This window comes from Aeromonas sp. S8(2024) (assembly GCF_041403085.1).
Classification (GTDB): domain Bacteria; phylum Pseudomonadota; class Gammaproteobacteria; order Enterobacterales; family Aeromonadaceae; genus Aeromonas; species Aeromonas dhakensis.
Genome location: NZ_JBGLRF010000001.1, coordinates 230,687 through 287,277 on the forward strand (window position 1 = coordinate 230,687; position 56,591 = coordinate 287,277).

Below are 56,591 nucleotides of genomic sequence, written 5' to 3' on the forward strand. Positions count from 1 at the left end.
AAAATCAAATAGTTACGCGCAGCAGAACAAAACGCTGTCGAGGCGGATGGGGGAGAAAAAGGGAGAGGTCACCGCAGGGTGCGGCTTGTGCATTAAAATTGGTAGAGGAAAGCACTAAAGTGGATAACTTGCACCGAGATGGTGAGGAGTTGGCTCCCCCGACTGGACTTGAACCAGTGACATACGGATTAACAGTCCGCCGTTCTACCGACTGAACTACGGGGGAACATCAGGCAAGGAGGAGCATCATACAGAGGTCGCATTTCGAGGTCAATAGCTGCTTCTGCTGCCAGAGTGGATACCCAGGCCACCCCATCTCGGAGTACACTTCTGCTCTTGCGTATTTTTGCCGGGAGTCGTCATGAGCAAGTTATTCAAGCTGGCCAGCCAGTTTCAACCCGCCGGGGATCAGCCGAGGGCCATCGCCCAGCTGCTCGACGGCATCGAGTCTGGCCTCGCCCATCAAACCCTGCTCGGGGTGACCGGCTCGGGCAAGACCTTCACCATGGCCAACGTCATCGCGACCCTCAATCGTCCCACCATGATCCTGGCTCCCAACAAGACCCTGGCGGCCCAGCTCTATGGGGAGATGAAGGAGTTCTTCCCCGACAACGCGGTGGAGTATTTCGTCTCTTATTACGACTACTACCAGCCCGAGGCCTATGTGCCGACCACCGATACCTTCATCGAGAAGGATGCCTCCATCAACGATCACATCGAGCAGATGCGGCTGTCGGCCACCAAGGCGCTGCTGGAGCGGCGCGACGTGGTGATCGTCGCCTCGGTGTCGGCCATCTACGGCCTGGGGGATCCGCAGGCCTACCTCAGCATGATGCTGCACCTCAAAGTGGGGGATGTGATCAACCAGCGGGACATATTGCGCCGCCTCGCCGAGCTGCAGTACACCCGCAACGACATGGCCTTCCAGCGCGGCACCTTCCGGGTGCGGGGGGAGGTGATGGACATCTACCCCGCCGAGTCGGACAAGCTGGCCCTGCGGGTGGAGCTGTTTGACGAGGAGGTGGAGCGCCTCTCCCTGTTCGATCCGCTGACCGGCGCCATCGAGCAGACGGTGGTGCGCTACACCATCTACCCCAAGACCCACTACGCCACCCCGCGCGAGACCATCCTGGGGGCCATCGAGCACATCAAGGAGGAGCTCAAGGGGCGACGCGAGCAGCTGTTGTCCCTCAACAAGCTGGTGGAGGAGCAGCGCATCAGCCAGCGCACCCAGTTCGACATGGAGATGATGCAGGAGCTGGGCTACTGCTCCGGCATCGAGAACTACAGCCGCTACCTCTCCGGCCGCGCGCCGGGGGAACCGCCGCCCACTCTGTTCGACTATCTGCCGGGGGACGGTCTGCTCATCATCGACGAATCCCACGTTACCGTGCCGCAGATCGGCGCCATGTTCAAAGGGGACAGATCCCGCAAGGAGACCCTGGTGGAGTACGGCTTCCGCCTGCCGTCGGCGCTGGACAACCGGCCGCTCAAGTTCGACGAGTTCGAGGCGCTGATGCCGCAGACGGTGTTCGTCTCGGCGACCCCGGGCCCTTACGAGCTGGACAAATCCGGCGGCGACGTGGTGCAGCAGGTGGTGCGCCCCACCGGTCTGCTTGACCCCGAGGTGGAAGTGCGGCCGGTCAGCACCCAGGTGGACGATCTGCTCTCCGAAATCCGCAAGCGGGTAGCGGTGGAGGAGCGGGTGCTGGTCACGACGCTCACCAAGCGGATGGCGGAGGACTTGACCGAATACCTGGCGGATCACGAGGTACGGGTGCGCTATCTGCACTCGGACATCGACACCGTGGAGCGGGTGGAGATCATCCGCGACCTGCGTCTGGGCAAGTTTGACGTGCTGGTGGGCATCAACCTGCTGCGCGAAGGGCTCGACATGCCGGAGGTCTCCCTAGTGGCCATCCTGGATGCAGATAAAGAGGGCTTCCTGCGCTCCACCCGTTCGCTGATCCAGACCATAGGCCGGGCGGCGCGCAACCTCAACGGCAAGGTGATCCTCTACGGGGATACCATCACCAACTCCATGAAGGTCGCCATTGAAGAGACCGAGCGGCGCCGCGCCCTGCAGCACGCCCACAACCTGGAGCACGGCATCACGCCGAAGGGGCTCAACAAGGCCATCGGCGATGTGATGGACATGGGGGGCAGCCGCACCGCGGGCAAGGCCGGCAAGGGGAGTCGCAAGGCCGCTGAGCCGCAAGGGGAGTACCACGCCCGCTCCGCCAGCGAGATCGCCAAGGAGATCAAACGAATGGAGGAGCAGATGTTCCAGCATGCGCGAGATCTGGAGTTCGAGCAGGCGGCGGCGCTGCGGGATCAGATCCAGCGGCTGCGCGGCGAGCTGATCGAGTCATGAGCGCCAGACGCTGGCTCATCTGGCGGCGCCTGCGTCGCCTCTATCAGGGCTTTCGCCATCCAGCCACCCCCTGGTGGGCCAGGGGGTTGGTGATCCTGGTGCTGCTTTACGGCATCAGCCCGGTGGATCTGGTGCCAGACCTGGTGCCGCTGGTCGGCTGGCTCGATGATGCCACCCTGCTGTTGCTCCTCCTGTGGGGCTGGGAGCGCTGTCTGCCGGCGCCGGTGCGCAAGGATCTGGAGAGCGTCTCCTGAGCGGTCAGGGCACGACAGGTTTGCGATATCGGGGGAAGGCTGAGGCGGGATAAACGGTTTCATTCGAGCGACGCCAAGCGGCGAGTACAGGAGGCACTCCACAGCGATTGTGGCCTGCTTGGCATTGGCGTAGACTCCACGCCGTTCACATCATGAGTATGGAAAAATGGATCTGATCCTCTTTGCAATCGACTTTATCCTGCACGTTGACGTGCACCTGAAAGAGCTGTTTGAAAACTACGGTATCTGGGTTTACGCCATCCTGTTTCTCATTATCTTCTGCGAGACCGGACTGGTGGTCACCCCCTTCCTGCCGGGTGACTCCCTGCTGTTTGCCGCCGGTGCCCTCACCGTGGGCAGCGTGCTGGACGTGCACACCCTGGCGGCCGTGCTGATCATCGCCGCCGTGCTCGGCAACGTGGTGAACTACACCATAGGCCACTTCTTCGGCGAGCAGCTGTTTCGCAACCCGGACTCCAAGATCTTCCGGCGGGACTATCTGGACAAGACCCACGCCTTCTACGCCAGACACGGCGGCAAGACCATCATCATCACCCGCTTCCTGCCCATAGTGCGCACCTTCGCCCCCTTCGTGGCGGGCATGGGGGCCATGACCTATCCGCGCTTCCTGGCGTTCAATCTGGTGGGGGGGCTCTTGTGGGTGATCTCCTTTGTCTACGCCGGCCACTTTTTCGGCAACCTGCCGGTGGTGCGGCAGAACTTTACCCTGCTCATCTTCGGCATCATCGGCATCTCGCTGCTGCCCATGGTGATCGGCATGGTGAAAGCCAAGCTCAACGCCGGCAAGGTGGCTTCCTGAGTCAGCCTTGTTGGCCGTGTCATGAGAGGGAGCCGCAGGCTCCCTTTTTTGTTTGAGCATGGTTCTGATTGCTGATTTCTCACTGATGAGCCTGGAGGAAAGGCTAATAGGCGAGCAAGCAAGCGGTCACCAGGATGGCTGGCAGGGGAGCGAGACATTGAAGAACGATATCAGGGGGCAAGGTGCCACCCACTATCTTCATGAAAAAGGGAGCCACTGGCTCCCTTTTCGCGACGGATGATGTTGATCCGACCTAGTTGCAGCAGCGCCCCTTGACCAGGTTGCCGATGGCCACCACCACGAACACCAGCAGGTAGGCGGCGAAGATGGCCACCAGCCACTGGGGCATGGAGAAGCTCAGGAACTGCCAGCTGACCTCGCTGCAGTCGCCATCCGGGAAGAACATCCAGGGGATCCACTGATCCAGCGGTGCCCAGCTCGGGAAGTCGACAAACCCTTCGCAGACATTGAAGGGAGAGGGGTTTACCTGATAATCCACATGCTTGAGCGCCAGTTTCAGGCCCCAGAAGGCACTGGCGCCCCACATCAGCAGGGCGCTCCAGCGCACATACCATTTCTGCGGAGCCACCATGCCGAGCAGCGCCGCCATGAGGACCCCGAGGGTGGCAAGCCGCTCATAGATACACATGACGCAGGGATGCAGACCCAGCACGTGCTGGAAGAAGAGGGCGCTCAACTCGAGGAACAGGGCGGAGGCTGCAAGCAGGCCCCATGCCAGGCGATGGGCGGCTATACGTCGCAGAAACTCTATCATCTGGTTGATCTCACAGAAAAAACAGTGGCTGAATTAGAGCAGAGCAGGGGCCAAAAAGAAAGGGCCCTGGCGGGCCCTCATGGCACTCAGTAGAGTGCGGACAGTACCGCAGGTGCGGCGTTGTCGAGCGTCAGCCAGCCGGCCTGATAGTACCAGTCGGTGAGCGGGCCGAGCAGAAACTCCACCGAGAAGAAACCCACCAGACCCAGCACCAGGGTATAGGGCAGCGCCATCCACACCATCCGGCCGTAGGAGAGGCGCAGCAGCGGCGCCAGTGCCGAGGTCAGCATGAACAGGAAGGCGGCCTGGCCGTTGGGGGTGGCCACCGACGGCAGGTTGGTACCGGTGTTGATGGCCACCGCCAGCAGCTCAAACTGCTCGCGGCTGATGGCATTGTTGAGCAGGGCGGTCTTCACCTCGTTGATGTAGACGGTGCCGACGAAGACGTTGTCACTGACCATGGAGAGCAGGCCATTGGCCAGGTAGAAGAGCGCGAGCTGGGCGTCGGGTTCGGCCGCCAGCACCCACTGGATCACCGGCTTGAACAGCTGCTGATCGATGATGACGGCGACCACGCTGAAGAAGACGGCCAGCAGGGCGGTAAAGGGCAGTGCCTCCTGGAATGCCTTGCCGAGGGAGTGCTCTTCGGTGATGCCGGTGAGGGAGGTGGCCAGCACGATGACGGACAGACCGATGAGGCCCACTGCCGCCAGGTGCAGAGCAAGCCCCAGAATGAGCCAGAGGGCGATCACCGCCTGCACGATCAGCTTGGCCTTGTCCTGAGCGGTGCGCTCGGCCTCTTCATAACGGTTGTAATCCTCCATGATGCGGCGTACCGCGTCCGGTAATTTGGCGCCATAGCCAAACCAGCGACACTTTTCGACCAGGACGCAGGTCAGCAGACCGCAGATAAACACCGGAACCGTGACTGGAGACATGCGAATGGCGAATTCGACGAAGTTCCAGCCGGCCTGTTCACCGATGATCAGGTTCTGCGGCTCTCCCACCAGGGTGCAGACGCCACCGAGGGCAGTACCGATGGCGGCATGCATCATCAGGCTGCGCAGGAAGGCGCGAAAGTCATCCAGGTGTTGACGATTGAGCTCGTTGACGGTGCCATCATCGGTGTAATCGTGGGAGTGGCCAAACTCCTTGCCGGAGGAGACCTTGTGATAGATGGCGTAGAAGCCGGTGGCGACGCTGATCACCACGGCAATCACGGTGAGGGCATCGAGGAAGGCAGACAGGAAGGCGGAGACCAGACAAAACGCCAGGGATAGCATCGTTTTGGAGCGGATCCGGATCAGCAGCTTGGTGAACACGTAGAGCAACAGCTGCTTCATGAAGTAGATGCCGGCCACCATGAAGACCAGCAACAGCAGCACTTCGATATTGGCGACCAGTTCGTGTTTGACCTGCTGTGCCGAGGTCATGCCGATCAGCACTGCCTCAATGGCCAGCAGGCCGCCGGGTTGCAGCGGATAGCACTTGAGGGCCATGGCCAGGGTGAAAATGAACTCGACGACCAGCAGCCAGCCGGCCATGAAGGGATCGAGATAAAAGGCGATCGGGTTGATCAGCAGGAATAGAAGAATAGCGGCCTTGTACCACTGGGGGGCGTTGCCCAGAAAGTTCCTGGCAAAGGCTTGCCCTAAGCTGATTGGCATAATAATGGGTCTCTGTTTTGTGGTTGGTATCTGCGTCTATGCAGTCAAGACAGGCTCGACCAGAACATCCGGATGTTGTCCCTTATCAGATTGATTCCTCATGATTTTAATCAAAAAGAGCATTAACTATAAATAACATAGTCGCGCTTGCCCATGAGTATGGTGGTTTTATGGGCAATCCAGGGGTTGGCTGGCACCCATTGCTGGCTGAAATACATTTTTTTAACAAAATCACCCACCGATGTGAGCAGAGGACTGACCTTCTGCTTGCCAGCCCTCCCTGCTTTGCTATTATTCGTGAGCCTTTTTTACGTACTACAACAGAGTCACTACATGGTCATAAAAGCGCAGAGCCCCGCAGGGTTTGCCGAGGAATACATCATCGAGTCCATCTGGAACAATCGCTTTCCTCCAGGATCCATCTTGCCGGCCGAGCGCGAGCTGTCCGAGCTGATTGGCGTGACCCGAACCACCTTGCGTGAAGTGCTGCAGCGTCTGGCCCGCGATGGCTGGCTCACCATCCAGCATGGCAAACCGACCAAGGTGAACAACTTCTGGGAGACCTCGGGACTCAACATTCTGGAGACCCTGGCTCGTCTCGATCAGGACAAGGTGCCGGATCTGGTGGCTCAGCTGCTGTCGGCGCGTACCAACATCTGCACCATCTTCATTCGTGGCGCGATCCGCAACAACCCGGAGCAGGCCGCCGAGATCCTGCGCGGCGCCGCCGAGGTGGAGAACACAGCCGAAGCCTATGCGGACTTCGACTACCGGTTGCACCATCAGCTGTCGTTCGCCTCCGGCAATCCCATCTACGCCTTGATCCTGAACGGTTTCAAAGGGCTGTACAGCCGGGTTGGCCGCTACTACTTCTCCGACAAGCAGGCGCGAGAAACCGCGGATGCCTACTACAAGACCCTGCTTAACCTGGCCGAGACACAGAATCACGAGGCCGTGTTCATGACGGTGCGTCAATACGGCATCGAGTCCGGCAAGCTGTGGACTCGTCTGCGCCAGGATATGCCGAGCAACCTGTGCGACAACTGAGCCTGTTCTGATGCAAGAAAAACGCGCCGATTGGCGCGTTTTTTATGGCTGCAAGGTGAGGGGATCAGACCGGTTTCTTCTCCGGGCAGCGCCCTATGATGTCGGGAGGCAGTTCGCCATTGTCCTGCTCAAGTATCACGTCGAAACCCCACAGCTGGTGCAGATGCTTGAGCACCTCGTGACGGGAGTCCCCCAGCGGGATCCGGTTGTGTGGCACATAGCGCAGGGTGAGGGAGCGATCCCCCTTCACCGCCACGTTGTAGACCTGGATGTTGGGCTCCAGATTGCTCAGGTTGTACTGGGCTGACAGGGTGTTGCGCACCTGACGATAACCTTCGTCGTTGTGGATGGCCGAGACCTTCAGGTAGTTCTTCAGGTCGTCGTCATCGATGGCAAACAGCTTCATGTCGCGCATCACCTTGGGACTCAGGAACTGGCTGATGAAGCTCTCGTCCTTGAAGTTCTGCATGGCGAAATGCAGCGTCTCCACCCAGTTGCTGCCGGCGTAGTCGGGGAACCAGTATCTGTCCTCCTCGGTCGGGTGCTCGCAGATGCGGCGCAGATCGGTGAACATGGCAAAGCCGAGGGCGTAGGGGTTGATCCCCGAGTAGTAGCGACTGTTGTAGGGGGGCTGATAGACCACGTTGGTGTGGCTGTGCAGCACCTCGATCATGAAGCGATCGCTTATCTTGCCCTCGTCATAGAGGTGATTGAGGATGGTGTAGTGCCAGAAGGTGGCCCACCCTTCGTTCATCACCTGGGTCTGTTTCTGCGGGTAGAAGTACTGGCTGATCTTGCGCACGATACGTACGATCTCGCGCTGCCAGGGCTCCAGCAGGGGGGCATTCTTCTCGATGAAATAGAGAATGTTCTCCTGTGGCTCGGCCGGATAGCGCCGGTCTTCCACCCCGGAGGCCTTGTGCTGTTTGGGCAGGGTGCGCCACAGCTCGTTGACCTGGGTTTGCAGATAGTCTTCCCGTGCCTTCTGTCGTCGTTTCTCTTCGGCCATGGAGATCTTCTGAGGCCGCTTGTAACGATCCACCCCGAAGTTCATCAGTGCATGGCAGGAGTCGAGCAGTTTCTCCACCGCGTCGATGCCGTGCTTCTCTTCACATTCGGTGATGTAGTTCTTGGCAAACAGCAGATAGTCGATGATGGAAGAGGCATCGGTCCAGGCCTTGAACAGGTAGTTGTTCTTGAAGAAGGAGTTGTGGCCGTAGCAGGCGTGGGCCATCACCAGGGCCTGCATCGGCATGGTGTTCTCCTCCATCAGATAGGCGATGCAGGGATCCGAGTTGATGACGATCTCGTAGGCCAGCCCCATCTGGCCACGCTTGTAGTTGCGCTCGGTGTGGATGAAGCGCTTGCCGAATGACCAGTGCTGATAACCGATGGGCATGCCGACGCTGGAGTAGGCATCCATCATCTGCTCCGCCGTGATCACCTCTATCTGGTTGGGGTAGGTGTCCAGTCGATAGAATTTGGCGACCCGGGCTATTTCTTGATGGTAAATATCCAGCAGGTCGAAGTTCCAGTCCGGGCCATCGTCCAGCGGCGCTACTTTTCTTGCGGTTTCTACCATATGACCTCCCTCAAGCCGCTTGCTTCTTGAACAGCTCCCGGAATACCGGATAGATATCCTCGACCTTGCGAATATGTTCCATCGCAAAGTGGGGGAACTGGCTGGCTACCGACTCATACTCGTGCCACAGGGTCTGGTGAGCGCGGGTGGTGATCTCGATGTAGGAGTAGTACCGCACCCGCGGCATGATGTCCCGCACCAGGATCTCCCGGCACTGCGGCGAGTCGTCGGCCCAGTTGTCACCATCTGACGCTTGTGCCGCGTAGATGTTCCACTGGTTGGCGGGGTAACGTTCGTTGATGATGTCGTTCATCATCTTGAGCGCACTGGAGACGATGGTGCCGCCCGTCTCCTGGGAGTAGAAAAATTCGTGCTCGTCCACTTCCTTGGCCTGGGTGTGGTGACGGATGTAGACCACTTCGACGTTCTTGTAGGTCCGGCTCAGGAACAGATAGAGCAGGATATAGAAACGCTTGGCCATCTCCTTGGTGGCCTGATCCATGGAGCCTGACACGTCCATCAGGCAGAACATCACCGCCTGGCTGGAAGGCACGGGCCGCTTGACGAAGTTGTTGAACTTGAGATCGAAGGTGTCGATAAAGGGCACCGCATCGATCCGTCTCTTCAGCTCACGGATCTCTTTTTCGAGCTGGGCCATCTCCGCAAAGTGTTCGGTGGGATCGGCGGCCAACAGGGCGAGACGATCCTCCAGTTCGTGCAGCTGGCGTTTCTTGCCTGCCTGCAGCGCCATGCGGCGGGCCAGCGAGTTTTGCAGTGAACGCACCACGTTGATGTTGGCGGGCACCCCGTTGGAGGTGTAACCCGCCCGGTAGGTTTTGACTTCCATCAGCTGATTGAGCTGGGTTTTTTGCAGCCTCGGCAGTTCCAGATCTTCAAACAGCAGGTCCAGATACTCATCCTTGGAGATCTGGAAGACGAAGTCGTCCGCCCCCTCTCCCTGGTTGGAAGCCTGCCCTTCGCCAGATCCTTGACCGCCACCTCCTCCCTTGGGGCGGTCAATCTTGTCGCCGGAGACGAATTGGTCGTTGCCGGGGTGCACCATCTCCCGTTTACCGCCTTGCCCCTGATGGAAATGGGGCTCGCCGATGTCCTTGGTCGGGATGCTGATGCTCTCGCCGGTATCCACGTCCTGAATGCTGCGCTTGGAGACAGCATCAGAGACCGCTTGTTTGATCTGCTTCTTGTAGCGGCGAATGAAGCGCTGCCGATTGACAGCGCTTTTGTTTTTGCCGTTGAGCCTGCGGTCGATAAAATGCGCCATAACTCCCCCTTGAACAGTCAGGGTCAGGATGACTTGCGTACCCTGAGATACCACTCGGAGAGCAGACGCACCTGTTTGCGGGTGTAGCCTTTCTCCATCATCCGTTCGACAAAGTTATCGTGCTTCTTCTGCTCCTCGGCCGAGGTTTTGCTGTTGAAGGAGATAACCGGCAGCAGCTCTTCCGTGTTGGAGAACATCTTCTTCTCGATCACGGTGCGCAGCTTCTCGTAACTGGTCCAGTTGGGGTTACGGCCTGCATTGTTGGCGCGGGCACGCAGCACGAAGTTGACGATTTCGTTGCGGAAATCCTTCGGGTTGCTGATCCCGGCGGGTTTTTCAATTTTCTCCAGCTCGCTGTTGAGGGATGCGCGGTCAAACAGCTGGCCGGTCTCGGGGTCACGGTACTCCTGATCCTGGATCCAGAAATCGGCGTAGGTGACATAGCGATCGAAGATGTTCTGACCGTACTCGGAGTAGGACTCGAGGTAGGCGGTCTGGATCTCCTTGCCGATGAACTCCACGTAGCGCGAGGTCAGATAGCCCTTGATGAACTCAAGGTAGCGGTCGTGCAGCTCCTGCGGGAACTGTTCGCGCTCGATCTGCTGCTCCAGCACATAGAAGAGGTGTACCGGGTTGGCCGCCACTTCCGCGTGGTCGAAGTTGAAGACGCGGGAGAGGATCTTGAACGCAAAGCGGGTGGAGAGGCCATTCATCCCCTCGTCGACACCGGCGTAATCGCGGTACTCCTGATAACTCTTCGCCTTGGGATCGGTGTCTTTGAGACTTTCGCCATCATAGACCCGCATCTTGGAGTAGATGCTGGAGTTTTCCGGCTCCTTGAGGCGCGACAGCACGGAGAACTGACCCAGCAGCTCCAGGGTTCCCGGGGCGCACTTGGCATCGGTCAGCTCACTGTTGACCAACAGCTTCTCGTAGATCTTCACCTCTTCCGACACCCGCAGGCAGTAAGGCACCTTGACGATGTAGACCCGGTCGAGGAACGCCTCGTTGTTCTTGTTGTTGCGGAACTGCTGCCACTCGGATTCGTTGGAGTGAGCCAGCAGGATGCCGTCGAAGGGGAGGGCGGAGAGCCCCTCGGTACCGTTGTAGTTGCCCTCCTGGGTGGCGGTCAGCAGCGGGTGTAGCACCTTGATGGGCGCCTTGAACATCTCGACGAACTCCATGATCCCCTGGTTCGCCTTGCACAGCGCGCCCGAGTAGGAGTAAGCGTCGGCGTCATCCTGGGCGAAGTGCTCCAGCATGCGGATGTCCACCTTGCCGACCAGAGAGGAGATGTCCTGGTTGTTGTCATCGCCCGGTTCTGTCTTGGCAATGGCAATCTGGTCGAGGATGGAGGGGTTGACCTTCTCCACCTTGAACTTGGTGATGTCGCCACCAAACTCGTGCAGCCGCTTGGCGACCCAGGGGGACATGATAGGGCGCAGGTAGCGGCGCGGGATGCCGTACTCTTTTTCCAGCAGCTCGCCATCTTCTTCAATGTCGAACAGGCAGAAGGGGTGATCGTTGACCGGTGACCCCTTGATGCGATAGATAGGCACCTTCTGCATCAGGGATTTGAGTTTTTCTGCCAGCGAGGATTTACCACCGCCGACCGGGCCCAGCAGATAGAGGATCTGTTTCTTCTCTTCCAGCCCCTGGGCGGAGTGTTTGAGATAGGAGACGATCTGTTCGATGGCCTCTTCCATGCCGTAGAAGTCTTTGAAGGCGGGATAGCGTGCCACGACGCGGTTGGAAAAAAGACGACTGAGTCTGGGATTGGCAGAGGTGTCGACCATCTCAGGCTCACCGATGGCGGTCAGCAGACGTTCGGCGGCGGAGGCGTAGCAGGACTTGTCCTGCTTACACATATCCAGGAACTCCTGGATGCTGTATTCCTCTTCCCTGGCTTTCTCATATCGCTGTTGATAATGCTCGAAGATGCCCATAACTTTGCCCTCGTTATAGTCGCTTACCCTGAAAAGAGTGGATCACTACTTTTGTTCTGTTTACCTCATTAAGCCTAGTCAACAGCCCCCAGTAATCCATCACCAACTATTGGTTTAAATTTGCAAGGGTACTTCCCGACCCGATGCGGGAAGGCGCAATCAGTGACACACCTATGTTACTGACTGTTAAATTATTTTTGCCATGATAGTGAGGCAAATGTCAAAGACATAAAAAATAAATGTTTGTCAAAAAATGGAAACTGCACCGCATTGTTCCTGGCCGGCTGCCGCAAGCGCAGTCAGGGCAAGGGGGAGCGCGCCATGCAGCAGAAATGGCATTACGTTTACGTGCACGTAAAGTTAATTGTTTGGTGTTTTAGCTCTAATTTTTACATTGACGCTACATTGCGACTGCTCTAGATTGGCCCTGTGTCGGGCAGTCAGCGCTTTAGCAAGAGAGTGGCTGGTTGCCGATACAAAGCTCTGTTTAAGCACGTTTCCGTTGGCTTGACCCTCGCAAATGCGAGGGTCTTATTTTTTCAGCGCAATCGACGCTGTCTGGTGAGCTAGTGATCGTGGTGGAGCGGATAAATGCGGGAAACCGCCGCCAGGACGTCGGCGAAGGGGTGGGATGCCAGCTGGCCAAATCCGGCCAGGCTTTTCGCCTTGACCCGGGTGGTGAGCGGCGTGGCGATGCCGCACAGAAAGCGGGTCAGGATGCGCGGATGCCGGGTGTGACACAGGGCCACCAGGGGATCGCACCAGGCTCTTAGTCCCTGTTCATTGGGGAGTGTCCGGCCGGGCAAGGGGGGGAGCTCTGCCACCTCGCCCCGACAGACAGAGCAGTGCCCGCAATGAGTGGGCGCAGCCCGATCGGCAAAGTAGCGTGCCAGTTCATGGCTCAGGCAACTGCTTGAGGTAAAGAAACCCAGCAATGCCTGCAGACGGGCCAGCTCGCTGTGTTCTTTCTTTTCAAACAAGTTGTGCAGCTCATCGGCCTGGGTTGCCACGTCAATCTCCTGGCGCAGCACCCGGTAAACCTCGGTCATCTGCTTGCTTTCCAGTTCGATCCAGCCCTGCTGCTGCAGGTAGTCCAAGGCCGCCGCCGCGCGGTGCCGCTCCCCCTGATAGCCTTGCCAGAGTGCTTCGAAGTCCATGGTGCACCAGCTGCGGGCCTGCGGGGCGCAGGCGAACAGCTGCTCCAGGAACAGGCGTCGTTCGGGGTTGAAGCGGGCCAGGATCTCCACTTTCTCCAGCACGAACTTGAAACGGTACTCGGCAAAGTAGCTGTAGGCCGGGGCTATGATGCCCGCCATCTCCAGATAGACCAGCAGGGTCTTGAGAGGTAGTTGGCGGATGTTGGTCTCATTGGACAGACGCAGCAGGCTGAATTCCCACTCGCTGCCGCTTTGCAGCAGGATCTCGAGCAGCGCGACGATGGCCAAGCGATCCGGAGTGTCGCCATAGACGAAATTCTCCAGCACCGGCAACTGGCTGCGATTGGCCAGCACGATGCAGCGGGAAGGCTGGCCGTCGCGGCCGGCACGGCCTATCTCCTGGCTGTAGTTTTCGATGGACTTGGGCAGATCGTAATGGATCACCCGGCGAATATCGGCCTTGTCGATGCCCATGCCAAAGGCGATGGTGGCCACGATGCAATCCAGCTTGCCGGTCATGAAGTCGTGCTGGATCTGGCTGCGCAAGGTGGCGTCGAGCCCGGCATGATAGGCTCGGGCCCTGATCCCGCGCTGCTGCAGCTGGGCGGCACAGGCTTCGGCAGTGTGTTGCAGGGTGACGTAGATGATGGTGGGGGCGGCGGGATCGCGCGCCAGTTCCCCATGCAGCCAGCCATCGCGCGCCTCGGCGGGCAGGGGGACGACGGCCAGGTCCAGGTTGGCGCGATAAAAGCCGGTGACGATGAGCCCGTCATCCTCGATGTCGAATTTGGCCTGCATGTCGGCCATCACGGCCGGGGTGGCGGTGGCGGTCAGCAGCAATACCTGGGGAATGGCCAGTTCGCGGCGATAGTCAGGCAGCTTGAGGTAGTCGGGGCGAAAGTTGTGGCCCCATTCCGAAATGCAGTGAGCCTCGTCCACCACCAGCATTGACAGCGGCACCTGCTGGATGAAGCGGCGAAAGCGCTCGTTCTTGAGGCGCTCCACCGAGATCATCAGGATTTTGAGCTGGCCGTCGTTGGCCTGCTGCATCACCCGGCGGCTCTCCTCCGCTGTCAAGCTGGAGTCGAGGGTGGCGGCGGCAATCCCCTTGCTGCGCAAAAAGGCGAGCTGATCGTGCATCAGTGCGATCAGGGGGGAGATCACCAGGGTCAGGTGGGGCAGGGCCAGTGCCGGCAACTGATAGCAGAGGGATTTGCCTGAACCGGTGGGGAAGATGGCGGCGGCGTTCTTGCCCGCCAGCAGCCGGCTGATCACCTCTTCCTGTCCTGGCCTCAACCGATCGAAGCCAAAGTGACGGGTCAACAGGGATGAGATCATGGCAAAGGCTCCGCGGCAAAACCGTCATGATACCACCGCCGGGTGGAGGCTGGCGGCCAATCGGGAGGGAAAATGGCATCCATTTGAGCGTTGTTGATATTGTGTTATCTCGGTGTTGTAGATTTTTTGTGAGGCGAAGCGGATATTTTTCAGTGATTCTGTGGAAAAAAGCGGCTGCAGATGGGATATTCCTTGTCCGCAACCCCGTGTGTTTCCGGACAGGCTCGACAGAAGGCTTGCCGGGGCAGACGACGCCAGCCCGTGACATGGGTGTCGCCTGGTGTAGCGGTTGCCAACAGGACTAATGATTCACGCACTTAGGTGCTCAGGGACTATTTGATGACACAACAACACCCCCTCATAAGACTGGTCAACAGCACCAGCCTGGTTAGCCAGATCCTGGTCGGTCTGGTCTTCGGTATCCTCCTTGCCATGTTCATGCCGGAATGGGCCAAAGCGGCGGGTCTGCTCGGCAGCCTGTTCGTCGGCGCCTTGAAGGCGGTGGCGCCGCTGCTGGTCTTCGTACTGGTGATGGCGGCGATCATCGGCCACAAGCAGGGTCAAAAAACCAACATGAAGCCGATCCTGCTGCTCTATCTGCTGGGAACTTTCCTGGCGGCTGCGGTGGCCGTGGTTGCAAGCTTCCTGTTCCCCACCAACCTGCACCTGGTGGCCAACAGTGCCGAGATCACCCCGCCCGGCGGCATCACCGAGGTGCTGCAGACCCTGCTGTTCAACGTGGTGACCAACCCGGTCAAGGCGTTGCTGGACGCCAACTATATCGGCATTCTGGCCTGGGCCATCGGCCTTGGCATCGCCATGCGCCACGCCAGCGAGGGGACCAAGGCGGTGATCACCGACCTGTCCCACGGTGTCTCCACCATTGTGAAAGCGGTGATCCGCTGCGCGCCGCTCGGCATTCTGGGTCTGGTAGCCTCCACCCTGGCGGAAACCGGTTTTGAGGCCCTGTTTGGCTATGCCCAACTGCTGGTGGTGCTGATCGGCTGCATGCTGTTCATCGCCTTCGTGGTCAACCCGCTCATCGTGTTCTGGAAGATCCGCCGCAATCCCTATCCGCTGGTGCTGACCTGCCTGAAAGAGAGCGGCGTCACCGCCTTCTTCACCCGCAGCTCCGCCGCCAACATCCCGGTCAACATGACGCTGTGCGAAAAACTGCGTCTGCCGGAGGATACCTACGCGGTCTCCATCCCGCTGGGCGCCACCATCAACATGGCCGGTGCGGCCATCACCATTACCGTGCTCTCCATGGCGGCGGTCCACACCCTGGGGATGGACGTGGATCCGGCGACGGCCATTCTGCTGTCCGTGGTTGCGACCGTCAGTGCCTGCGGCGCCTCCGGTGTGGCCGGCGGCTCCCTGCTGCTGATCCCGCTGGCATGCAGCCTGTTTGGCATCAGCAACGACATCGCCATGCAGGTGGTGGCGGTCGGCTTTATCATCGGCGTGCTGCAGGACTCCGCAGAGACGGCCCTCAACAGCTCCACCGACGTGCTGTTCACCGCCGCGGCCTGCATGGCCGAAGATGAGACCCTGCTGGACATCTCGCCGGTGCCCAACAGCGAAGCCTGATAGCCGTATCTTCGCATCACAACGACAACGCCCTCATTCGAGGGCGTTTTTTATTGCCGCCCGGATGGGGCGGGTAGCTGTCGTGACTCCTGGCACCCCTCCCGGCAAACAGAGAAGAAGGCTTCACGACCAGAAACCCGGTAGCCGTCACTGAGTCGGGATGGAGGGGGGCGAGCGTGGAAGAGAGAGGGCTTTGCCGTCTCGGATGATGCGGCAGGAGTGATCGACTTGACGGCGGCTCGATACACCATCTCGAGCAGGGTGGGTCGTCAGAGCGAAAACGTGAGCAGGCATGGCCGGATTGTTGTGGCTGGCTTGCCAGCTAACTCGCTCTCAAGGGTGCCTCTCTTTTTGCCTCGCGAAGATCTGCAATCAGCCCTGCACCATAAAAAAAATGCCAGCCGGTTACCCGGCTGGCATTGTTGCTGGTCTCTGACCGCGTCAGCCGATCAGCTGGTAAAGGATGGCGGAGATGGCAGTCATCCCCATCAGGGCCACGAAGACGTTGCTGATGTGGCCCTGATACTTCGCCATGGCCGGCACGCGCTTGATGGCGTACATCGGCATGATGAACAGGATGGTGGCGATGATGGGGCCGCCCATCGACTCGATCATGCCGAGGATGGAGGGGTTGATCACAGCTGTGCCCCACAGGGTCAGGATGAAGAAGGCGATGATGAAGATCTCGACCTTCTTGTGGTTCGGCTCCTTGCCGGACTTGCGCAGGTTCTGGACGATCATCCCCTTCAGGCCTTCACGGGCACCCAGGTAGTGGCCGAAGAAGGAGGAGACGATGGCCACGAATGCCACCAGCGGACCGAAGTAGGAGATGATGGGGCTTGAGTGCTGGTTGGCCAGGTAGGAGAGCACGGCAATGTTCTGGGACTTGGCTTCGGCCAGCTGTGCCGGGGTCAGGCTCATCACGCAGGAGAAGACGAAGAACATCACGAAACCGAGCAGGATGGTCGCGGTGCGCTTGAGGATGGCGTCAGACTTCTCGACCGCCTGCTCGCCGTGATCGCGGCGCTGGGCCAGGGAGAAGCTGGAGATCGCCGGGCTGTGGTTGAAGGAGAACACCAGCACCGGGATGGTCAGCCACAGGGTGATGGCAAAGTCCTTGCCGGACGGTACCTGGGAGAGGGCGGCACCGGTCCAGTCCGGGATCAGGTAGAAGGAGATCCCCACCAGGATGGCGATGAGCGGGTAGACCAGGAACTCGGTCACTTTGAGCATCAGCTTCTCGCCAGCCAGCATCACCGACATCATGCCCATGATCAGCACGATGGAGAGGATCCAGCGCGGCGGCGCCGTCATCTGCAGCTGGTTGACCATGAAGCTTTCCACGGTATTGGTGATGCCCACCCCGTAGATCAGCACGATGGGGTAGATGGCGAAGAAGTAGAGCAGGGTGATTAATTTGCCGGCACCCACGCCGAAGTGCTCTTCCACCACTTCCGTGATGTCTGCATTGGGTTTGCTTGACGAGAGCACGAAGCGGGCGAGGCCGCGGTGTGCCAGATAGGTCATGGGGCCGACCAGCAGCGCCATGACCACCAGCGGCCAGAAGCCGCCCATGCCGGCGTTGATGGGCAGGAACAGGATGCCGGCGCCGACGGCGGTACCGAACAGGCTGATTACCCAGCGAGTGTCTTGTTTGGTCCAACCACGCGATTGGACTGAGCGGGTTCCTTGCTCCTGTGAGGTCGCAACATCCTGTGCGCCGGTGACAGTATTAGACATGTGTCTCACCCCTGAATTGTGGTTTTTATAGGATCGGCGCAAGGATACGGGTTTTTTAATCAAAAATGTTGATCAAATTCACCTTTATGGGACTGAAAACCGCACTCTTTTATGGAAATGTGATCGAAAGAAGAATTAATCAATTATTTTTTATAAAATACCACGTTATTTTAGTGTTAGCGCATGAATATTGCACAGGCATTTGTTGGCAATATGTTATCTGGAGAGTTGCCGTGACAGCTGGCGGATCATGCTGGCGGTCGCGCCCCAGATAAAATGGTCCTGCCAGGGGATCCAATAGATGGTATGCAGGTGATCGGCTCTGGGAATGGTCAGGGCGATATGGTGGCGCGGATCCAGCAGGTGGTTGAGCGGCACTTCGAAGGCCTGGTCGACCTCGTCCCGGCTCAGGGTGAGCTGATAGTCGGCCGCCACCAGTCCCAGCACCGGCAGCACGTCATATTGCGAGACGGTGTTGAGGGGCGCGAGGGTGCCAAGCACCTCTATCTGGGCCGGGACTATGCCGAGCTCTTCCTGGGTTTCCCGCAGCGCCGTGTGGATCAGATCCCGGTCGTCCGGATCCTGCCTGCCACCGGGGAAGCTTATCTGTCCCGCATGGTGGCGCAGGTGCGGACTGCGCCGGGTCAGCAGCAATTGCAGGCCGTCGGCCCGTTCAACCAGCGGCAGCAGCACGGCGGCGGGCTTGAGCCCGGCCACCGTCAGCCGGTGAGCGGGGGCGGGGCGTTGCAACAAAAAGCGGGTCAGCAGTTCTGCTCGTTCCATCTCGATTCTTCTTCACTCCTTCAAGTCGCTGAGATCATTTTGTCAGGTTTTCAACGCAGTGCGTCCAGCAGCGGCAGGATGCGAGCCACCTTGTCATAGGTTTCCTGATATTCGTCGTCCACGTCGGAGTCGGCGATGACGCCGCCGCCAGCCCAGCAGTGGAGCTGGCCCTGTGCGGCGATCAGGGTGCGGATGCAGATGCTGGTGTCCATTCGGCCGTGCTGGCTGAGGTAGCCGATGCTGCCGCAGTAGGCGTTGCGCCGCTGGGGCTCCAGCTCCTCGATGATCTCCATGGCCCGGATCTTGGGGGCGCCTGTGATGGAGCCACCGGGGAAGCAGGCGCGCAGCAGATCCACGCCCTGCCAGCGGGCATCCAGTTCGCCGTGAATGGTGGAAACCAGGTGGTGCACCGCCGGAAAGGATTCCACCGCAAACAGGCTGGGCACGCTGACCGAACCGGGCCGGCTCACCCGGCCGATGTCGTTGCGCAGCAGATCCACGATCATCAGATTTTCCGATCTGTCCTTGTCGGCCTCCGCCAGCTCGCGGGCACTGGCTTGATCCAGCGCAGGGTCGGCCAGCCGCGGGCGAGTGCCCTTGATGGGCTTGGTCTCGATGTGGCGCTGGTCGAGCAGCAGGAAACGCTCGGGGGAGAGGCTCAGGATGGCCCCTTGCGGCAAGCGCAGGAAGGCCGAGAAGGGGGCGCGGTTGGCCCGTGACAACGCTTGGTAAGCCTGCCACTCGTCACCTCGATAGGGGGCGCTGAAACGCTGGGTCAGGTTGATTTGATAGCAATCCCCTGCCGCCAGATAGGCCTGCACCCGGGCAAATTTGTCGCCATATTCGGTGCGGCTCATGTTGCTGCGCCAAGCGCCTGCAAGAGCGAAGGGGTCTGCGGCAAGCTCGTGCTGCGCCTCCAGCCACTGCAGCCGGCGGGCAAGGCCGGCCTCGTCGCCCCAGTGCACCAGCTGCCATTTGCCCGTTGCCACCTCCCGCAGCAGGGCCCAGTCATAGATGCCGACCGCCATGTCAGGAATGGTGACGTCGCGGGTGGCCAGGTTCGGCAGACGCTCGAAGCGGCGGCCCAGATCATAGCCAAACAGGCCGAGCGCCCCGCCGATGAAGGGCAGGGGGGGCGCTTGAGTGGTGATCTCTCCCAGCAGGTCGCGCTGGCACCGGGCCAGCAGGGTCAGCGGATCATCTTCACTGGACTCGTGTTGCTCTCCCTGCTCGATGCGGGTCAGCGCCCCGTCGGTCTGCAGGGTGGCCAGCGGATCGGCGGTGATGATGTCAAAGCGGTTGTCCGCACCCAGCGGGCCGGCGGATCCCAGCAACATAGCCCAGGGCAGGTGGTGAAGGCGGGCGAACAGCGCATGGAGCGCCATCTGGTGTTCAAAATGGTGGATATGCAGCGTTGGTTTCATTTTTTGTTACACAGGCAACAGTTTGCAGCCTGCTCCCTAGCCGGTACGGGGTGGCAAGCGTATCATAGGCGCCGGAATTTTTAGAAAAAACGCGCCGTTGTCTTATCGGGCAGACAGGCAGACCGCCTGGCACCACCCCACCGAAGCACGGCTCATATGGAAGCCCTTGCTCCAACCCACACGGGAGACAAGGACCAGTGAGGATGATATGAGCATCATTAAAAAACAGGATTTTATCGATTCCATCGCCGACGCCCTGCAGTACATCTCCTACTACCACCCCCTCGATTTCGTGCATGCCGCCAAGGCTGCCTATGACCGGGAGATCAACCCGGCCGCCAAGGATGCCCTGGCCCAGATCCTGATCAACTCCCGCATGTCCGCCGAAGGCCATCGTCCGCTCTGCCAGGATACCGGCATCGTCACCTGCTTCGTCAAGATCGGCATGCAGGTGCAGTGGGACAGCGACATGACTGTGCAGGAGATGGTGGATGAAGGGACGCGCCGCGCCTACACCAATCCGGACAACCCGCTGCGTGCCTCCGTGCTGGCTGACCCTGCCGGCAGCCGCAAGAACACCAAAGACAACGCCCCGGCCGTGGTGCACATCGACATGATCCCGGGCAACAAGGTGGAAGTGAGCATCGCGGCCAAGGGCGGCGGCTCCGAGAACAAATCCAAGATGGTGATGCTCAACCCCTCCGACGACGTCGTCGAGTGGGTGCTCAAGACAGTGCCGACCATGGGGGCCGGCTGGTGTCCGCCCGGCATGCTGGGCATCGGCATCGGCGGTACTGCCGAAAAAGCGGCGGTGCTGGCCAAAGAGGCCCTGATGGAGCACATCGACATTCAGGAGCTGATCGCTCGTGGTCCAAAGACCACAGAGGAAAAGCTGCGGGTCGAGCTCTACGACAAGGTCAACAAGCTCGGCATCGGTGCCCAGGGCCTCGGCGGCCTCACGACCGTGCTGGACGTGAAGGTGAAGTCCGCCCCGACCCATGCCGCCTCCAAGCCGGTGGTGATGATCCCCAACTGCGCGGCCACCCGCCATGTCCACTTCGAGCTGGATGGTTCCGGCCCGGCCGAACTGACCCCGCCGAAACTGGAAGATTGGCCGGAGATCACCCGCTCGGCTGGCGGCAACGTGCGCCGGGTCAATGTCGACGGCATCACCAAGGCAGAGCTCGCCAGCTGGAAGAGCGGGGATACCGTGCTGCTCTCCGGCAAGATCCTCACCGGTCGCGATGCCGCTCACAAGCGCATAGCCGACATGCTGAAAAAAGGTGAGGGGCTGCCGGAAGGGGTCGATTTCACCAACCGCTTCATCTATTACGTGGGCCCGGTCGATGCCGTGCGTGACGAGGTGGTCGGCCCGGCCGGCCCGACCACCTCCACCCGGATGGACAAGTTTACCGACATGATGCTGGGGGAAACCGGTCTCATCGGCATGATTGGCAAGTCCGAGCGGGGCCCCAAGACGGTCGAGAGCATCAAGCAGCACCAGGCCGTCTATCTGATGGCCGTCGGTGGTGCCGCCTATCTGGTGGCCAAGGCCATCAAGAAGGCGCGGGTGGTGGCCTTCGCCGATCTGGGGATGGAAGCCATCTATGAGTTCGAAGTCGAGGACATGCCGGTGACCGTGGCGGTCGACTCCCAGGGCAACAATATCCACGAGACCGGGCCGGCCTACTGGTCTGCCAAGATTGCCGAGCTCGATGGCAAGCTGGCGTGAGTTGAAGATGTCTGAGGGCTGTTCACCTGCGGTATGGAGACGGGTCTTTATGCCCTGAGTGCATGCACCGGTGCGATGCGCGACTGCCATGGATGTGGCCGTCATCCAGCCTCAGCCATAACAAACAAAACGAAGGCGACCCCAGGGTCGCCTTTTCTTTTCGTCTGCGTGTCAGTCGTGCGAATTTGAACTGCCAACTGCCAACTGCCAACTGCCAACTGCCAACTGCCAACTGCCAACTGCCAACTGCCAACTGCCAACTGCCAACTGCCAACTGCCAACTGCCAACTGCCAACTGCCAACTGACGCTCTCTGTGCGTGGCGCACAAGGCTGTCAACGCTGGATCCCACGTCCGCTAGTTGGCTGGCGCCTCTTCACCCTTGCCACTGTTGTCTGGTGGCAAGGGCTCTTTTTACTCTGTGATTGGCAAACGATTCATCACCCAATTAAAAAGTCATCATCAATCTAGCTGAACAACCCATCTCCTCACACGGTTGGGGGTCAGTGATTGAGATAGACATCCTGTCCGCCATAGACCAGCGAGCCACCATGAGCGGGAGAGGAGGCGACTGGCTCGAAGAAACGGGTCAATACGCCACAGCGTTGCCCCAGGGTGCTCAGCTTGGCCCGATCCAGCGTGACCTGTTCCGGCAGCCAGGTCAGCACGGCGGCGCAGCGGCCGTTGCCCAGACTCTGCTCCAGCGTGGATTGCCAGTTCTTGATCTTGGGGCTGTGTACCACCAGTACCCGAGCCGGATTGATCCCCTGTGCCTGCAACTGCTTGGCCACGGGCAGACCGGGTGGCGCGATGAGCAGGATCCAGCCCGTGTCACCCTGGCTCAAGCGCACCAGCTCATCGAGTAGCGGCGGCTCCCGGGTGAGGCTCGCAGAGTGGCGATATTCGTCCTGCTTGCCCTGATGGCGAGTGGGCCAGGGGCTGCTCATGCTGGCGACGGAGACAAGGGTGTGGCTCATGGGCTGGCTCATATGCTTTCCTGTATGAATAACCATGCTGTATGTGCATACAGTAGTTGTTGTTCGCAGCAGTGACAAGCCGTTTGTGGCCAAAAATGTGATCTGAACGGTAATGAATGAAATTAAACTTCTGATTTTAAAGGATATAAATTTCAACCTTGAGGTGGGTGTTTTTCAGGCTATGGACAAAGCGGGCAGGGACGCCCATGGTTATACAGTATGTCCTGTACATAGGAGAGATGAGGATGGACGTCAGCACCTTGCAACGACTGGATGCCAATATCCTGCTCGGGATCATCAATGAGAAGCTGCGGCTGGAGTGCGATGGGCTGGAGGAATTGTTGGCCTATTACGACATGACGGAAGACCAGCTTGCCACCCGCCTGTTGCAGATTGGCTACCACTACGATCCCATGAGCAACCAGTTCAAGGCTCACGGTTGAGCGGCGAACACTCCCCGAATGGCACTGTTTTATTTTTTCATGAATGGCGCACATTGAAATCGTTTTCAATGTGCGCTGAATTTTCAGCTATTTTCATGGATTTTCAGCGCTTGGCAATCATTGAAAACCTATTCATGAGTTTATATTTGCGCCATAAGATTAACGTTTTGATTTTAAAGGAAATGATGGGTTTGTATTTGCAGGTTTCAGGAAAGGGTTTTCAAACTTGAACTGTCATTTTTATACGTTAAAGTGTGACTTGCGTTAACTTTTCAAGCTGCGGCTTTAGCTAGTATGCCCACGCCGGAACATATTCTCAGATAACAACAGCACCGGTCCCTGATGGGATAACAATTTATTATTCTGTAACGAAGGAAATGGTTTATGGCTACCAAGAAGAAGACAGACCAGGATCTCCAACTGGATAAAGATCAGCTCAAGGCGAGTATCGTGCGTCACCTGCGTTCTACCTTGGGTACAAGCGAACAGAAAGCCTCGCCAGAAGCGTGGTGGAAAGCAACCGCAGCCGCCGTCAACGAACAGGTGTACGAGCGCCTGACCCGCACTCAGCAGACCCACTTCAAGAAAGATACTCGTGCAATTCACTATCTCTCTGCTGAATTCCTGATGGGGCGCCTGACTTCCAACAACCTGCACAACCTCTCCCTGTACAAGATTTGCGAAGAGGCGCTGGGCGAACTCGGTCTGGAACTGACCGATCTGTGTGAACAAGAGCCCGACATGGCACTCGGTAACGGTGGCCTGGGCCGTCTGGCCGCCTGCTTCATCGATTCGCTGGCGACCCTGAACTACCCGGCGGTCGGCTATGGCATCCACTATGAGCACGGCCTGTTCCGTCAGGAAATTCAGGATGGCCGTCAGATTGAGCGTCCGGACTCCTGGCGTGAATATGGCAACCCCTGGGAGATCTGCCGCCCGGAATCGGTGCAGGAGATCCCGCTCTACGGTTACGTGGAGACCGTGTTTGGTGACAACGGCGGCCTCAAGAAGGTGTGGCACGCCGGTCGCAAGATCAAAGGGGTGCCCTGGGATATCCCGGTAGTCGGTTTTGGCGGTCATACCGTCAACATCCTGCGCCTGTGGGAGTCTCGCGCCTCCGAGTTTTTTGACTGGGACGTGTTCAACGCTGGTGGTTATATCGACTCCCAAGCGGAAAAAGCCCAGGCCGAGACCATCTCCAAGGTGCTCTATCCGAACGACGAGACCGACGCGGGCAAAGAGCTGCGCCTGATCCAGCAGTACTTCTTCTGTGCCTGCTCCATCAAGGACATCATGCGTCGCTACAAGCGGGTGCATGGCGCCGATTTCAGCAACTTTGCCGCCCAGATCGCCATTCAGCTCAACGATACCCACCCCACCGTCGCCATCCCCGAACTGATGCGGGTGCTGGTGGATGAAGAGGGGCTGACCTGGGAAGCGGCCTGGGCCATCAGCTACCAGGTGTTCTCCTACACCAACCACACCCTGCTGCCGGAAGCGCTGGAGAAGTGGTCGGTCAGCCTGTTTGAGAAGGTGCTGCCACGCCATCTCGAGATCATTTACGAAATCAACGCCCGTTTCCTAGGCGAACTGGTGGAGCCCAAGTGGCCGGGCAACGACGCTATCAAGGCCAAGCTCTCCATTATCGAAGAGGGAGCGGTGCGCAAGGTGCGCATGGGCAACCTGTGTGTCATCGGCTCCTCCAAGGTGAACGGCGTGGCCGAGATCCACTCCAAGCTGGTGAAGGAAGATCTCTTCCCCGAGTATGCTGAGCTGTGGCCAGAGAAAATGTGCAACGTCACCAACGGTGTGACCCCGCGTCGCTGGCTGCTGGCCTGCAACCCGGAACTGGCCGAGCTCTACAACGAAGTGGTGGGCAAGGAGTGGCCGCTGCAACTGGACAAGCTGCGCAGCGTCACCAAGTTTGCCGACGACAAGGCCTTCCAGAAACAGTTCATGACCATCAAGCGCCACAACAAGGAGAAGCTGGTCAAGGTCATCAAGGCGGAAACCGGTATCGAGGTCAGTGCCGAGGCGATCTTCGACGTCCAGATTAAGCGTCTGCACGAGTACAAGCGCCAGCAACTGAACCTCATCCACATCATGGCGCTCTATCGTCGTCTGCTGGCCAACCCCGACTACGACATGCATCCGCGGGTATTCATCTTCGGCTCCAAGGCGGCGCCCGGTTACAAGCTGGCCAAGGATATCATCTACGCCATCAACAAGCTGGCGGAGCGGGTCAACAATGACACCCGCATTCAGGGCAAGCTGAAAGTGGTGTTCATGCCGAACTACCGGGTGAGCCTGGCCGAGAAGCTGATCCCGGCGGCCGACGTCTCCGAGCAGATCTCCACTGCCGGTTATGAAGCCTCCGGTACCGGCAACATGAAGATGGCCCTGAACGGTGCCATCACCATCGGTACCCTGGACGGCGCCAACATCGAGATCGCCGAAGAGGCGGGGGCCGAGAACTGCGCCATCTTCGGTCTGAACGTGGACGAGGTGAAGGCACTGAAGGGGCGCGGTTACAACCCGTATGACTTCTACTACGCCAACTCCGAGCTCAAAGCCGTGCTGGACTGGTTTGATACCGACTACTTCACGCCGGGTCGTCCGGGTGAGCTCTCCTCCATCAAGCGCTCCTTGCTGGAAGGGGGGGATCCTTACCTGACGCTGGCCGATTTTGCCTCCTACTCGGAAGCACACAAGCTGATCGATACCTGGTATCGGGATCCGGCACTGTGGGCCAAGAAGGCCATCATCAACTCGGCCACCATGGGCAAGTTCAACTCCGATCGCTCCATCCAGGACTATGTGGATCGGATCTGGAACCTGAAGCCCTGCAGCATCGGCTGACAAGAGAGCAAACCCAAACCCCCGCCATGCGGGGGTTTTTTATTGGGCGTGGGCGGCGTTGGTTGTGTGAATGCGGGACAAAAGCCAACGGCCCAACTGCCCAACTGCCCAACTGCCCAACTGCCCGACTGCCCGACTGCCCATTGCCACCCTCTGCATACAGTTCTGCTATTTGAGGACGTGTGACGTCGAATGAGGGGGGCTGAGGATGGGAGAAAAAGGTGTGCATCAAGAATCGGCAGGTGAGAGAGACAATAAAAAAGGCCCCGTAGGGGCCTTGGTATTCGGCATATCAGTGAATATGTCTCAGTGCAGTATGTCGCCCATGAAGTAGGCGAGCATGGTCAGAATGACGGTGAAGACCAGGTTCAGCACCAGGCCGGCCCGCATCATCTCACGTTGTTTGATGTAACCGCTGGCGAACACGATGGCGTTGGGCGGGGTGGCCACCGGCAGCATGAAGGCGCAGGAGGCACCGACGGCGATCAGCACGGAAACGACGATGGGGGAGACCCCCAGCGCCTCGGCGACCCCGGCAAACAGCGGCACCAGCAGGGCGGCGGTGGCGGTGTTGGAGACCAGTTCGGTCAGGAACACCACGAATGCGGCCAGGCAGAGCAGAATGATGAAGATAGGCATGGTGGCCAGACCGTTGGAGAGGTGCTCCGCCAGGAAGGCGTTGGCGCCGGTCTGCTTCAGGATGGCGCTTAAGGTGAGACCACCGCCGAACAGCATTAGCACGCCCCAGTCGGTGTTCTGGTTGATGTCATCCCAGCTGGCCACCCGGCTGATGGCAATGGCCACGATGGCGCCCATGGCGATCAGGGTATCGAACTGGGGAATGCCCCCCATTGCCTTGGCGATGGGTTGGGAGCCGATCCACAGCAGTACCGTGGTCAGGAAGATGAGCAAGGTGATCTTGCGTTGACCGGTCCACTGGATGGTCACCTTCTCGGTGCTGACCTGATGGGAGAGGTCGGGGCGCATCACCAGATACAGCAGGCCGATGCCCACCGGCATGAAGATGAGCACCACCGGGATGCCAAACTTCATCCAGTCGGTGAAACCCAGCCCCATCTGGGCGGCCGCGATGGCGTTGGGCGGGCTGCCCACCAGGGTGCCGATGCCGCCGATGCTGGCGCTGTAGGCGACCCCCAGCAGGACGAAGACCAGGGTGCGGCGCTCCTTGTGGGCGTCGATGCCTTTGAGCATGCCGAGGGCCAGCGGCATCATCATGGCGGCGGTGGCGGTGTTGCTGATCCACATGGAGAGGGCGGCCGTGATGGTGAAGAGCACGATGGCGGCCCAGCCGAGGTGACCCTTGGCAAGCTGCATCACCTTGGCGGCGATCTGGGTATCCAGCCCTTGTTTGGAGAGGGCTGCAGCCAGTGCGAAGCCGCCGAAGAAGAGAAACAGCACCGGGTTGGCGAAATCCGTCAGGGACTTGCTCATGTCAAACACCCCGAGCAGGGTGGCAAGTACCGGGATGGAGAGGGCCGTGATGGTGATGTTGACTGCTTCGGTCAGCCAGAGAATGGCGATGAAGACCAGGATCCCCAGCCCCTTGTTGACGTTGGGGTCAAACGGTAGCCAGGCGAGCATGGCACAGAGCAGCAGGACATCCAGGATGACGATCCCGGATTTGACGTCCAGCCAGCGTGATGGGGTAGTAGAGGGTACTGCAGATGTGTGCATATCGTTCTCTCGGTTAATTTATGGTTGTTGTTGTGTTGCCGAGATTACATTCATCCCCCCGTTTGAAACAGGGGGATCTGGTCAAAGCATGCCGAGACTCACAGAGTCAAGATAAGTTAAAACATAAAGAAAACATAAATTAAACAAGTTGGTATCATTTGTGGCTGTTCAGGAAGGAGGCAAGCCACTCCTTGAACAGACTGGGGGGCAGTGAGCCGCTGCGCTGAGCCACCATCTTGCCCTGCTTGAATACCATCAGGGTGGGGATGCTGCGAACGGCGTAGCGGGCCGCGATGGCGGCCTGTTGCTCGGTATCGACCTTGACGAAGCGGATTTTTGGCTCAAGTTCACTGGCAACTTGTTGAAAAACAGGTGAAAATTGAAGGCATGGTCCACACCAGCTGGCCCAGAAGTCGACCACGACCGGGATGTCGGACTGGATCAGGGTATCGAACTGCTGCTCCTGGCCGGTGACCGGGGTGGTGGCGAACAGTCCGCTCTTGCAGCGACCACACTTCGCGTTTGAATCCAGCTTCTCCTCGGGCAGGCGGTTCCTGGTGAAGCAATGGCTACAATAGGTAGTGATAAATGACATAATTGATTCCTGTATACATAAGCCCTGCAACATCTTTATTGCACTGTCAGGGCAGAGTAACGGTAACATAGCAGTCAATTATCTTTCACAGCCAATGATCCCGTAGCGACGTGATGTCGGTGGATGCATGGCCATGACATGAGAATCGAGACGGGATGAATAATGTGACACGGGTCAATCGTGTTGTACTTAGCCTGATCATCGTATCGCTGCTGGCGTTTTCCGGCTATTGCTGGCAACTGCTCAGCCAGCAGCAGAAAGCCTCGGAGCTCAGCGTGGCGGCGGAGTTGATCCTCAACCGGGTCAATACCGATACCGTCTATCTGCTGGGGCGCGAGAAGGCCAACGACGGCAATGTACAGCAGCGTCTCAATCAGCTGTCGAGCAACCTCGACAGTTTCGTACGCCAGGTGCGCAACGACCCCGACTCGGCCGACAATCCACACTCTCAATCGCTGTTGCACGATATCGACAGCTATCTGCTTGATCTCGCCAAGCTCTACTCCATGGAGATGGCGATCGAGTACATAGAGCAGCCCTTTCAAAAGCAGCTGAACGGCTTGCTGGCAACCCTGCCGGCGGACGCTCCGCTGGCCATCGATCTGACCGAGCTGGCCCAGCTCAGCAATTACCTCAAACGCAGCTGGGACAAGGGGGAGCAACAGCAGTTGCAGGCCCTGCAGCGCCGTCTCAAGACAGCCTATCCCGCTTATCCCGAGGTAGTCGGGTTGGCCCAGCTGAGCGAGGATGTCAGCCATCAGGTCGTGGCGTATCACGTGCTGCGCAACCAGGTCATCGACATGCACGAGCTGGAGGGGCTGTCGCGCTGGAAACAGAGCAAGATGGAGCAGGCCTCCTCTCTCAAGAGTCGCTTCTATCTGATGGTGCTGGGGGGGGCCATGCTCTGCTTCGGACTGGTGGCGGTGACCCTGTGGCGGCGCAATCAGAAGCTGAGCGAGCTGTCGCGTCAGACCGGTTTGCTGGCCCAGGCCAAGAGCGACTTTCTGGCCAACATGAGCCACGAGATCCGCACCCCCATGAACGCCATCATCGGCTTCAGCTCGCTGGCGCTGCAGACCGAGCTGGATCAACAGCAGCGCGATTATCTCAGCAAGATCAAATCCTCATCGGATACCTTGCTGCTGCTCATCAACGACATCCTGGACCTGACCAAGGTGGAGTCCGGCAAGCTGACGCTGGAGGAGATCGATTTCGATCTCAGCGAGCAGATCGACTCGCTGGCGGGCATGTTCGCCGATCTGGCCGAACGCAAGCATGTCGAGGTGATCATCAACAAGTCGCCGGCGGTGCCCGACTTTCTGCGCGGCGACCCGCTGCGCCTCGGTCAGGTGCTGGTCAATTTGGTCAACAACGCCATCAAGTTTACCGAGCGGGGCGAGGTGGAGGTGTCCATCACCCTGGTCAACCCCCATCCCATGCAGGTGCGTTTCAGCGTGCGCGACACCGGCATCGGCATTGCCGAGGAGAAACAGGCCCAGCTGTTCCAGCCCTTCACCCAGCTGGAGGCGGGCAACACTCGCAAATATGGCGGCTCCGGGCTTGGCCTCAACATCTCCCAGCGGCTGGTGGAGCTGATGGGAGGACGGATCACGGTGCAGAGCAAACCGGGTGCGGGCTCGGTGTTTCAGTTCGAGATCCCCATGACCAAGGCGGTGTATGGCGTCTCCGGACGGCGGGTCTTCTTTGAGAATCAGCCGCTGGTGCTGGTGATGGATGACAACGAGCTGGTGCTTGACCTGGCCAAGGATATCCTGGGCCGGGCAGGGGCCAGGGTGATGGCGGTCAACAGCCTCTCGCGGGCGCGTCAGGTGCTGCGGGAAGAGGGGCAGAACGTCCGGCTGGCCATTCTCGACTGGCGCATGGGGCAGGAGGATGGGCTGGATCTGGCGCTCGAGATGTATCAGCACAGCCAGTGGCGCCGGCTGCCCATCCTGATGACCAGTGCCTGGGCCAAGGAGGGGTTGCACGGGCGGATGGAGAGCATGGGGCTGACCCATTTTCTGCCCAAGCCGATGACCGAAAATGCCCTGCTGGCCAAGGTGGACGAGCTGCTCAACGGCAGTTCACACGATCAGCAGTTCCGCCAGGCCGAGGTGCAGGGCGACCAGCAGCATTTTCGCGAGCTGCTGCAAGGCATCCGGGTGCTGCTGGCGGAGGACAACCGGGTCAACCAGCAGCTCATCATTGAATATCTACGCCGGGTCGATGCCCTGGTGACCGTGGTGGGCAACGGCCGGGAGGCGGTCGAGCGGGTGGCCGAGCAGCCATTCGACGTGATCCTGATGGACTTGCAGATGCCGGTGCTGGACGGGCTGGATGCTACCCGCCAGATCCGCAAGATGGTGGACAAGCACGATGTGCCCATCATCGCCTTGACGGCCAGCGCCATGCCGGGAGACAGGGAACGCTGCCTCGGCGTGGGGATGAACGGCTATGTCACCAAGCCGGTCAGCAAGCTCGATCTCTACAACAACCTGTTGCAGTGGGTGAAGAGCGCCAGCGGCGAGCGGCTGGTGCCGCTGGAGGTGAAGCCGCCCGACCTGATGGGGGTGCTGGATCTGGAGGATGCCCTCAGACGGTTGGAGCAGGACAAGGAGGCGCTGCAGATACTGTTCAAGCTGTTCATGTCGGAGCACAAGGATGACCTGTGGGAGATCCGCTCCGCCCTGCGTCGCCAGCAGCCCGACATCGCCTGCCGGTTGCTGCATACCCTCAAGGGGGTTTCCGCCAACATCTCCGCCTCCCGCCTGCAGATCCTCGCCGGCGAGCTGGAGTGGCGACTGCGCCAGCAGGAAGAGCTCACCGAGCAGGATCTGGAGCAGTTGCAGCAGGTCTTCAGTCTGACCCGGGAGGAGGTGTCTCACTTCCTGCTGACCGGAGAGCAGCATGAAGCATCGTATGGTGCCTTTGAACAGCGCGATGATCGTTTGTTGTAACAAGTGAAATAGCAATAATTCTCAAGCCTTCTGCTTCAGGCTATCATGACCTCCTCGTATCGCCCCCAGCCGGGGGCGATTGCATTGGGCTTTCCATGACGGGCGGCAGCTTCGGCCTGCCGCGACAAAGGATATCTACGTGAGCGTATTTGCAAGGCTGGGCTGGTTCTTCAAGGAGCAGTGGCAGCGTTACCTGGTCGCCATCTCGCTGTTGATGATGGTGGCCCTGTTGACCGTGATCCCGCCCAAGGTGGTGGGCTGGGTGGTGGATGGCATCGCCAAAGGGTCGCTGGACAGCGCCACCCTGACCGGTTATCTGGCCGGCTTGTTCGGCCTGGGTCTGCTCATCTATCTGCTGCGCTACGTGTGGCGGGTCATGTTGTTTGGTGCCTCCTACCGGCTGGCGTATGTGTTGCGCAACCGGCTCTTTGGCCACTTTACCCGCATGAGCCCGGACTTTTATCAGCGCCACCGCACCGGCGATCTGATGGCCCACGCCACCAACGACATCCAGGCGGTGGAGATGACCGCCGGGGAAGGGGTGCTGACCCTGGTGGACTCCATGATCGTCGGGATCCTGGTGCTCTCCATCATGTGCAGCCAGTACTCCTGGCAGCTGACCCTGCTCTCTCTGTTGCCGCTGCCGGTGATGGCGTTCTTCATGAACCGCTTCGGCTCCCAGATCTACAAGGAGTTCAAGGCGGCGCAGGGTGCCTTCTCCCGGCTCAACAACAAGACCCAGGAGGCGCTCTCCGGCGTGCGGGTGCTCAAGTCCTACGCGGTGGAATCGCTCGAAGATCGCGGCTTTGCCGAGCTGACCCGGGAGGCGGGCGCCTGCAACATGGCGGTGGCCCGTATCGATGCCAAGTTCGACCCCGTGATTTACCTGTGCATCGGCTGCTCCTACTTCCTCGCGGTGGCCGGCGGCAGCGCTCTGGTGCTGCGTGACGAGCTGACCCTGGGGGAGCTCACCAGCTTCACCATGTACCTCGGTCAGCTGATCTGGCCCATGTTCGCCATCGCCTGGCTGTTCAACATCATAGAGCGCGGCAGCGCCGCCTATTCGCGGATCGAGAGCCTGCTGGCCGAGCGCAGCGACATCGAAGAGCCGGTTCACCCGGTGGCGCTGGCCTCGGCCTTTCCGCTGCGCGCCGTGGCACTCAGCTACCAGCTCGAGCAGCGCACCCTGCTGCGCAATGTGGAGTTCACCCTGCAAGCCAGCGGCATGCTGGGGATCGTCGGGCGCACCGGGGCGGGCAAGAGTTCCCTGCTCAAGCTGTTGATGCGACTGGCCAACCCCACCGCGGGGGAGATCCGCATGGGGGAGGTGCCCATCTCGCAACTGGCGCTGGGTGAGCTGCGCAGCCAGTTTGCCTATGTGCCGCAGGAGCCGTTCCTCTTCTCCACCACCATCGCCGCCAACATCGCCCTCGGCCGCCCCGATGCGAGCCGTGAGGAGATTGAGCGGGTGGCACGCATCGCCTGCGTGCACGATGACATCAGCCGCTTTCCCAAGGGCTATGAGACCGAAGTGGGGGAGAAGGGGGTGACCCTCTCCGGCGGTCAGAAACAGCGGCTCGCCATCGCCCGCGCCCTGCTTCTGGAGGCGCCGATCCTGGTGCTGGACGATGCGCTCTCGGCGGTGGATGCTCACACCGAGCAGCAGATCCTGCACGCCCTCAAGGCCCACAAACGGACCCTGATCCTGGTCAGCCACCGGATGACGGCGGTGGAGCAGGCCGACGAGATCCTGGTGCTGGAGCAGGGCCATGTCAGTGAGCGGGGTCGCCACGGCACCCTGATGGCCCACAACGGCTGGTATGCGGACATGGTCCGTTATCAGCGTCTCGAGCAAGACGTGGAGGAGAGCCTGTGAGTCCACTCATCAAGCGCGTCTTCACTCGGTGTGGCGCTGAGCCTGAGTGCTGGTATGCCAGCCCGGTGCCTCGTCAACAGTTGCTGAAACAAGACGTGGAGGAGCGCCTGTGAACCCGACCATCAAACGACTGCTCGGGTACTGTGCCCGTTACCCGCGCTGGCTCATTCAGGCGGGGATCTGCCTGCTGCTGGCTACCGGCGCCGAAGTGGCCGGCCCCCTGCTCATCAAGCTGTTCATCGACGACTATCTGGCGCCGCGCCAGCTGGTGTGGCCCGCCATCGCGGCCATTGCCGCCGGTTATCTCGGCCTGCAGGTATTGTCTGCGGCCGGTTTCTACCTGCAGTCCCTGCGTTTCAACCGCATCGCCCAGGCGGTGGTGCAGCGGCTGCGCGAGCAGGTGTTTGCCACCGCCATCCGGCTGCCGGCCCGCTACTTTGACCAGCACCGCTCCGGCTCGCTCATCTCCCGCATCACCAACGACACCGAGGCGATCATGAACCTCTATGTGCAGGTGATCGGGCTCTTGGTGCAGAAGGTGGTGCTGCTGTGCGGCATCCTCATCTCCATGGCGCTGCTGGATCTGCGGCTGATGCTGGTGTGCGCCTGCCTGCTGCCGGCGGTGGGCGGGGTGATGTGGCTCTATCAGAAACTGAGCGTGCCCGTGGTACGAGCGACCCGCAGCCTGCTCTCCGACATCAACAGCCGTCTCAACGAGTCGCTGCAGGGGATGCCGGTCATTCAGGCCATGGTGCAGGAGCGCCATTTTGCCAACGCCTTTGCCGAGGTGAACCAGCAGCACTGGGCGGCGCGCCTCAAGAGCCTCAAGATCAACGGTATTTTGCTGCGCCCGCTCATCGATCTCTTCTACATGATGGTGCTGATCGGCCTGTTGGCGCTGTTTGCCCGCGAGGGGCTGAGTGCGGAGGGCGCCATCCAGGTGGGGGTGCTCTACGCCTTCATCAGCTATTTGGGGCGGATGATCGAGCCGCTCATCGAGATGACCAACCAGCTCAACCAGTTGCAGCAAGCCATGGTGGCGGGGGAGCGGGTCTTTGCCCTGCTCGATGAAGCGCGCGAAAGCACCGCGGGCGAGATGCGCCCGCTCAAGGGAGAGGTGAGCTTCGAGCGGGTGAGCTTCTCCTACGATGGCGAGCAGCAGGTGCTGCGGGATGTGAGCTTTGCTGCCCGTCCCGGCCAGATGCTGGCGCTGGTGGGCCACACCGGCAGCGGCAAGTCCACCATCATCAGCCTGCTGATGGGTTTCTACCCGCTGGATCAGGGCACCGTCCGCTTCGATGATCACCCGATGGCGAGCCTGTCGCTCTCGGCGGTGCGCCGTAGCATCGGCCTGGTCCAGCAGGATCCCTTTATCTTCGTCGGCACCCTGGCCGAAAACCTGCGCCTCGGCCGCGACGGCATCCTTGATGCGCAGCTCTGGCAGGCGCTGACCGAGGTGCAGCTGGCCGAGTTTGTGCTGAGCCTGCCGGAGGGCTTGAACACCCTGATGGAGGAGGGGGGCAAGAACCTCTCCGCCGGCCAGCGTCAGCTGCTCTCCTTTGCCCGCGCCCTGGTGGGAGATCCGCGCATCCTCATTCTGGACGAGGCGACCGCCAGCGTGGACTCCCAGACCGAGCTGGCCCTCTCTTCGGCGTTGGCGGCGGCGCGCCGTGGCCGCACCACCATCGCCATCGCCCACCGCCTCTCGACCATCGTCGATGCGGACGAGATCCTGCTGCTCTCCCGCGGTCAGGTGAACGAGCGGGGTACCCATGGCGAGCTGATGGCGCTGGGCGGCCACTATGCCCAGCTGTTCGAGATGCAGAGCCAGGGAGCCTGGCTCGAGGAGAAGCGGGCCTGACAGCCACAGAAACGAGCAGAGGGAACCATTGCGGTTCCCTCTTTTTTTGGGCTGAAGAAATGGCGGCAGCGTGATCCGCGTCCTTGTCGAACGCCAGCCATGCTGGCAACATGTTGTTTACATCAACTCATCGGATCAGTTCGCATATGGATTTGCAACGTTTGAAGGCCAACCTGGCGCTGCGGCTCTTTGCCTGGCGCTACATTCCCGTCATCGGTTTTTGTGCCCCCGTCATCGAAGAGATGAGCGCCAAGGCGCTGCGCATTCGCATTCCACTGGGGTGGCGCACGCGCAACCACCTGGGCAGCATGTATTTCGGTGCGCTGGCCACCGGCGCCGATCTGGTGGGCGGTCTGCTGGTGATGGAGAAGGGACGGCAGCGGCGCAAGAAGGTGCACTTCGCCTTCAAGGATGTGCAGGGGGAGTTTCTGAAGCGGCCCGAGGGGGATGTGCAGTTTGACTGCGCGGCCGGGGAGGAGATCGACGCCATGATCGACGAGTCGCTGGCCAGCGGTCAACGCATCAACCGCCCCATCCAGGTGGTGGCCACTTGTCCGTCACTGAACGGAGATGAGGCGATGGCGCGCTTCGTGCTGACCCTCTCCATCAAGGCCAGCTAAATGCCAAAGGGCGCGTCGGCGCCCTTATTCAAGCAAGGTTCAGAGGATCTCGGGGCTGACGCCCTCTTTCACGACCATCTTCATGCCGTTGAAGTTGACCACTGCTCGGCCACTGTGCCAGGTAGCGCTTGGGTGGCAGAGCGGCGGGTCAGAGGATCTCCGGGCTGACGCCCTCTTTCACTACGACCTTCATGCCGTTGAAGTTGACTACCTGGCCGGCCACTATCTTGCAGCGCTTGCGGGTCTCCACCTGACCGTTGACCTCGACCAGGCCGTCGGCGATCAGCGCCTTGGCTGCGCCGCCACAATCAGCCCACCCCTGATGTTTGATAAGGTCACACAGGGCAATAAAGGGGTGCCCTTCGAGCAGAAACGTCTCCATGGAAAATCCTCTCGTGGATAAATGGCTGAAACAGCAGGGCGATTATTCTAGGCAGTTCGGGCCGTCAAGGAAAGGGCAAGGGCGCTGTCTGCGGGCAATAGTGGCTTGCAAGACTATTTTCGGGGCGCACGCCATAGCAGTCAGCCCGGCACTGGCCGGGCTGACTGAGATCATGGGGCAAACCGCTTTTAGCCAAACTTCACCACGGCTTCCCCGCTGACGGCGATGGCGCCGGTTGACGTCAGGATACGGGTGGCCAGGGTGATGATGGGCTTGTCGCTGCGCAGGGCGATGATCTCCACCTCTGCCGTCACCTCATCCCCCACAAACACCGGCTGCTTGAAGGCGAGGCTCTGACCGAGATAGACGGTGCCCTTGCCCGGCAGTTGCTGACCCAGCAGCCCCGAGAAGAGGCTGGCCAGCAGCATGCCGTGCACGATGGGGCGCTCGAACGGCGTGGTGGCGGCGAAGGCGGGATCCAGGTGCAGCGGATTGAAATCCTCCGACAGCCCGGCAAAGGCCGCGACCTCTGCCGCCCCGAACCGCTTGGTCAGACTGGCCTTTTGGCCCACCTCGAAGGGGAGCGTGCTCATGCGGGCTCCTCCTCGGGTGTCGGCGCAAAGACCGGGTTGAGCCGTACCTTGACGTAGCCACCGGGCGCCGCCTCCAGACCTTCGCTCGGGATGCGGGCGGGGATGGGGGCGGGATCCTCTTCCCGGCTCTGGATGAAGGCTGCCATCTGCGGCCACCAGGAACCCGGGGTGTGGGTCGCGCCGGTGAGCCACGCCTCGGGGCTGGCGGCTTCGGCGTCGTTCTGCCAGAAGCCGTACTTGTTGGCATCCGGCGGATTGATGATGCCGGCGATGTGGCCCGATTCGGCCAGGATGAAGCGCTGCTCGCCACCGAACAGCTTCATGCCCTGCCAGGTGCCCTGCCAGAGGGCGATGTGATCGTCCATGGCAGAGACCAGCAGCACCGGGGTCTTCACCTTGGCGAGATCGATGCGGGTGTGGCGGATCTTGAGCTCCCCCTTCACCAGCTGGTTCTCCAGATAGAGCCGGCGCAGCAGGCTGCTGTGGGTCTTGCCCGCCACGTTGGTGCTGTCGCTGTTCCAGTGCAGCAGATCGAACGCCACCGGGCTCTGCCCCTTGAGGTAGCTGTCGATGTAGTAATTCCAGTAGAGGCTGTTCTCCCGCAGCAGGCTGAAGGAGACCGCCAGCTGGCGCCCGTCCATGATGCCCTTGGCCTCGTTCTGGGCTTCCAGCGCCGCAATGATGGGCTCGTGGATAAAGATGCCAAGTTCCCCTGGTTGGGAGAAGTCGAGCAGGGTGGTGAACAGGGTGGCGGAGCGAACCCGCTGCTTCTGGCGCCTAGCGGCCAGCCAGCCCATGGCCAAGGAGAGGGCGGTACCGCCGATGCAGTAGCCGATGCCGTGCACTTCCCGCTCGCCGGTGGCCGCCTCCACGCCATCCAGCGCGGCGATGACGCCGTCCACCACGTAGTCGTCGAGATCGATGTCGGCCTGGGCCGGCCCTGGGTTGCGCCAGGAGATCATGAACACCGTCTGGCCCTGGGCTACCAGCCAGGCCACCAGGGAGTTCTGGGGCCGCATGTCCATTATGTAGTACTTGTTGATGAAGGGCGGCACGATCAGCACCGGCGTCCTAGTCACCGTCTCCGTGGTTGGGCTGTACTGGATGAGCTCATACAGCTCGGTGCGTTGCACCACCCGGCCCGGGGTCAGTGCGAGATCTCGGCCCAGCTCGAAGGCGGATTCGTCGGTCAGGCGGATGTTGAGGTGATCGGCGCTGCGCTCCAGATCTTCGGCCAGCAGGGTCAGCCCGCGCACCAGATTCTGGCCGTCGGACTCCAGGGTGAGCTTGAGCAGCTCCGGATTGGTGGCCAGAAAGTTGCTGGGGGCCATGGCGTTGATGTACTGGCGGGTAAAGAAACGCAGCCGCTCCCGGCTCTTTTGGGGCACCCCTTCGAGGGCATCTACCGAGTCCAGCAAGTGTCTGGCGGTCAGCAGATAGGATTGTTTGAGGTAGTCATAAATGGGCTGCTCGCTCCAGGCATCGGCCTTGAAGCGGCGATCGCTGCGCTCCGGGGCGATGACCGGCTCGCTCTGCTGGCCTGCGCTCTTGAGCAGGGTGTGTTGCATCAGCTTGAGCTGATCCTGCCACCAGTTCATCTGGGCATTGATCAGTTGCCAGGGCTGCTGGCTGCCCTGTTCCAGCACCTGGCCGAGATCGTCTAGATTGGTTTGCAGCAGGGCCTGGGCGGTACGCTCGGTCTGCGCCTTGGCCATGTCCAGCAGCTTGTCGTTGTAGTGGGCCAGGGCCTCGAACAGCGGGCCGTAAGATGATTGGCTCATGTTCTCTCCTTCACCCATCCCCGGCGCAGGGCGAGCCTGTCGTGACGGAGCATGGGGAGATGTGGCTGCCCGCAACGGGCAGCCCGGGGGATATCAGGCCTTGCCCGTGCTCTTTTTGATGCCGTCGGCAGTCAGGGCGTCCAGATCGTCCTTGAACTGCTGGCCGAGGGCGTTGAGCTTCTGGATGTCGTCCAGCATCTGGCGGGAGAGCTGGCTGGCGGTCTCCAGCTGGACGGTGCCGAGGGCAGCCAGGCTCTGGGCATCCTGCACCTTGCCGGCGGCCTGCAGCTGATTCAGCCCCAGCTCGGCATAGGCGTTGGCGGAGGCCAGCTGCAGCCGGGTCAACTGTTCGATGTTGCTGGCCAGCAGCTGGTTGTAACGGGTGAGGGGGGCGGCAAAGCCTTGCATCTGCTCGGTAAAGGTCTTGATTACGTCCATATTCATCGCGCGTCTCCGTGGTTGGCAGAAGGTATTGCAAAAGGGCCTATGGCCCGGGTTGGGTTACAACTGTGCGACTACATCCTCAAGTCGTTGCGTATCGTTTGCTCTGTTCAAACGTACGTTTAAGCATTGTGTTATCAAATGAGGCTTGATGTAAATAATATAAATGTTAATTTTTGGCGAAATGTTGGCTCTGGTTTGTCCAGTCTGCTTGGCCGGATTCAGACGAGGGGTGACGCAGCCAGTTCGCTTCGACCTCGTTACCGGGCCACAGGGCTGGTAGGCTGATGGACTCCCTGAGCCTCGAGGAATGCACCGATGAAACCTGCCCGCCTGCTACTTGCCCTGGGGTCTGTTGCCCTTGGCGGCGTTGCCCACGCCAGTACCCCTGTCCAGCTTTCCCTGCCCGGCGTCAATCTGCCCGCGTCTCACCAGGTCGAGGGGGCCAGAGCCTCTGTTCTCTATGGTCGCACCGGTCAGGTGAAGGGGATCGATCTGCCCGTCTTCGCCCTCTCCGACGTGGATCAATTCACCGGTCTGCAGCTTGGCGTCTTTTTCGGTGCCGGCCGGGTACGTCACCAGTTTGGCGGGGTGGCGATCAACGCACTCAACTGGCACGAGGGTCAGGACAAGGGGGTCAACCTTGGCTTCGTCAACCTGACCAACAATGTACAGGGTCTCAACTGGGGGGCCGTCAACATCGCCAAGGGCAATGCCCTGGCCAACGTCGGCTTCGTCAACTATGCCGAGCGCACCACTTTCCAGCTGGGCTTCATCAACGCCACCAAACACCTGGACGGTCTGCAGATCGGTCTCGCCAACTACGCCGAGAACGGGGTTTTCCCCATCTTGCCGCTGATCAATTTCAAGAAATCCTTCTAAGCTGCGCCGCCAGCCTTGCTTTAGGGGCGCCAGCCATTACCCTGTGCTGCATTGATAGCGTGCAGAGGTGACACTGGCATGACAATGGAACACATGGATGCCATCGGCATCGGCTGGGATGTAAGAGGCTGGCAGGGCAGTGCCCAGGCCGTGGCCGTGGTGGGGTGGCAGGCGCGTGAGCAGCGGCTGCACTGGTTTGGCGTATCGCCCCTGTTTCGGCTGAGCTCGAGGGTTGCGCCGGATCTGGATGCCTTGCTGCGCCCGGCGCTGCATGACGAGATCCACCTGCTGCAGGTGCTGGCCTGTCCGCAGCTGGCGCTGGGGATAGACGCGCCGCTGGCGTTTCCTCGCGCCTTTGGCGAGCTGCTGGCGGGGAGGGCGACCGAGTGCGCCGTGCCCCAGCGCGAAATAGACAACCCTTATGCCTACCGGGACTGCGAACGCTGGCTCCATGAGCAATACGGCAAGAAGCCGCTCTCGGCCACCTTCGACAGGCTCGGCAACAATGCAACCCTGGCGCTGGCCATGCTGCCGAGGTTGGCCGACTTGCGACTGGTGCCCAAGCAGCAGGCTGAGGCCGATCGCGCCGTGCTGGAGGTCTATCCCGCGCTTGCCAAGACGGGGGGCAAGGCATCGACGGTGCGCGCCGAGCTGCTGCCGCATCTGCCGGCCGATGTGACGGCGGGAACCGATCGCTACGATGCCGCTATCTGCGCCCTGATGGCGCTGCAATACGCCGCCAAGGGGAGCGTCTCCCTGTTGCCGGCACTGGTGGCGCCGCCCGCCGAGATGGCTTTGGACGAGGGTTGGGTCTACCACTTCGCTCGCCCCTGATAAACCGGATCGGGCCGACCAGCCCGATCCGGCCTTTGGTCGGCCGTGAGATCCTCACTTGCGCTGACGTAGTTTCTTCCTTTCACTACGCTGCCTTGCTGCCTTGCTGCCTTGCTGCCTTGCTGCCTTGCTGCCTTGCTGCCTTGCTGCCTTGCTGCCTTGCTGCCTTGCTGCCTTGCTGCCTTGCTGAGGCCTGGGCTGCACCCGGCCATCGCACGGACCAACAAAAAGAGCCGATTTATTAAGCTCATATGCCATCAAACAAGAGTATTTCATCACCATTTGAAACCACACCGGTAGCATCCGCTGTCTCGGACTCTGGCATGGCAGTAAAGAGGGGGGAGGGATGAGGGTGACAACGCGTGTCTTCTCGAGGCTTTAGTAGACCAAATAAGGGTTTGTGCTGATCAAGGGTGGAAGTTCAATATCTTCATCCGATATATTGCGCCTTTCCCCTGACGCTTCTCTGCGGTGATGTCGATGAAACGCATTCTCTCTATCCAGTCCCACGTGGTGTTCGGCTGTGCCGGCAACAGCGCTGCCGTATTCCCCATGCGCCGTCTCGGTATGGAGGTATGGCCCATCAACACGGTGCAGTTCTCCAACCATACCCAATATGCGGCCGGTTGGCAGGGGATGGCCATGCCTGCAGGGCATATCAGCGCCCTGTGCATGGGGCTCTCGGACATCGGGGTGCTGGGACACTGCGATGCGGTGCTGAGTGGTTATCTCGGCTCGGCGGAGCAGGGGGACGAGATCCTGACGGTGGTGGCCGCGGTCAAGGCCGCCAACCCTGCCGCCATCTATTTTTGCGATCCCGTGATGGGCCACCCGGAGAAAGGATGCATAGTCGCGCCTGGGGTGACCCGCTTTTTGACCGAGAAGGCGCTGCCGGTGGCCGATGTCATGGCCCCCAATCTGCTGGAGCTGGAGACCCTGTGCGACGTTCATCTGACGGATCTGGCGCAGACCCGGGCCGCCGCCCATCGTCTGCTGGCACGCGGGGTGAAGATGGTGCTGGTCAAGCACCTTGGACGCGCCGCCCGCGAGCCGGGCCGCTTCGAGATGCTGCTGGCTACCCCCGAGGGGGATTATCTGATTGCTCGCCCGCTCTACGAGTTTGCTCGCCAGCCAGTGGGCGTGGGGGATCTTATCAGCGCGCTGATACTGGCCAATCTGCAGGCGGGTTACGATGCGGTCAGCGCGTTCGAGCGCACCAATGCGGCGGTGGATACGGTACTGCTGCACACCTGGCAGGCTGATGCCTACGAGTTGCAACTGATCGCGGCCCAGGAGGCCTTTGCCGCCCCCTTGATCAGGGCGCGGGCCGAGCGGCTGGCCTGATCTTCCCACCATTGGCCAAGTCTGAGCGCGGATGATCCGCGCTCAGTGCAGCCTCCTGATCACCCTCATCACTTCTCTCTCAGTTAACATTCCATCCCCGGTGCCGCTTAGGTGATGGCACACCAAATGATGCCATGCCCCAAATCCGCCGCCACCTAGTTTCTGGCACCAGGTATCCGCCTTAGCGCTGACCGTGTGCCTGTTCCCGCAGTTCTTCCTCATCCAGCAAGACCTGCCGGTAGTGCTCGACCGTGGGAAAGGGATCGTAGAAGTGATGGAGCAGGGCCTTCCACTGCTGGTATTGGGGTGAGCCACGAAAGCCCTGGGTGTGATCTTCGAGGCGCTGCCAGTTGACCAGCAGCAGATAGCGGTGGGAGTCGGTCAGCGAGCGCTGGAGCTGGTGTCCGCCATAGCCCGGCATGGTGCTGATGATCCGTTGAGCCTGGGAAAATGCCAGCTCGAAGGCGGCAGCCTGACCGGGGATGACCTGCAGATGGGCGACTTCCAATATCATGGTGACTCCTTGTCCCAAGGGGAAAGGGGCCATTGCAGCAGGTCGGACGGGGAATGACAAGGCCGGCCACGGGGGCCGACCTTTCCGGTTTGATCACGATGTTACTTGAGTGCAGATCAGGTGCGTGGGTGACGGGCCCGGTAGCGTTCGGCCATGGCATTGGCCGCGATCATGGCGTGGTAGACATCCTGCTCGTTGACGCTCATCGGCATGTTGCCCATGGTGTCGAGGGGATCGCAGGCAAGCTTGGCCACCTGGCGCCACTCGCTCTCCACGAACTGGCTCAGCCCCATCTCCTGCAGGGTCATGGGCAGGCCGGCCAGCTGGATGATGCGCATCACCTCGTCGAGCTCGGCCTGGGGGGCGCGCTCGAGCACCAGCTGGGTGAGCAGGCCGAACACCACTTTCTCACCATGCTGGACCCGGTGCAGATCTGGCACCACCGACATGCCGTTGTTGACCGCATGGGCCGCCGCCAGGCCGCCCGCCTCGGCGCCTACGCCACTCAGATAGATGGTGGCCTCGATGGTCTGCTCCAGCGCCGGGGTGGTGACATGGTGGCGCACCGCGTCCATCGCCAGCTCGATGTTCTCCCCCAGCAGTTCATAGCAGAGCCGGGCCAGCCCGAGGCCGGTGCGGGAGGGGCGCTTGCCCACCAGATTGATGCCGTCGGCCCGGTAACAGGCACGGGCCTCGAAATAGGTGGCGAGTGCATCGCCCACGCCGGCGGCAAAGAAGCGGGCGGGGGCCGCCGCTATGATGGCGGTATCGGCGATCACCACGTCCGGGTTCTGGGGCAGGAACAGATAGCGTTCGAACTCGCCGGCCGGGTTGTAGATCACCGCGAGGGCGGTGCAGGGGGCATCGGTGGAGGCGATGGTAGGAAACAGCACCACCGGGCGGCGCAGATAGAAGGCGACCGCCTTGGCGACGTCCAGGGTCTTGCCGCCGCCGATGCCGACGATGACGTTGGCCCCCTGCTGCTCGGCCAGATCGCACAGGCGGCGGATCTCGATGTCGGTACATTCGTAGTTGAACTTCTCGACCGCTCCCTTCAGACCTGCCTGCAGCAGGCCGGCCAGCGCCTCTTCCCGCACCCGCTCCAGAATGAATTCGTCGCTGACAAGCAGGGCGTTGTCGCCGAAATCTTTTACGTGATCATGGAGTTGGGGCAGCAGATCGTGGCCGATGATGAACTTTTTGGGGGAGGTGACGGTACGAGGCAGGATAGACATGCAGTATTCCTCAAGGCAGTGAGCGGTACCCGATTGGTATGCAAACGGGTCTTTCTGCCACACCATACGCCTCGCCTGGCGTGAGGTGAAGGAAAAATGGCGCTCAAATGGGGCTGTAGTCGGATCAGAATTAATCCATCTGACCGATTTGATTGTTTTTGAAGGGCAAAATGCAGGGAAAAACTGCCGCGCCCTCCATAGGGAGGGCGCGGCAGTTCAGTGGAGGTGTGGTGCGAGCCTCAGAGCTGCTTGTAGAAGAAAAGGGTGGCCGCCAGGGTGCCGTCGGCACTGCGGGCAAAGGCGGGGATCTGGCCCGCCTCCTGATAACCCAGCTGGCGATAGAGGCGGGAGGCGGCATCGCCCACCCGGGTGTCGAGCACCAGCAGGCTGCGGCCGGCCTCTTTGGCCCCTTGCTCCATGCTGGCCATCAGGGCACGGCCGACCCCCTTGCCACGGTGGAGACTGTGCACCATCAGTTTTTCCACCTCGGCGCGGTGACGGCCATTGGCCTTGGTGCACAGCGAGAGCTGGAGGGCGCCGACCAGCTGGTGTTGCTCAAAAGCGACCCAGAGCCGGCGGCTGCCCGCGGCCAGCTCCGTCTCTATGCCCTGCCAATAGACGAGCCCCTGCTCTTCGGTCAGCGGCGGCAGAAAGCCCACCGAGGCCCCACTGGCCACGCTGTCTTGCAGCAAAGTGATGAGGGCAGGCTTGATGCCCTGGGTGGTATCAACCTCAACTATGTCCATCAGGAGTCCTTGTCAACGAAGTTCACGCCGCCGGCCCGGTCTGCCGCGGCGCCTGCCGCCAACGGGACCGGCGGCAGGATGACTGGCTAGACTCGCCGTTTCCGCCGCCAATTTCAAGTCGTTGCCACTCGCCGGGTGAGCCCGATCACGCCACCCGGGCAGTTTCCCCTAGCGCATAAGCTTCTGTTCGACCAGCCAGGCAAACAGCAGCCGGGAAACCGGGGAGATCTCGGCCAGATGGCGGCTGTCGAGCCAGCGCAGCTCGGCGATCTCCGCCGAGGCGACGGGCGTGCCGTCAGCCTCGCCGGTGTAGCAGCGCAGCTTGACGTTGACCCCCTCTGGCTTGCCGTCGGCCTGGGCGCTGAACTCGCAGGCAAACGCCAGGGTGTCGGGCTTGAGGGCCACGGCCAGCTCCTCCTCGATTTCGCGCATCAGCGCCGCCTCGTCGCTCTCTCCCGCTTCGCGCTTGCCGCCGGGAATGTAGTAGATGTGTTTGCCGTGGGAACGGGCACAGAGCAGTTGCTGATCCTTGAAGGTCAGCCAGGCGAGTTTGTCGATCATGGTTCTATTCCAGTAGTCAATCAGTAGAGACTGTTCACGTATTTCTCGGTCGGTTCAGGCAACAGATCCTGTGGGTGATCACCACCAAATGTGGCCCATTTGCTTTTTCCTTTAAACGACGAGTTGGCGATACTCTTTTTGCTCAGGGTGTCGTATATAACTAATTGAATTTCAATTACATCTGGTTTGCCTGACCATTCGGTTGCCCTCTCTTCCCAATGTAAAATGACGGGTTTTACGTAATATCTGAATTGGGTTGGTTGAATATCGTTCAGGCAAGGTTCGCCATGGCAACGGGTGGTAATTTCAACTCTGTGAGCTTTCTTGGAAAATGCCGCATAGATTGCCTGAGCAGTCATTTTCCCCGAATTTTGATATTGCGTTGTTTCGTATGAGCCATCTTGGGGCTGCGAAATAAGCACCCCCTGGCTGGGATCGAGCTTGCTGGTCATTGTTTGCACATTTGATTGCTGATATGTAGAGCTGCAACCAACAGCAAGTAATGACAAGAGGGCAGTAACATAGTTTTTCAAAATACATTCCCTTGTTTAATTGAATAAGTTTGATGATTTGAGTAATGGCATGATTTTTATATCAAATCTAATCAACAGACTGATTGATTAAGCTCACATAACGCTTTGTAAGAGCGCTGCTCACGCTGTTTCAAACCCAGTGTTGACGCCAACGCTTCCAAGGCATGCCTATATTCCACCAGTCGCTCCTCGTCATCGGTCATGATGGCCAGCTCGGCAAAATCGCCGAGCCCCGCCAGGTGATCCAGGGTGACGTGGAAGGGGCCGACGAAATAGATGCTGCGCACTTTGCGAAGAGTCAGTATCGGCTGGTAACCCAGGGTGTGCAGCATGCTGATGGCCTTGTCGGCGTCGGTGATGTTGACCGCCTCGCAGCGATCGGGCTCGGGCCCCTTCACGATCCAGAGCCGGATGCCGGAGGGTTGCATGGCGCGGATCAGCAGGCTCTTGCCGGCCGCGCTCAGGCTGCGGTCCGGCGTGTCGAAGTAGGTGTCCTGTTCCTGATTGCGCTCCAGCATCACCTCGGGATTGAGGGCGGCGAGGGCCGTGGTGAAGGCCGCGACATCGCCGAGCCTGTATTTGAACTCGACCTCGAAGCGGCCCTGAAAGTGCTGTGCTGACATCGGCAGGCATCCTTGAGTGTGCGGATTGGCATGGCGGGCAGCCTAACAAAGTTGGCGGGCGGGCCCAAGGGGCAAGGCGGCAGGATGTGGAAACGATCTGTTTCCGGGGGCCATGGTTGATCAATGCGCAGCCTGTCACCGTGATCAAGGGTGCGCACCGCACACGGTCGAGTGAGTTTGGGCATGGCGGTTGCTCACAAGCTCGCCGAGCGGCCGGCAAAAGTTCGCGCTGGCGCACAGGATGGGGCGTGCAGGCTGGGCGAGGGCAGACCCCTGTGTTTTAATCCTCGCCACGTTTGCGGTAGCCGCCCCGTGCCGGGCCGCTGCCTTCGCTTTGGCAAGATGCAGGTGAGCAAGATGCAAGTGACAGCAGAGAGCAAGTTTATCGGACTCGGGGTGGCGGGCAATTTCGCCGGTCATCTGGAGCAGGCCGGCGAGGCCTCGGATTTCGTGGCGGTGGTAGTGCGTGACACCAGCGCTCCCAAGGCGCTGTTCCCCTTCTACGTGCCGGGCCACCCCGGCCAGCTCGGCGTCTTCCCCTTGAGCGGTGACGCCATCTTCTTGCCGGAAGCGGCGGTGAGCGGCGATGAGAAAGTGCAGATAGAGCCGGAAGTGGCGCTCTGGTGCGAGCTGGAGTACGCAGGAGAGCAGGTGGTGGCCATCCACCCGCGCGCCTTTGGTGCCTACAACGACTGCTCCATCCGCCGTCCCAACGCCAAAAAGATCAGCGAGAAGAAGAACTGGGGTGAAGAGAGCAAGGGGCTGGCCCCCGCGTTGTTGCCCCTTTCCCACTTCGCCGCCGGCTGCGAGCTCGATGACTACCGCATCGCCTGCTATCTGGAGCGGGACGGTGAGCTGCACCCCTACGGGGTCGACAGCGCGGCGGTGGATTACAGCTACTTCCATAGCCAGCTGTTGACATGGGCCATCGACAAGTTCAACCATCAGCAGGACGAGGGGCCGGCCGAGCACATCCAGGGGCTGCTGGCCCAGGCCGGGCGTCCGGCTCATGCCCTCATCAGTATCGGGGCCACCCGCTATACCCCGTTTGGCGAAACCCACTTTCTCAAGCCCGGCGACACCGCTTGCGTGCTGCTCTATCCGGCCAGCCGCTACGACGAGGCGGCGATCCGCGAGGCCATCAGGGCTCGCCGCTTCGGACCGGACATGTCGGTGCTGCTGCAGGCGGTCAAGACCCGCTGAGGCGCGTTTGCCGATTGCAGGGATGGTGCCCCCGAGGTTTGCGACCCTCGTTCAGGGTGACGGCGCCTCCCTCGTAGCTCAAGGAGAAGGAAGGATGACGCTCATAAGGCGCTGTACCCTGCAGGACATGGCCGGCCTGCTGGCACTCTATCGGGAGTTGCGCCCCCATGACCCCGCGCTTGCGCCGGACGCTGCCCGCACGGCGCTGACGGCCCTGCTGGCGCAGCCGCACCTTCACCTGCTGGTGGCGGAGGTGGATGGCCAGCTGGCGGCCACCTGCCAGCTCGGCGTGGTCGCGACCCTGACCAATGGTGGCCGGCCGTTTGGCATCGTGGAGCACGTGGTGACGGCCTCTGCGTTTCGGCGCCGGGGCATCAGCCGGCAGTTGCTGAGCCATGCGCTTGAGCTTGCCTGGCAGCAGGATTGCTACAAGGTGATGCTGCTGTCGGGGGAGGGGCGCGATGAAGCCCACCGCCTCTATGAAAAGCTGGGCTTCAAGGCCGGCATCGAGAAGGGGTTTGTCCTCAAGCAGGTGGACGCCATGGCGTCGGCTCGGCAGACCCCGAACAATCAAGCGATTGAGTGAGCACGATATGAGACTGGAGCAGGCCGTGCGCGGGGATTATCAGGTCCTGATCGCGCTGTGGGAGGCGTCGGTGCGCGCCACTCACCACTTTTTGCCGGAGGAGGAGATAGCCCCTCTGCGCGAGCTCATCCTGGCACACTACTTTGACGCAGTGGCCCTCACCTGCGCCCGCAGCGAGCAGGGGATCGCCGGCTTTTGCGGGGTGCACGAGGGCAACATCGAGATGCTCTTCATCGACCCCGCGCTACGCGGGGGCGGGGTGGGTCGCCTGCTGGTGGCCGATGCCATCGCCCGGCTGGGGGCGACCCGGGTGGACGTCAATGAGCAAAATGAACCGGCGCTCGGTTTTTATCGCCACCTGGGCTTCGCGGTGGTAGGCCGCTCGGCGCAGGACGGGCAGGGCAGGCCCTATCCGCTGTTGCACATGTCCATTGCGACAGAGGGCACTGACAGGCCAGTGACGCCATCATGAAAAAACCGCCCTCGGGCGGTTTTTTGTTATGACGGGTTCAGGACTGTGTCTTACTCCTCGTTGGAGTTGTCCTGATAGTCGTCGCGCTGGGCCTTGGGCAGGCGGCGCATGGGGGCAAAGCCGATATCCTCGCCCACCACTTCCCGCTTGCGCGCCGGGGCGGGTTTCTTGGCACCATCCCCCTTGCCTTTGCCGGCGGCGGGCTTGCCCTTGCCACCCTTGGCATTGGCGGCGCCACGGGCGCGTGGCGGATTTTGTACCGGCTTGCTGCCGGGCAGGGTCTGCCGGCTCGGTTTGCCGCTGGGCTCATAGCCGTCCAGGATCTCGACGGAGAGGGATTGGCCGATCAGTGCCTCGATGGCCTTGAGCTGACCCAGCTCGTCCTGGCTCACCAGGGAGATGGCCTCGCCGCCACGACCGGCGCGGCCGGTGCGGCCGATGCGGTGGATGTAATCCTCCGCCATCTGGGGCAGCTCGAAGTTGATCACGTGGGGCAGCTGATCGATATCGAGGCCGCGAGCGGCGATGTCGGTCGCCACCAGCACCCGCACCTTGCCTTCCCGAAAATCCGCCAGCGCCCGGTTGCGGGCACCCTGGCTCTTGTCGCCGTGGATGGCGACGGTATCGAGCCCGTCTTTTTGCATCTGCTGGGCAAGGCGATCGGCAATCTGCTTGGTGCGCACGAACACCAGCACCCGCTGCCAGTTGCCGCGGCCGATCATGTGGGAGAGCAGCTCGCGGCGACGTTCCCGGTCGACCTGGATGATGCGCTGGGTCACCTGCTCGGCGGCGGTGTTGCTGGGATCCACCTCGATCAGGGTGGGGTCGTTCAGCAGATCATCCGCCAGCGCCTTGATGTCGTCCGAGAAGGTGGCGGAGAAGAGCAGGGTCTGCCGCTCGGCGGGCAGCGCCTTCATGATGCGGCGGATGTCGTGGATGAAGCCCATGTCGAGCATGCGATCCGCCTCATCCAGCACCAACACTTCCAGCTCGGTCAGGGTCAGGGCGCCCTGGGTCAGCAGATCCAGCAAGCGGCCCGGGGTGGCCACCAAGATGTCGATGCCGAGCTTGATGGCGTCCAGATTGGGTTTGATGCTGACGCCGCCGTATGCGATCAGGGTGCGAAACGGCAGGTGGTGGGCATATTTGATGATGCTCTCGCCCACCTGGGCGGCCAGCTCGCGGGTCGGGGTGAGCACCAGGGCGCGCACCTGACGCCGGCCACGGCCATGGTTGGCCAGCAGCCGCTGCAGCATGGGCAGGGTGAAGCCGGCCGTCTTGCCTGTGCCTGTCTGGGCGCCGCCGAGCACGTCCTGCCCGGCCAGAATGGCGGGAATGGCTTGCTGCTGGATGGGGGTTGGCTGTTCGTAACCCAGCTCCTTGACGGCCCGCAGGATGTGCGGGGACAGACCCAGTTCGTTGAATGACATGTTCGAGAGAGACTCCTCTGGTGAGCCTTGGGCTCAGCGGGTGACCGGCGCACGGGGCCGGCCACGGGATGAAAGTGATAACGGGGGCGTAATATAGCAAAAGCGCGGCCGCTGCGCAGTAGCTGTCGCACCGGCCGCTCAATTAGGCAGGTTCAGGCAATCAGAGCAGATCGCGGATGGGGGCGACCAGGTTTTCCGGTTTGGTGGTGGGGGCAAAGCGGTCCACCACCTGACCGTCCCGGTCGATCAGGAACTTGGTGAAGTTCCACTTGACGTTCTCCAGCCCCAGCAGACCCGGCTTCTCCTTCTTGAGCCACTGATAGAAGGGGTGGGCCTGTTCGCCGTTGACCTCGCACTTGGCCATGATGGGGAAGCTGACCGGATAGTCGAGGGAGCAGAAACGGGCGATCTCCTCGGCATCGCCCGGCTCCTGATGGCCGAACTGATCGCAGGGGAAGCCCAGGATGACCAGCCCCTCGGGCCCCAGCTCCCGATAGAGTGCCTCCAGTCCCGTGTATTGAGGGGTAAAGCCGCAGCGGCTGGCCACGTTGACCACCAGAATGACCTGGCCCGCGAGGGAGGCGAGCGGCAGTTCGCTGCCGTCGAGGCGTTGCAGAGTGAGTTCGGGCAAAGACATGAAAGACTCCTTTGAGTGGGGCCCATTCAGGGCACATTGCACCACGTTAACGGGGGCGACGGCGGGGAGCAAGCCGGAGTGTTCCCTTGCTGGGAGCAGATTGAGTGCGCCGGATCACAGAGTGGCGATCGGGTCGAGATAATGGGGGTCTTGGCGGCCCGGATGGCGTATTGATGGTGGGACTTCTCAAGAGAAGCAAACCGGTTTGTGTCTTGGCCGGGAAGTCGCTAAAAAGCGCCCTCTTTCCACTTGTTGCGAGTCAATCTTGGACTATCAAGCCGTCATGGACGCCATATACACCCGGGGATGGGTGATAGTGGATGATTTTTTAACCGCCGCCGAGGTGGATGCCCTCAGGGCCTGTCTGCCGGACGAGTGGCGACCGGCGGGGATCGGCCGCGATACCCTGTATCAGGACAACCGCGACATTCGCCGGGATCAGATCCACTGGCTCGACGCCTCCCTCGGCGCGCCGGTGGCCGACTACCTGGCCCGCATGGAGGCGCTGCGCCTGACCGCCAACCGGATGCTGATGCTCGGGTTGTTCGACTATGAGGCCCACTTTGCCCGCTACCGCAGCGGTGACTTCTATGCCACCCATCGCGACGCCTTCGCCGGGCGCTCCAACCGCCGCCTCACCTCGGTGTTTTACTTGAACAACGACTGGCAGCCAGAGGCGGGCGGGGTGCTGCGCATGTACGGTGACGACGAGCAGTTTCTGATGGACGTCTCCCCACGGGGCGGGCGACTGGTGCTGTTTCTATCCGAAGAGTTCCCCCACGAGGTGCTGCCCGCCAACCAGGAGCGCTACAGCATCGCCGGCTGGTTTCGGGTCAACGGCAGCGGCAATGGCCGGCTCGATCCGCCGCGCTGAGCTCTTTTCATCCAATTTCTGACACAGGCGAGAATTTTTATGGCTCTTGTCGGCGGATGGGGCGCCCATCGGCTGACAAGGCTCGATCTCCCTTGCTACACTGGCCCGCACTTATCTTCGTATCTGGCTTCGTCCGGTTTTAATGCGGTTGGGTTTTAAATGGTGATGGCGAAGCCGCTTTTCCCAAGGGATCACATCTAATGAAGAACATCCATGTCTTGCTGCTGTGTGGCGGCGGTGGCTCCGAACACGAAGTCTCGCTGCGCAGTGCCAATTTCCTCGAAAAACAGCTCTCTCTCCTGCCCGGCGTGGAAGTGACCCGGGTCGAGATGTTTGCCGACCGCTGGCTCAGCGCCGACGGCCGCGAGTGCAAGCTGGGGCTGGACAAGCTGCTCTCTTTCGACAGCGTGGCCCGTCCGGTGGATTACGTGGTGCCCTGTATCCACGGCTACCCGGGTGAGACCGGCGATCTGCAATCCTTCCTCGAGCTGGCCGGCCTGCCTTACCTCGGCTGCGACGCCGAGGCGAGCAAGGTGTGCTTCAACAAGATCACCACCAAGCTGTGGCTCACCGCCCTCGGCATTCCCAACACCCCTTATCTGTTCCTGACCGAGCAGGGCGAGGCGAGCCTGACCGAGGCGAAAGCGGCGCTGGCCAAGTGGGGCAAGGTCTTCATCAAGGCGGCCTCCCAGGGCTCTTCCGTCGGCTGCTACTCCGCCAGCAACGAAGCGGATCTGGTGAAGGGCATTGCCGATGCCTTCGGTTACTCCGAGCAGGTACTGATCGAAAAAGCGGTCAAGCCGCGCGAGCTGGAAGTGGCGGTCTACCAGTACGGTGACGAGCTGGTGGCTACCTACCCGGGCGAGATCTGCGTGCCGCAGGACAAGTTCTACACCTATGAAGAGAAGTACAGCAGCGCCAGCCACACCGAGACCGCGCTGCGCGCCGAGGGGCTGAGCCAGGCCCAGGCCGATGCCATTCACGAGTACGCCCTCAAGGCGTTCCGTCAGCTCAAACTGACCCACCTCTCGCGCATCGACTTCTTCCTGACCGAAGAGGGGGAGATCCTGCTGAACGAAATCAACACCTTCCCGGGCATGACCTCCATCTCCATGTTCCCGAAACTGCTGGAGCATCACGGCCACAGCTTCGCGCACTATCTGGAGCAGATCCTGCGCAAGGCGGTCTGACGGCTTGCCGAACGCGACAGAGGGGCCCGCGGGCCCCTCTGTCGTTGTTGCGGTTGGCGATGTCACATGGGGTCGGGGGTGAACAGCCAGATGTGCGCCCCTTGCGGATCCGCAATCAGGGCCATGCGCCCGACCCCCGGGATGTTCATGGCGGGCACCACCACGGTGCCGCCGTACTGGTTGACCCTGAGCACCCTGGCATCTACGTCATCCACCGCGATATAGGTTGCCCAGTGGGGTGGTACGCCGGCCATCTCGGGATTGCCCCGGGTAGACTGCACGCCGGCGATCGGCCTGCCATTGGCAACCAGCATGGGGTAGTCGCCGCCTTCCATCGCCATGGTCTGGCTCTCCCAGCCGAGCACCTCGGTGTAGAAACGGATCCCGGCTTCGGCATCGGGGAGATAGAGCTCGTGCCAGGTGAAGGTAGTGCCTTCGGCCAGGGCGTGCTCGCGGGCAATGTCTTGTTCTGCCATCGTCGTCCTCCTGTGTCCCATGCGTGGGTGCATGGACTGACGACCAAGTATCAAAGAGGCGCGGCATCCCGGCTTGCCCCAGATGGGGGGCCTTGCTGCGCAGAGGGCGCGCCGTTACAATCTGCCCCCTTTTGTCCCGCCACAGGCACCGTCAGAGCCGCGTTCCATGAAGCCAATCCCCGATCACGCCGTCAATCGCCTGCGCATCTGGCGCAAGAGCGTCTCGACCCGACCCTTTCTCGCCCGTGGCGGCAGCGTGCCGCGCTGCGAAGCCTGTCAGCTGCGCCACGACTGGTGTGCCTGCGAGTGGCGCCCCGAGCTCAAGGCGGAGGCCGGCTTCTGCCTGCTGATGTACGACAGCGAACCGATGAAGCCCTCCAATACCGGCCGCCTCATCGCCGATGTGCTGCCGCAGACCACCTGGGCGTTTCTCTGGTCGCGCACCCAGCCCCATCCCGAGCTGCTGGCCCTGCTGGCGGATCCCGCCTGGCAACCCTATGTGGTGTTTCCCGCCTGCGAGAAGGAGCCGGCCCGGCTCACTTCTGTGGTGACCCCGGTTCCCGGCAAGAAGCCGCTCTTCATCCTGCTGGACGGCACCTGGCCCGAGGCGCGCAAGATGTTCAACAAGAGCCCCTATCTGGACGGTTTTCCGGTGCTCTCCATCAAGCCGGATGCGCTCTCCACCTATGGCATGCGAGTGGCTCACTGCGACGAACACCTCTGCACCGCCGAGGTGGCGGCCTGCGTGCTGGAGGTGGCCGGCGAGCTGGCGGCGGGGCAGGCGCTGCAGCTGTGGTTCAATCTCTTCAGCAGTCGTTACATGGCTGGCCGGGTCAGCCGGGCTCCAGATGAGGGCGAGATGCCGCTTCTGGGCGGGTTGGAAGCCATCAAGGGGCAGGCTGCCATTCTGGATTAATCCGCTTCAGCAGCCGCTATATGGCGGGCCGGGTCAGCCGGGCTCCCGGCGAGGATGAAGCCCATCTGCAGCAGGCGCTGGCCGACATCAAGGCCGATGGAGTGACCTGCTGCGCGCCCGACGCGGCCTGATCAAGGCGGGCGAGGAACCGCACGCGTGCCAGCCACGTCATGGTGCGCTTGATTGATGAAAATCAGGAATCAATTGCCTGCCACCGTTTCGTTGGCGTCATGAGCCAAGCCCCATTAGGATAGCGACCTGCGGTGTTTATCAGGCTCATGGCGAGCCTGCGCTGTGCGGGCCCTTGCGGGCCCAGGTCAATTTCGCGAGGCGATGGATGGAACTGGAACTCTTTACCCTGCTTGCCCTGTTTGGCGTGGCCCTGGTGGCCGGCTTCATCGATGCCATTGCCGGCGGCGGGGGCCTGCTGACGGTGCCCGCCCTGCTCGCCACCGGCATGCCGCCGGCCCTGGTGCTTGGCACCAACAAGCTGCAGAGCAGTTTCGGCTCCTTCTCCGCCACCTGGTTCTATGCCCGCAAGGGGCTGCTGGAGTGGGCCATCATCTGGCCGGCGGTCATCTGCACCTTCATCGGCGCGGCCATCGGCACCCTGGCGGTGCAGACCATCGATGCCGCCATCCTGGAGCGGCTGCTGCCCTTCCTGCTGATGGCGTTTGCCTGCTACTTCTACTTCTCCCCCCGGGTGAGCGATGCGGAGAGCCAGCGCCGCCTCACTCCCATGGCGTTCGCCCTGCTGGTAGGCGGTGGCGTGGGTTTCTATGACGGCTTCTTCGGGCCGGGTACTGGGTCGTTCTTTGCCATCGGCTTCGTGGCGCTGGCGGGTTTTGGCATGGCGCGGGCCACCGCTCACACCAAGCTGCTCAACTTCACCTCCAACATCGCCTCCCTGCTGTTCTTCACCCTGGGGGGCAAGGTGGTGTGGAGCGTCGGCCTGTGCATGGCGCTGGGGCAGTTCATCGGGGCCCGCATGGGCTCCAAGCTGGTGCTCAAGAAGGGGGTCAAGCTCATCAAGCCGCTGCTGGTGACCGTCTCCCTCTTGATGTCCGTCAAGCTGGTGTGGAGCCAGTATCCCGAGCTCTTTGCCTGGCTGGGCTGACGCCTTGCACAAGGGATTAAGGGATATAGAGAGGGCCCGATCCGCTGGATCGGGCCCTCTTGTTTTTCAGCTCTGAGCAGTCAGCTGCCGGAAATGGGCCTGCAGGGCCTGCACCAGGCGGGCGATACGTTCACGCTTGAGGCTGTTTGGCCGGTAGACCAGGTGGAGCGGGCGCCCCAGCCCCGGCAGGGGACGGGCCTGCGCCCCTTGCTCGCCCACCAGGGCCAGCAGGCCGGCCGGCAGCAGCACGGGGCCGATGCCCGCCTTGGCCAGCTCGATCAGCGCCAGGTAGGAGTCGAGCTCCATGGCCGGGGTCAGGCCAAGGGCCGCCAGCGGTTCGCGCAGATAGCGGTTGGAGGGGTTGTCCAGGTCCATGGTGAGGATGGGCTGCAGCCGCTCGGCACTCTCTTCTTGGTGCTCGGACGCTGCGTCCCCCACCAGATAGAAGGGCTCCTCCAGCAGCCGCTCGGTGCACAGGCCGTGGCCGGGGGGCAGGCGCCCGGCGCAGATGCCGAGCAGGGCGTCGCCGCCGCGCACCCGGGCCAGGATCACCGGCGTGTGGTGGGTGGAGAGGGCGATATGGGGATCGCACCCAAGATAGTCGTGCATGAAGCGGGCGAGGTAGCCCGCCAGCAGGGTCTCCGAGCAGGCGACGGGCAGAGGGGTCTGGTCGGTGAGGATCTGGCTGTCCGTCAGCACCCCCTTCATCTCGGCCAGGCTCGGGGCCACCCGGGTGAGCAGCTCCCTGGCCTGGGGGGTGAGGCGGGTGTGGCGCCCATCCGGCTCGATGAGCTTCTTGCCAAGGCGCTGCTCCAGCTGGGCAATGCGCTTGCTGACCGCCGACTGGCTGATGTAGAGGCGGCTTGCGACCTTGGCCATGGTGCCCTCGCTCGCCAGCAGGCAGAGTGTCTCCAGCCCTTCCAGTAACATGCTCTCTCCCATCCTCGTCTGTTGAAAGCGGTTACCTTAGGGGCTGGTGGCATCAGGGGCAAGTACCGTTTGTAGCCCGTGCCAGCGGCCAGCGCCACGCCTTGACGGGCGGGGCGAAGATCACCAGGTTGCCGATGAGGCTCACCACCACGCCGACCACCGACACCGGCTGCCAGACGAACCCCTCGTAGAAGGTGGACAGGGTCAGCGCCACCAGAGGGAACAGCACGGTGGCGTAGGCCGCCTTGCTGGGGCCGATGCGCCCCACCAGGGTGAGGTAGGCGGTGAAGGCGATGACGGAGCCGAAGATGGCCAGATAGACCATGGCCGCCAGGTAGCGCGGATCGGTGGGCAGCGTCAGCGACTGACCGAGCAGGGTGACCCAGCCCAGCAGCAGCCCCACGCCGTAGACCATGCCCCAGGGCACCATCTGCAGCACGTGATAGCCCTGGCGCTGGCCGCGGGCCGAGACCAGGTTGCCGAGCGAGAAGCAGAGGGTGCCACCGCAGGCAAACAGCAGCCCCTTCCAGCCGTTTGCACCCAGTTGCGCATCCGCCAGCACGGGCCAGAACAGCAACAGGGTGCCGACGAGCCCCAGCAAGGATCCTTGCAACCAGCGCAGGCCGGGTCTTTTATCCTCGAACAGCCAGAGGTTGAGGCCGTTGAAGATGCTGGCGCTGGCGAAGATCACCGCCGACATGCCGCTCGGGATATAGAGGGTGGCGTGGTAGAAGCAGAGAAAGTTGGTGGAAAAGAGCAGGCCGCCGAGCAGGGCGGCATAACGCTGGCCCGCCCAGGGCAGGCGCGGGAACTTGCCGCTCACCGTGAGCAGGGCAAACAGCGCCAGCGCCGCCAGAGCGAAACGATAGAGCACCGAGACCTCGATGGGGATGGGGCC

50 protein-coding genes, 1 tRNA gene and 1 pseudogene (1 of these 52 cut by a window edge) are annotated in these 56,591 nt (G+C 61.1%); 24 read left to right on the forward strand and 28 right to left on the reverse strand.

The features are described 5' to 3' along the window. Positions 1–150: 150 nt before the first annotated feature. A tRNA-Asn gene (locus ACB031_RS00960) sits at positions 151–226 on the reverse strand. A gap of 135 nt (positions 227–361) precedes the next feature. On the opposite strand from ACB031_RS00960, the gene uvrB reads away from it, so the two are divergent. The 3 genes from uvrB to ACB031_RS00975 all read left to right on the forward strand — a co-directional run bounded on the left by uvrB (position 362) and on the right by ACB031_RS00975 (position 3,448). Next, positions 362–2,374, forward strand: a complete 2,013-nt coding sequence (uvrB, locus tag ACB031_RS00965) for an excinuclease ABC subunit UvrB (protein ID WP_139397886.1) — start codon at positions 362–364, stop codon at positions 2,372–2,374. Beyond that, complete coding sequence (locus tag ACB031_RS00970; protein WP_017782664.1) at positions 2,371–2,628, forward strand: YkvA family protein; 258 nt, start codon at positions 2,371–2,373, stop codon at positions 2,626–2,628. The genes uvrB and ACB031_RS00970 overlap by 4 nt, the downstream gene beginning before the upstream one ends. Before the next feature lie 166 nt (positions 2,629–2,794). After that, on the forward strand, positions 2,795–3,448 hold the full coding sequence (locus tag ACB031_RS00975; protein ID WP_005300347.1) for a DedA family protein: 654 nt from the start codon (positions 2,795–2,797) through the stop codon (positions 3,446–3,448). Positions 3,449–3,701: 253 nt separating this feature from the next. On the opposite strand, the gene dsbB is transcribed toward ACB031_RS00975, so the two are convergent. Continuing rightward, complete coding sequence (dsbB, locus tag ACB031_RS00980; RefSeq protein WP_005300350.1) at positions 3,702–4,223, reverse strand: disulfide bond formation protein DsbB; 522 nt, start codon at positions 4,221–4,223, stop codon at positions 3,702–3,704. Positions 4,224–4,309: 86 nt separating this feature from the next. After that, entirely contained in the window at positions 4,310–5,890 is a 1,581-nt protein-coding gene (gene nhaB, locus ACB031_RS00985; RefSeq protein ID WP_005300353.1) for a Na(+)/H(+) antiporter NhaB, read from the reverse strand. Between the two features lie 333 nt (positions 5,891–6,223). On the opposite strand from nhaB, the gene fadR reads away from it, so the two are divergent. Further along, positions 6,224–6,937, forward strand: coding sequence for a fatty acid metabolism transcriptional regulator FadR (gene fadR, locus ACB031_RS00990; RefSeq protein ID WP_371138836.1), 714 nt, complete (start codon positions 6,224–6,226; stop codon positions 6,935–6,937). 64 nt (positions 6,938–7,001) lie between these two features. Here the strand turns inward: fadR and ACB031_RS00995 are convergent, their stop codons facing one another. The 4 genes from ACB031_RS00995 to ACB031_RS01010 all read right to left on the reverse strand — a co-directional run bounded on the left by ACB031_RS00995 (position 7,002) and on the right by ACB031_RS01010 (position 14,242). Further along, positions 7,002–8,519 carry a SpoVR family protein gene (locus ACB031_RS00995; protein ID WP_005300359.1) on the reverse strand — a complete coding sequence of 506 codons (1,518 nt, stop codon included), beginning with the start codon at positions 8,517–8,519 and terminating at the stop codon, positions 7,002–7,004. Between the two features lie 10 nt (positions 8,520–8,529). Next, entirely contained in the window at positions 8,530–9,801 is a 1,272-nt protein-coding gene (locus tag ACB031_RS01000) for a YeaH/YhbH family protein (protein ID WP_010634123.1), read from the reverse strand. Between the two features lie 23 nt (positions 9,802–9,824). Continuing rightward, positions 9,825–11,747, reverse strand: a complete 1,923-nt coding sequence (locus ACB031_RS01005) for a PrkA family serine protein kinase (protein WP_371138837.1) — start codon at positions 11,745–11,747, stop codon at positions 9,825–9,827. Positions 11,748–12,313: 566 nt separating this feature from the next. Then, positions 12,314–14,242 (reverse strand): ATP-dependent DNA helicase RecQ, encoded by a 1,929-nt coding sequence (locus ACB031_RS01010; RefSeq protein ID WP_371138838.1) that lies wholly within the window; start codon positions 14,240–14,242, stop codon positions 12,314–12,316. A gap of 339 nt (positions 14,243–14,581) precedes the next feature. On the opposite strand from ACB031_RS01010, the gene sstT reads away from it, so the two are divergent. Next, positions 14,582–15,832 (forward strand): serine/threonine transporter SstT, encoded by a 1,251-nt coding sequence (gene sstT, locus ACB031_RS01015; protein WP_010634121.1) that lies wholly within the window; start codon positions 14,582–14,584, stop codon positions 15,830–15,832. 441 nt (positions 15,833–16,273) lie between these two features. Here sstT and ACB031_RS01020 read toward each other — a convergent pair whose 3' ends face one another. The 3 genes from ACB031_RS01020 to pabB form a co-directional block, all read right to left on the reverse strand. Then, positions 16,274–17,572, reverse strand: a complete 1,299-nt coding sequence (locus ACB031_RS01020; protein ID WP_017782660.1) for a serine/threonine transporter — start codon at positions 17,570–17,572, stop codon at positions 16,274–16,276. A gap of 216 nt (positions 17,573–17,788) precedes the next feature. Then, a complete protein-coding gene (locus ACB031_RS01025; protein WP_005300376.1) occupies positions 17,789–18,355 on the reverse strand; it encodes a CoA pyrophosphatase in 567 nt (188 codons plus the stop codon). 50 nt (positions 18,356–18,405) lie between these two features. Further along, positions 18,406–19,740, reverse strand: coding sequence for an aminodeoxychorismate synthase component 1 (pabB, locus tag ACB031_RS01030; RefSeq protein WP_181969427.1), 1,335 nt, complete (start codon positions 19,738–19,740; stop codon positions 18,406–18,408). Between the two features lie 247 nt (positions 19,741–19,987). Between pabB and ACB031_RS01035 the strand changes: the two genes are divergently transcribed. Then, positions 19,988–21,511: a fumarate hydratase gene (locus tag ACB031_RS01035; RefSeq protein ID WP_005300383.1), complete on the forward strand. Its 1,524-nt coding sequence runs from the start codon at positions 19,988–19,990 to the stop codon at positions 21,509–21,511. 502 nt (positions 21,512–22,013) lie between these two features. On the opposite strand, the gene ACB031_RS01040 is transcribed toward ACB031_RS01035, so the two are convergent. Beyond that, entirely contained in the window at positions 22,014–22,499 is a 486-nt protein-coding gene (locus ACB031_RS01040) for a cell division inhibitor (RefSeq protein WP_017765430.1), read from the reverse strand. A gap of 233 nt (positions 22,500–22,732) precedes the next feature. Between ACB031_RS01040 and ACB031_RS01045 the strand changes: the two genes are divergently transcribed. The 3 genes from ACB031_RS01045 to ACB031_RS01055 all read left to right on the forward strand — a co-directional run bounded on the left by ACB031_RS01045 (position 22,733) and on the right by ACB031_RS01055 (position 25,789). Beyond that, the gene (locus ACB031_RS01045) at positions 22,733–22,930 is read left to right on the forward strand and encodes a DUF4250 domain-containing protein (protein ID WP_005300391.1); all 198 of its coding nucleotides are present in this window, start codon (positions 22,733–22,735) and stop codon (positions 22,928–22,930) included. After that, positions 22,927–23,160 carry a hypothetical protein gene (locus tag ACB031_RS01050; protein ID WP_371138839.1) on the forward strand — a complete coding sequence of 78 codons (234 nt, stop codon included), beginning with the start codon at positions 22,927–22,929 and terminating at the stop codon, positions 23,158–23,160. The genes ACB031_RS01045 and ACB031_RS01050 overlap by 4 nt, the downstream gene beginning before the upstream one ends. Positions 23,161–23,314: 154 nt before the next feature. Next, positions 23,315–25,789: a glycogen/starch/alpha-glucan phosphorylase gene (locus tag ACB031_RS01055; protein ID WP_005300394.1), complete on the forward strand. Its 2,475-nt coding sequence runs from the start codon at positions 23,315–23,317 to the stop codon at positions 25,787–25,789. Positions 25,790–26,095: 306 nt separating this feature from the next. Here the strand turns inward: ACB031_RS01055 and ACB031_RS01060 are convergent, their stop codons facing one another. After that, positions 26,096–27,484, reverse strand: a complete 1,389-nt coding sequence (locus ACB031_RS01060) for a DASS family sodium-coupled anion symporter (protein ID WP_371138840.1) — start codon at positions 27,482–27,484, stop codon at positions 26,096–26,098. A 154-nt stretch (positions 27,485–27,638) separates the two neighbouring features. Continuing rightward, the gene (gene trxC, locus ACB031_RS01065; RefSeq protein ID WP_216972940.1) at positions 27,639–28,079 is read right to left on the reverse strand and encodes a thioredoxin TrxC; all 441 of its coding nucleotides are present in this window, start codon (positions 28,077–28,079) and stop codon (positions 27,639–27,641) included. A gap of 155 nt (positions 28,080–28,234) precedes the next feature. Between trxC and ACB031_RS01070 the strand changes: the two genes are divergently transcribed. The 4 genes from ACB031_RS01070 (at position 28,235) to ACB031_RS01085 (ending at position 35,393) form a co-directional block, all read left to right on the forward strand. Continuing rightward, positions 28,235–31,036 (forward strand): response regulator, encoded by a 2,802-nt coding sequence (locus ACB031_RS01070; protein ID WP_010634113.1) that lies wholly within the window; start codon positions 28,235–28,237, stop codon positions 31,034–31,036. A gap of 139 nt (positions 31,037–31,175) precedes the next feature. Continuing rightward, entirely contained in the window at positions 31,176–32,912 is a 1,737-nt protein-coding gene (locus ACB031_RS01075) for an ABC transporter transmembrane domain-containing protein (RefSeq protein ID WP_139397545.1), read from the forward strand. 109 nt (positions 32,913–33,021) lie between these two features. Next, positions 33,022–34,773, forward strand: coding sequence for an ABC transporter transmembrane domain-containing protein (locus ACB031_RS01080; protein ID WP_017782650.1), 1,752 nt, complete (start codon positions 33,022–33,024; stop codon positions 34,771–34,773). A 146-nt stretch (positions 34,774–34,919) separates the two neighbouring features. Continuing rightward, complete coding sequence (locus tag ACB031_RS01085; RefSeq protein ID WP_005300417.1) at positions 34,920–35,393, forward strand: DUF4442 domain-containing protein; 474 nt, start codon at positions 34,920–34,922, stop codon at positions 35,391–35,393. A gap of 148 nt (positions 35,394–35,541) precedes the next feature. On the opposite strand, the gene ybcJ is transcribed toward ACB031_RS01085, so the two are convergent. The 4 genes from ybcJ to ACB031_RS01105 all read right to left on the reverse strand — a co-directional run bounded on the left by ybcJ (position 35,542) and on the right by ACB031_RS01105 (position 38,593). Continuing rightward, on the reverse strand, positions 35,542–35,775 hold the full coding sequence (gene ybcJ / locus ACB031_RS01090) for a ribosome-associated protein YbcJ (RefSeq protein WP_005300419.1): 234 nt from the start codon (positions 35,773–35,775) through the stop codon (positions 35,542–35,544). A 188-nt stretch (positions 35,776–35,963) separates the two neighbouring features. Next, on the reverse strand, positions 35,964–36,368 hold the full coding sequence (locus ACB031_RS01095; RefSeq protein WP_017765421.1) for a MaoC family dehydratase: 405 nt from the start codon (positions 36,366–36,368) through the stop codon (positions 35,964–35,966). Continuing rightward, positions 36,365–38,149 carry a class I poly(R)-hydroxyalkanoic acid synthase gene (locus ACB031_RS01100; protein ID WP_054544987.1) on the reverse strand — a complete coding sequence of 595 codons (1,785 nt, stop codon included), beginning with the start codon at positions 38,147–38,149 and terminating at the stop codon, positions 36,365–36,367. The genes ACB031_RS01095 and ACB031_RS01100 overlap by 4 nt, the downstream gene beginning before the upstream one ends. Positions 38,150–38,242: 93 nt before the next feature. Further along, entirely contained in the window at positions 38,243–38,593 is a 351-nt protein-coding gene (locus tag ACB031_RS01105; RefSeq protein WP_005300428.1) for a phasin family protein, read from the reverse strand. Positions 38,594–38,908: 315 nt separating this feature from the next. Here ACB031_RS01105 and ACB031_RS01110 point away from each other — a divergent pair, with 315 nt between their 5' ends. The 3 genes from ACB031_RS01110 to pdxY all read left to right on the forward strand — a co-directional run bounded on the left by ACB031_RS01110 (position 38,909) and on the right by pdxY (position 41,650). Then, positions 38,909–39,472 carry a VC2662 family protein gene (locus tag ACB031_RS01110; protein ID WP_017765419.1) on the forward strand — a complete coding sequence of 188 codons (564 nt, stop codon included), beginning with the start codon at positions 38,909–38,911 and terminating at the stop codon, positions 39,470–39,472. 78 nt (positions 39,473–39,550) lie between these two features. Then, a complete protein-coding gene (locus ACB031_RS01115) occupies positions 39,551–40,306 on the forward strand; it encodes a DUF429 domain-containing protein (protein WP_371138841.1) in 756 nt (251 codons plus the stop codon). 480 nt (positions 40,307–40,786) lie between these two features. Continuing rightward, entirely contained in the window at positions 40,787–41,650 is an 864-nt protein-coding gene (gene pdxY, locus ACB031_RS01120; protein WP_371138842.1) for a pyridoxal kinase PdxY, read from the forward strand. 181 nt (positions 41,651–41,831) lie between these two features. On the opposite strand, the gene ACB031_RS01125 is transcribed toward pdxY, so the two are convergent. From ACB031_RS01125 to ACB031_RS01150, 6 genes are all read right to left on the reverse strand, one after another. Continuing rightward, complete coding sequence (locus ACB031_RS01125; RefSeq protein ID WP_371138843.1) at positions 41,832–42,164, reverse strand: antibiotic biosynthesis monooxygenase; 333 nt, start codon at positions 42,162–42,164, stop codon at positions 41,832–41,834. 116 nt (positions 42,165–42,280) lie between these two features. Further along, entirely contained in the window at positions 42,281–43,399 is a 1,119-nt protein-coding gene (locus ACB031_RS01130) for a glycerol dehydrogenase (RefSeq protein WP_371138844.1), read from the reverse strand. Between the two features lie 239 nt (positions 43,400–43,638). Continuing rightward, the gene (locus ACB031_RS01135; RefSeq protein ID WP_201891588.1) at positions 43,639–44,145 is read right to left on the reverse strand and encodes a GNAT family N-acetyltransferase; all 507 of its coding nucleotides are present in this window, start codon (positions 44,143–44,145) and stop codon (positions 43,639–43,641) included. 168 nt (positions 44,146–44,313) lie between these two features. Continuing rightward, positions 44,314–44,706: an NUDIX domain-containing protein gene (locus ACB031_RS01140; RefSeq protein WP_054545502.1), complete on the reverse strand. Its 393-nt coding sequence runs from the start codon at positions 44,704–44,706 to the stop codon at positions 44,314–44,316. A gap of 20 nt (positions 44,707–44,726) precedes the next feature. Further along, positions 44,727–45,239 carry a DUF4823 domain-containing protein gene (locus ACB031_RS01145; protein ID WP_081050876.1) on the reverse strand — a complete coding sequence of 171 codons (513 nt, stop codon included), beginning with the start codon at positions 45,237–45,239 and terminating at the stop codon, positions 44,727–44,729. Between the two features lie 71 nt (positions 45,240–45,310). Then, on the reverse strand, positions 45,311–45,862 hold the full coding sequence (locus tag ACB031_RS01150) for a class IV adenylate cyclase (RefSeq protein WP_010634102.1): 552 nt from the start codon (positions 45,860–45,862) through the stop codon (positions 45,311–45,313). Between the two features lie 357 nt (positions 45,863–46,219). Between ACB031_RS01150 and ACB031_RS01155 the strand changes: the two genes are divergently transcribed. The 3 genes from ACB031_RS01155 (at position 46,220) to ACB031_RS01165 (ending at position 48,123) form a co-directional block, all read left to right on the forward strand. Beyond that, entirely contained in the window at positions 46,220–47,065 is an 846-nt protein-coding gene (locus tag ACB031_RS01155; RefSeq protein ID WP_371138845.1) for a DUF5718 family protein, read from the forward strand. 94 nt (positions 47,066–47,159) lie between these two features. Continuing rightward, on the forward strand, positions 47,160–47,651 hold the full coding sequence (locus ACB031_RS01160; protein WP_371138846.1) for an N-acetyltransferase family protein: 492 nt from the start codon (positions 47,160–47,162) through the stop codon (positions 47,649–47,651). 7 nt (positions 47,652–47,658) lie between these two features. Further along, entirely contained in the window at positions 47,659–48,123 is a 465-nt protein-coding gene (locus ACB031_RS01165) for a GNAT family N-acetyltransferase (RefSeq protein WP_371138847.1), read from the forward strand. A 50-nt stretch (positions 48,124–48,173) separates the two neighbouring features. On the opposite strand, the gene ACB031_RS01170 is transcribed toward ACB031_RS01165, so the two are convergent. Further along, positions 48,174–49,553 carry a DEAD/DEAH box helicase gene (locus tag ACB031_RS01170; protein WP_371138848.1) on the reverse strand — a complete coding sequence of 460 codons (1,380 nt, stop codon included), beginning with the start codon at positions 49,551–49,553 and terminating at the stop codon, positions 48,174–48,176. Positions 49,554–49,713: 160 nt separating this feature from the next. Beyond that, positions 49,714–50,190, reverse strand: a complete 477-nt coding sequence (locus ACB031_RS01175; RefSeq protein WP_010634097.1) for a glutathione peroxidase — start codon at positions 50,188–50,190, stop codon at positions 49,714–49,716. Positions 50,191–50,455: 265 nt separating this feature from the next. Between ACB031_RS01175 and ACB031_RS01180 the strand changes: the two genes are divergently transcribed. Both ACB031_RS01180 and ACB031_RS01185 read left to right on the forward strand, forming a co-directional pair. Further along, on the forward strand, positions 50,456–51,064 hold the full coding sequence (locus ACB031_RS01180) for a 2OG-Fe(II) oxygenase (RefSeq protein ID WP_176452618.1): 609 nt from the start codon (positions 50,456–50,458) through the stop codon (positions 51,062–51,064). Positions 51,065–51,264: 200 nt separating this feature from the next. Then, entirely contained in the window at positions 51,265–52,254 is a 990-nt protein-coding gene (locus tag ACB031_RS01185; protein WP_017783977.1) for a D-alanine--D-alanine ligase, read from the forward strand. A gap of 62 nt (positions 52,255–52,316) precedes the next feature. Here the strand turns inward: ACB031_RS01185 and ACB031_RS01190 are convergent, their stop codons facing one another. Then, on the reverse strand, positions 52,317–52,730 hold the full coding sequence (locus ACB031_RS01190) for a VOC family protein (protein ID WP_017782630.1): 414 nt from the start codon (positions 52,728–52,730) through the stop codon (positions 52,317–52,319). A 166-nt stretch (positions 52,731–52,896) separates the two neighbouring features. On the opposite strand from ACB031_RS01190, the gene ACB031_RS01195 reads away from it, so the two are divergent. The 3 genes and pseudogenes from ACB031_RS01195 (at position 52,897) to ACB031_RS01205 (ending at position 54,763) form a co-directional block, all read left to right on the forward strand. Further along, positions 52,897–53,646 (forward strand): DTW domain-containing protein, encoded by a 750-nt coding sequence (locus ACB031_RS01195; RefSeq protein WP_279450933.1) that lies wholly within the window; start codon positions 52,897–52,899, stop codon positions 53,644–53,646. A 50-nt stretch (positions 53,647–53,696) separates the two neighbouring features. Further along, positions 53,697–53,777, forward strand: a pseudogene (locus tag ACB031_RS01200) (DTW domain-containing protein); the annotation flags it as partial. A gap of 206 nt (positions 53,778–53,983) precedes the next feature. Beyond that, positions 53,984–54,763, forward strand: coding sequence for a TSUP family transporter (locus ACB031_RS01205; RefSeq protein WP_010634092.1), 780 nt, complete (start codon positions 53,984–53,986; stop codon positions 54,761–54,763). Positions 54,764–54,829: 66 nt separating this feature from the next. Here the strand turns inward: ACB031_RS01205 and ACB031_RS01210 are convergent, their stop codons facing one another. Together ACB031_RS01210 and ACB031_RS01215 are read right to left on the reverse strand one after the other, a co-directional pair. Continuing rightward, positions 54,830–55,693, reverse strand: a complete 864-nt coding sequence (locus tag ACB031_RS01210) for a LysR family transcriptional regulator (protein WP_244366475.1) — start codon at positions 55,691–55,693, stop codon at positions 54,830–54,832. Between the two features lie 52 nt (positions 55,694–55,745). Continuing rightward, on the reverse strand, positions 55,746–56,591 hold the 3' portion of the coding sequence (locus ACB031_RS01215) for a DMT family transporter (protein WP_244366473.1). It continues 72 nt past the right edge of the window; 846 of the gene's 918 nt are visible here — the last part of the coding sequence; the start codon falls outside the window, past its right edge; the stop codon is at positions 55,746–55,748.

Bases quoted from the DNA above. Each gene is read 5' to 3' on its own strand.
- pabB (WP_181969427.1), bottom strand. From the start codon at position 19,740: ATGGCGCTCCATGCGCTGTTCGCCCGCCTTCACCACCTGCCCTGGGCT.
- ACB031_RS01105 (WP_005300428.1), bottom strand. From the start codon at position 38,593: ATGAATATGGACGTAATCAAGACCTTTACCGAGCAGATGCAAGGCTTT.
- ACB031_RS01085 (WP_005300417.1), top strand. From the start codon at position 34,920: ATGGATTTGCAACGTTTGAAGGCCAACCTGGCGCTGCGGCTCTTTGCC.
- ACB031_RS01150 (WP_010634102.1), bottom strand. From the start codon at position 45,862: ATGTCAGCACAGCACTTTCAGGGCCGCTTCGAGGTCGAGTTCAAATAC.
- ACB031_RS01100 (WP_054544987.1), bottom strand. From the start codon at position 38,149: ATGAGCCAATCATCTTACGGCCCGCTGTTCGAGGCCCTGGCCCACTAC.
- ybcJ (WP_005300419.1), bottom strand. From the start codon at position 35,775: ATGGAGACGTTTCTGCTCGAAGGGCACCCCTTTATTGCCCTGTGTGAC.
- ACB031_RS01130 (WP_371138844.1), bottom strand. From the start codon at position 43,399: ATGTCTATCCTGCCTCGTACCGTCACCTCCCCCAAAAAGTTCATCATC.
- nhaB (WP_005300353.1), bottom strand. From the start codon at position 5,890: ATGCCAATCAGCTTAGGGCAAGCCTTTGCCAGGAACTTTCTGGGCAAC.
- ACB031_RS01060 (WP_371138840.1), bottom strand. From the start codon at position 27,484: ATGCACACATCTGCAGTACCCTCTACTACCCCATCACGCTGGCTGGAC.
- ACB031_RS01160 (WP_371138846.1), top strand. From the start codon at position 47,160: ATGACGCTCATAAGGCGCTGTACCCTGCAGGACATGGCCGGCCTGCTG.
- ACB031_RS01045 (WP_005300391.1), top strand. From the start codon at position 22,733: ATGGACGTCAGCACCTTGCAACGACTGGATGCCAATATCCTGCTCGGG.
- ACB031_RS01020 (WP_017782660.1), bottom strand. From the start codon at position 17,572: ATGTCTAATACTGTCACCGGCGCACAGGATGTTGCGACCTCACAGGAG.
- ACB031_RS01135 (WP_201891588.1), bottom strand. From the start codon at position 44,145: ATGGACATAGTTGAGGTTGATACCACCCAGGGCATCAAGCCTGCCCTC.
- ACB031_RS01055 (WP_005300394.1), top strand. From the start codon at position 23,315: ATGGCTACCAAGAAGAAGACAGACCAGGATCTCCAACTGGATAAAGAT.
- ACB031_RS01170 (WP_371138848.1), bottom strand. From the start codon at position 49,553: ATGTCATTCAACGAACTGGGTCTGTCCCCGCACATCCTGCGGGCCGTC.
- fadR (WP_371138836.1), top strand. From the start codon at position 6,224: ATGGTCATAAAAGCGCAGAGCCCCGCAGGGTTTGCCGAGGAATACATC.
- ACB031_RS01095 (WP_017765421.1), bottom strand. From the start codon at position 36,368: ATGAGCACGCTCCCCTTCGAGGTGGGCCAAAAGGCCAGTCTGACCAAG.
- ACB031_RS00975 (WP_005300347.1), top strand. From the start codon at position 2,795: ATGGATCTGATCCTCTTTGCAATCGACTTTATCCTGCACGTTGACGTG.
- pdxY (WP_371138842.1), top strand. From the start codon at position 40,787: ATGAAACGCATTCTCTCTATCCAGTCCCACGTGGTGTTCGGCTGTGCC.
- ACB031_RS01190 (WP_017782630.1), bottom strand. From the start codon at position 52,730: ATGGCAGAACAAGACATTGCCCGCGAGCACGCCCTGGCCGAAGGCACT.
- ACB031_RS01175 (WP_010634097.1), bottom strand. From the start codon at position 50,190: ATGTCTTTGCCCGAACTCACTCTGCAACGCCTCGACGGCAGCGAACTG.
- ACB031_RS01125 (WP_371138843.1), bottom strand. From the start codon at position 42,164: ATGATATTGGAAGTCGCCCATCTGCAGGTCATCCCCGGTCAGGCTGCC.
- ACB031_RS01115 (WP_371138841.1), top strand. From the start codon at position 39,551: ATGACAATGGAACACATGGATGCCATCGGCATCGGCTGGGATGTAAGA.
- dsbB (WP_005300350.1), bottom strand. From the start codon at position 4,223: ATGATAGAGTTTCTGCGACGTATAGCCGCCCATCGCCTGGCATGGGGC.
- ACB031_RS01205 (WP_010634092.1), top strand. From the start codon at position 53,984: ATGGAACTGGAACTCTTTACCCTGCTTGCCCTGTTTGGCGTGGCCCTG.
- ACB031_RS01195 (WP_279450933.1), top strand. From the start codon at position 52,897: ATGAAGCCAATCCCCGATCACGCCGTCAATCGCCTGCGCATCTGGCGC.
- sstT (WP_010634121.1), top strand. From the start codon at position 14,582: ATGACACAACAACACCCCCTCATAAGACTGGTCAACAGCACCAGCCTG.
- ACB031_RS01210 (WP_244366475.1), bottom strand. From the start codon at position 55,693: ATGTTACTGGAAGGGCTGGAGACACTCTGCCTGCTGGCGAGCGAGGGC.
- ACB031_RS01040 (WP_017765430.1), bottom strand. From the start codon at position 22,499: ATGAGCCAGCCCATGAGCCACACCCTTGTCTCCGTCGCCAGCATGAGC.
- ACB031_RS01035 (WP_005300383.1), top strand. From the start codon at position 19,988: ATGAGCATCATTAAAAAACAGGATTTTATCGATTCCATCGCCGACGCC.
- ACB031_RS01010 (WP_371138838.1), bottom strand. From the start codon at position 14,242: ATGATCTCATCCCTGTTGACCCGTCACTTTGGCTTCGATCGGTTGAGG.
- ACB031_RS01185 (WP_017783977.1), top strand. From the start codon at position 51,265: ATGAAGAACATCCATGTCTTGCTGCTGTGTGGCGGCGGTGGCTCCGAA.
- uvrB (WP_139397886.1), top strand. From the start codon at position 362: ATGAGCAAGTTATTCAAGCTGGCCAGCCAGTTTCAACCCGCCGGGGAT.
- ACB031_RS00970 (WP_017782664.1), top strand. From the start codon at position 2,371: ATGAGCGCCAGACGCTGGCTCATCTGGCGGCGCCTGCGTCGCCTCTAT.
- ACB031_RS01005 (WP_371138837.1), bottom strand. From the start codon at position 11,747: ATGGGCATCTTCGAGCATTATCAACAGCGATATGAGAAAGCCAGGGAA.
- ACB031_RS01110 (WP_017765419.1), top strand. From the start codon at position 38,909: ATGAAACCTGCCCGCCTGCTACTTGCCCTGGGGTCTGTTGCCCTTGGC.
- ACB031_RS01070 (WP_010634113.1), top strand. From the start codon at position 28,235: ATGAATAATGTGACACGGGTCAATCGTGTTGTACTTAGCCTGATCATC.
- ACB031_RS00995 (WP_005300359.1), bottom strand. From the start codon at position 8,519: ATGGTAGAAACCGCAAGAAAAGTAGCGCCGCTGGACGATGGCCCGGAC.
- ACB031_RS01165 (WP_371138847.1), top strand. From the start codon at position 47,659: ATGAGACTGGAGCAGGCCGTGCGCGGGGATTATCAGGTCCTGATCGCG.
- trxC (WP_216972940.1), bottom strand. From the start codon at position 28,079: ATGTCATTTATCACTACCTATTGTAGCCATTGCTTCACCAGGAACCGC.
- ACB031_RS01025 (WP_005300376.1), bottom strand. From the start codon at position 18,355: ATGGAACGAGCAGAACTGCTGACCCGCTTTTTGTTGCAACGCCCCGCC.
- ACB031_RS01155 (WP_371138845.1), top strand. From the start codon at position 46,220: ATGCAAGTGACAGCAGAGAGCAAGTTTATCGGACTCGGGGTGGCGGGC.
- ACB031_RS01000 (WP_010634123.1), bottom strand. From the start codon at position 9,801: ATGGCGCATTTTATCGACCGCAGGCTCAACGGCAAAAACAAAAGCGCT.
- ACB031_RS01140 (WP_054545502.1), bottom strand. From the start codon at position 44,706: ATGATCGACAAACTCGCCTGGCTGACCTTCAAGGATCAGCAACTGCTC.